49 protein-coding genes and 1 pseudogene are annotated in these 54299 nt (G+C 66.3%); 24 read left to right on the forward strand and 26 right to left on the reverse strand.

What is annotated here, in order from left to right; genetic code table 11:
• The coding region (locus E6K76_05460; GenBank protein ID TMQ59174.1) for a thioredoxin domain-containing protein at positions 1-1791 on the reverse strand (1791 nt) is incomplete at its 3' end.
• Positions 1788-2459 carry a metal-dependent transcriptional regulator gene (locus tag E6K76_05465; GenBank protein TMQ59175.1) on the reverse strand — a complete coding sequence of 224 codons (672 nt, stop codon included), beginning with the start codon at positions 2457-2459 and terminating at the stop codon, positions 1788-1790. The genes E6K76_05465 and E6K76_05460, both read right to left, overlap by 4 nt.
• Before the next feature lie 39 nt (positions 2460-2498).
• On the opposite strand from E6K76_05465, the gene E6K76_05470 reads away from it, so the two are divergent.
• From E6K76_05470 to E6K76_05490, 5 genes are read left to right on the forward strand one after another with little or no spacing between them, the layout of a single operon-like run.
• Positions 2499-2906, forward strand: a complete 408-nt coding sequence (locus E6K76_05470; GenBank protein ID TMQ59176.1) for a hypothetical protein — start codon at positions 2499-2501, stop codon at positions 2904-2906.
• A complete protein-coding gene (locus tag E6K76_05475) occupies positions 2855-3892 on the forward strand; it encodes a copper oxidase (protein TMQ59177.1) in 1038 nt (345 codons plus the stop codon). The genes E6K76_05470 and E6K76_05475 overlap by 52 nt, the downstream gene beginning before the upstream one ends.
• Positions 3889-5142: a ZIP family metal transporter gene (locus E6K76_05480; GenBank protein TMQ59178.1), complete on the forward strand. Its 1254-nt coding sequence runs from the start codon at positions 3889-3891 to the stop codon at positions 5140-5142. Before E6K76_05475 ends, E6K76_05480 begins: the two co-directional genes overlap by 4 nt.
• A gap of 9 nt (positions 5143-5151) precedes the next feature.
• Positions 5152-6066 carry an ATP-binding cassette domain-containing protein gene (locus E6K76_05485; protein TMQ59179.1) on the forward strand — a complete coding sequence of 305 codons (915 nt, stop codon included), beginning with the start codon at positions 5152-5154 and terminating at the stop codon, positions 6064-6066.
• A gap of 13 nt (positions 6067-6079) precedes the next feature.
• Positions 6080-6862: an ABC transporter permease gene (locus E6K76_05490; GenBank protein ID TMQ59219.1), complete on the forward strand. Its 783-nt coding sequence runs from the start codon at positions 6080-6082 to the stop codon at positions 6860-6862.
• 15 nt (positions 6863-6877) lie between these two features.
• Here the strand turns inward: E6K76_05490 and E6K76_05495 are convergent, their stop codons facing one another.
• On the reverse strand, positions 6878-7999 hold the full coding sequence (locus E6K76_05495; GenBank protein ID TMQ59180.1) for a hypothetical protein: 1122 nt from the start codon (positions 7997-7999) through the stop codon (positions 6878-6880).
• A complete protein-coding gene (locus E6K76_05500; protein TMQ59181.1) occupies positions 7996-8592 on the reverse strand; it encodes an RNA polymerase sigma factor in 597 nt (198 codons plus the stop codon). The genes E6K76_05495 and E6K76_05500 overlap by 4 nt, the downstream gene beginning before the upstream one ends.
• 142 nt (positions 8593-8734) lie before the next feature.
• On the opposite strand from E6K76_05500, the gene E6K76_05505 reads away from it, so the two are divergent.
• Positions 8735-10129, forward strand: coding sequence for a dipeptidase (locus tag E6K76_05505; GenBank protein ID TMQ59182.1), 1395 nt, complete (start codon positions 8735-8737; stop codon positions 10127-10129).
• Between the two features lie 254 nt (positions 10130-10383).
• Here E6K76_05505 and E6K76_05510 read toward each other — a convergent pair whose 3' ends face one another.
• Both E6K76_05510 and E6K76_05515 read right to left on the reverse strand, forming a co-directional pair.
• Positions 10384-11079, reverse strand: a complete 696-nt coding sequence (locus E6K76_05510; GenBank protein TMQ59183.1) for a hypothetical protein — start codon at positions 11077-11079, stop codon at positions 10384-10386.
• On the reverse strand, positions 11076-12602 hold the full coding sequence (locus E6K76_05515; GenBank protein ID TMQ59184.1) for a DUF2779 domain-containing protein: 1527 nt from the start codon (positions 12600-12602) through the stop codon (positions 11076-11078). The genes E6K76_05510 and E6K76_05515 overlap by 4 nt, the downstream gene beginning before the upstream one ends.
• Before the next feature lie 239 nt (positions 12603-12841).
• Here E6K76_05515 and E6K76_05520 point away from each other — a divergent pair, with 239 nt between their 5' ends.
• From E6K76_05520 to E6K76_05535, 4 genes are read left to right on the forward strand one after another with little or no spacing between them, the layout of a single operon-like run.
• Positions 12842-15019, forward strand: coding sequence for a S9 family peptidase (locus tag E6K76_05520; GenBank protein ID TMQ59185.1), 2178 nt, complete (start codon positions 12842-12844; stop codon positions 15017-15019).
• Positions 15016-15612, forward strand: coding sequence for a pyridoxamine 5'-phosphate oxidase (pdxH, locus tag E6K76_05525; protein TMQ59186.1), 597 nt, complete (start codon positions 15016-15018; stop codon positions 15610-15612). Before E6K76_05520 ends, pdxH begins: the two co-directional genes overlap by 4 nt.
• Positions 15585-16370 (forward strand): hypothetical protein, encoded by a 786-nt coding sequence (locus E6K76_05530; GenBank protein TMQ59187.1) that lies wholly within the window; start codon positions 15585-15587, stop codon positions 16368-16370. The genes pdxH and E6K76_05530 overlap by 28 nt, the downstream gene beginning before the upstream one ends.
• A 16-nt stretch (positions 16371-16386) precedes the next feature.
• Positions 16387-16884 (forward strand): DUF2269 family protein, encoded by a 498-nt coding sequence (locus E6K76_05535; protein TMQ59188.1) that lies wholly within the window; start codon positions 16387-16389, stop codon positions 16882-16884.
• 71 nt (positions 16885-16955) lie between these two features.
• On the opposite strand, the gene E6K76_05540 is transcribed toward E6K76_05535, so the two are convergent.
• Positions 16956-18692, reverse strand: coding sequence for a DUF4331 domain-containing protein (locus E6K76_05540; protein TMQ59189.1), 1737 nt, complete (start codon positions 18690-18692; stop codon positions 16956-16958).
• Between the two features lie 233 nt (positions 18693-18925).
• Between E6K76_05540 and E6K76_05545 the strand changes: the two genes are divergently transcribed.
• The gene (locus E6K76_05545; protein TMQ59190.1) at positions 18926-19786 is read left to right on the forward strand and encodes a DUF4198 domain-containing protein; all 861 of its coding nucleotides are present in this window, start codon (positions 18926-18928) and stop codon (positions 19784-19786) included.
• Complete coding sequence (locus E6K76_05550) at positions 19783-20901, forward strand: HupE/UreJ family protein (protein ID TMQ59191.1); 1119 nt, start codon at positions 19783-19785, stop codon at positions 20899-20901. Before E6K76_05545 ends, E6K76_05550 begins: the two co-directional genes overlap by 4 nt.
• 69 nt (positions 20902-20970) lie before the next feature.
• On the opposite strand, the gene E6K76_05555 is transcribed toward E6K76_05550, so the two are convergent.
• Positions 20971-21555 (reverse strand): hypothetical protein, encoded by a 585-nt coding sequence (locus E6K76_05555; GenBank protein ID TMQ59192.1) that lies wholly within the window; start codon positions 21553-21555, stop codon positions 20971-20973.
• Between the two features lie 328 nt (positions 21556-21883).
• Here E6K76_05555 and E6K76_05560 point away from each other — a divergent pair, with 328 nt between their 5' ends.
• The 5 genes from E6K76_05560 (at position 21884) to E6K76_05580 (ending at position 27239) form a co-directional block, all read left to right on the forward strand.
• Positions 21884-22459: a hypothetical protein gene (locus E6K76_05560; GenBank protein TMQ59193.1), complete on the forward strand. Its 576-nt coding sequence runs from the start codon at positions 21884-21886 to the stop codon at positions 22457-22459.
• 331 nt (positions 22460-22790) lie between these two features.
• Positions 22791-23543 carry a succinate dehydrogenase gene (locus E6K76_05565; protein ID TMQ59194.1) on the forward strand — a complete coding sequence of 251 codons (753 nt, stop codon included), beginning with the start codon at positions 22791-22793 and terminating at the stop codon, positions 23541-23543.
• Positions 23540-25276: an FAD-binding protein gene (locus E6K76_05570; GenBank protein TMQ59195.1), complete on the forward strand. Its 1737-nt coding sequence runs from the start codon at positions 23540-23542 to the stop codon at positions 25274-25276. The genes E6K76_05565 and E6K76_05570 overlap by 4 nt, the downstream gene beginning before the upstream one ends.
• Positions 25273-26031, forward strand: coding sequence for a succinate dehydrogenase/fumarate reductase iron-sulfur subunit (locus E6K76_05575; GenBank protein ID TMQ59196.1), 759 nt, complete (start codon positions 25273-25275; stop codon positions 26029-26031). The genes E6K76_05570 and E6K76_05575 overlap by 4 nt, the downstream gene beginning before the upstream one ends.
• Entirely contained in the window at positions 26028-27239 is a 1212-nt protein-coding gene (locus E6K76_05580) for a PQQ-dependent sugar dehydrogenase (GenBank protein TMQ59220.1), read from the forward strand. Before E6K76_05575 ends, E6K76_05580 begins: the two co-directional genes overlap by 4 nt.
• Positions 27240-27275: 36 nt before the next feature.
• Here the strand turns inward: E6K76_05580 and msrB are convergent, their stop codons facing one another.
• From msrB to E6K76_05595, 3 genes are all read right to left on the reverse strand, one after another.
• The gene (gene msrB / locus E6K76_05585; GenBank protein TMQ59197.1) at positions 27276-27794 is read right to left on the reverse strand and encodes a peptide-methionine (R)-S-oxide reductase MsrB; all 519 of its coding nucleotides are present in this window, start codon (positions 27792-27794) and stop codon (positions 27276-27278) included.
• Positions 27791-28579: an ATP-sensitive inward rectifier potassium channel 10 gene (locus E6K76_05590; protein TMQ59221.1), complete on the reverse strand. Its 789-nt coding sequence runs from the start codon at positions 28577-28579 to the stop codon at positions 27791-27793. Before E6K76_05590 ends, msrB begins: the two co-directional genes overlap by 4 nt.
• A 176-nt stretch (positions 28580-28755) precedes the next feature.
• A complete protein-coding gene (locus E6K76_05595; protein ID TMQ59198.1) occupies positions 28756-29568 on the reverse strand; it encodes a sulfur transferase in 813 nt (270 codons plus the stop codon).
• Positions 29569-29728: 160 nt separating this feature from the next.
• Between E6K76_05595 and E6K76_05600 the strand changes: the two genes are divergently transcribed.
• Both E6K76_05600 and E6K76_05605 read left to right on the forward strand, forming a co-directional pair.
• Complete coding sequence (locus E6K76_05600) at positions 29729-30232, forward strand: GNAT family N-acetyltransferase (GenBank protein TMQ59222.1); 504 nt, start codon at positions 29729-29731, stop codon at positions 30230-30232.
• On the forward strand, positions 30229-31116 hold the full coding sequence (locus E6K76_05605) for an EamA/RhaT family transporter (GenBank protein ID TMQ59199.1): 888 nt from the start codon (positions 30229-30231) through the stop codon (positions 31114-31116). The genes E6K76_05600 and E6K76_05605 overlap by 4 nt, the downstream gene beginning before the upstream one ends.
• Here the strand turns inward: E6K76_05605 and E6K76_05610 are convergent.
• A complete protein-coding gene (locus E6K76_05610; protein ID TMQ59200.1) occupies positions 31100-32422 on the reverse strand; it encodes a hypothetical protein in 1323 nt (440 codons plus the stop codon). The genes E6K76_05605 and E6K76_05610 overlap by 17 nt on opposite strands.
• A 25-nt stretch (positions 32423-32447) precedes the next feature.
• On the reverse strand, positions 32448-32900 hold the full coding sequence (locus tag E6K76_05615; GenBank protein ID TMQ59201.1) for a GNAT family N-acetyltransferase: 453 nt from the start codon (positions 32898-32900) through the stop codon (positions 32448-32450).
• 28 nt (positions 32901-32928) lie between these two features.
• Here E6K76_05615 and E6K76_05620 point away from each other — a divergent pair, with 28 nt between their 5' ends.
• Together E6K76_05620 and E6K76_05625 are read left to right on the forward strand one after the other, a co-directional pair.
• Positions 32929-34563 carry a hypothetical protein gene (locus E6K76_05620; protein ID TMQ59202.1) on the forward strand — a complete coding sequence of 545 codons (1635 nt, stop codon included), beginning with the start codon at positions 32929-32931 and terminating at the stop codon, positions 34561-34563.
• A 360-nt stretch (positions 34564-34923) separates the two neighbouring features.
• Positions 34924-35826, forward strand: a pseudogene (locus tag E6K76_05625) (zinc metalloprotease).
• A 457-nt stretch (positions 35827-36283) separates the two neighbouring features.
• Here the strand turns inward: E6K76_05625 and E6K76_05630 are convergent.
• A complete protein-coding gene (locus E6K76_05630) occupies positions 36284-36964 on the reverse strand; it encodes a tetratricopeptide repeat protein (GenBank protein TMQ59203.1) in 681 nt (226 codons plus the stop codon).
• A 114-nt stretch (positions 36965-37078) separates the two neighbouring features.
• Here E6K76_05630 and E6K76_05635 point away from each other — a divergent pair, with 114 nt between their 5' ends.
• Positions 37079-38347 carry a cation:proton antiporter gene (locus tag E6K76_05635; protein ID TMQ59204.1) on the forward strand — a complete coding sequence of 423 codons (1269 nt, stop codon included), beginning with the start codon at positions 37079-37081 and terminating at the stop codon, positions 38345-38347.
• On the opposite strand, the gene E6K76_05640 is transcribed toward E6K76_05635, so the two are convergent.
• Genes E6K76_05640 through E6K76_05660 form a run of 5 tightly spaced genes read right to left on the reverse strand, consistent with a single transcriptional unit; the run spans position 38342 to position 43725 of the window.
• The gene (locus E6K76_05640) at positions 38342-39205 is read right to left on the reverse strand and encodes a hydroxymethylglutaryl-CoA lyase (protein ID TMQ59205.1); all 864 of its coding nucleotides are present in this window, start codon (positions 39203-39205) and stop codon (positions 38342-38344) included. The two genes, E6K76_05635 and E6K76_05640, sit on opposite strands and share 6 nt — an antisense overlap.
• A complete protein-coding gene (locus tag E6K76_05645; protein TMQ59206.1) occupies positions 39202-39732 on the reverse strand; it encodes a hypothetical protein in 531 nt (176 codons plus the stop codon). Before E6K76_05645 ends, E6K76_05640 begins: the two co-directional genes overlap by 4 nt.
• Positions 39729-41273, reverse strand: coding sequence for an ATP-grasp domain-containing protein (locus E6K76_05650; protein TMQ59207.1), 1545 nt, complete (start codon positions 41271-41273; stop codon positions 39729-39731). Before E6K76_05650 ends, E6K76_05645 begins: the two co-directional genes overlap by 4 nt.
• Positions 41270-42073 carry an enoyl-CoA hydratase/isomerase family protein gene (locus tag E6K76_05655; GenBank protein ID TMQ59208.1) on the reverse strand — a complete coding sequence of 268 codons (804 nt, stop codon included), beginning with the start codon at positions 42071-42073 and terminating at the stop codon, positions 41270-41272. Before E6K76_05655 ends, E6K76_05650 begins: the two co-directional genes overlap by 4 nt.
• Positions 42074-42117: 44 nt before the next feature.
• The gene (locus E6K76_05660) at positions 42118-43725 is read right to left on the reverse strand and encodes a methylcrotonoyl-CoA carboxylase (GenBank protein TMQ59209.1); all 1608 of its coding nucleotides are present in this window, start codon (positions 43723-43725) and stop codon (positions 42118-42120) included.
• A gap of 132 nt (positions 43726-43857) precedes the next feature.
• Between E6K76_05660 and E6K76_05665 the strand changes: the two genes are divergently transcribed.
• A complete protein-coding gene (locus tag E6K76_05665) occupies positions 43858-45462 on the forward strand; it encodes a GAF domain-containing sensor histidine kinase (GenBank protein TMQ59210.1) in 1605 nt (534 codons plus the stop codon).
• Between the two features lie 13 nt (positions 45463-45475).
• On the opposite strand, the gene E6K76_05670 is transcribed toward E6K76_05665, so the two are convergent.
• The 7 genes from E6K76_05670 to E6K76_05700 form a co-directional block, all read right to left on the reverse strand.
• Complete coding sequence (locus E6K76_05670) at positions 45476-46579, reverse strand: site-2 protease family protein (protein ID TMQ59211.1); 1104 nt, start codon at positions 46577-46579, stop codon at positions 45476-45478.
• A 38-nt stretch (positions 46580-46617) separates the two neighbouring features.
• Positions 46618-47268: a hypothetical protein gene (locus E6K76_05675; GenBank protein ID TMQ59212.1), complete on the reverse strand. Its 651-nt coding sequence runs from the start codon at positions 47266-47268 to the stop codon at positions 46618-46620.
• A 124-nt stretch (positions 47269-47392) separates the two neighbouring features.
• A complete protein-coding gene (locus tag E6K76_05680; GenBank protein ID TMQ59213.1) occupies positions 47393-49420 on the reverse strand; it encodes a S9 family peptidase in 2028 nt (675 codons plus the stop codon).
• A 63-nt stretch (positions 49421-49483) separates the two neighbouring features.
• Positions 49484-50140 carry a bifunctional nicotinamidase/pyrazinamidase gene (pncA, locus tag E6K76_05685; GenBank protein TMQ59214.1) on the reverse strand — a complete coding sequence of 219 codons (657 nt, stop codon included), beginning with the start codon at positions 50138-50140 and terminating at the stop codon, positions 49484-49486.
• Positions 50137-51558: a nicotinate phosphoribosyltransferase gene (locus E6K76_05690; GenBank protein TMQ59215.1), complete on the reverse strand. Its 1422-nt coding sequence runs from the start codon at positions 51556-51558 to the stop codon at positions 50137-50139. The genes pncA and E6K76_05690 overlap by 4 nt, the downstream gene beginning before the upstream one ends.
• 19 nt (positions 51559-51577) lie before the next feature.
• Positions 51578-52717 carry a hypothetical protein gene (locus E6K76_05695; GenBank protein TMQ59216.1) on the reverse strand — a complete coding sequence of 380 codons (1140 nt, stop codon included), beginning with the start codon at positions 52715-52717 and terminating at the stop codon, positions 51578-51580.
• Positions 52718-52746: 29 nt separating this feature from the next.
• Entirely contained in the window at positions 52747-52983 is a 237-nt protein-coding gene (locus E6K76_05700) for a CDGSH iron-sulfur domain-containing protein (GenBank protein ID TMQ59217.1), read from the reverse strand.
• A gap of 438 nt (positions 52984-53421) precedes the next feature.
• Between E6K76_05700 and E6K76_05705 the strand changes: the two genes are divergently transcribed.
• The coding region (locus tag E6K76_05705; GenBank protein TMQ59218.1) for a hypothetical protein at positions 53422-54299 on the forward strand (878 nt) is incomplete at its 3' end.

Here is a 54299-nt window from a genome sequence, read left to right on the forward strand (position 1 = left end):
CTCCAGAATTCCCGCGAACACGCGGAACATCTTCGCGGCGTATTCCTCGTAGCGTTCGTCGCCGGTCATGAGCCAGAGCCGCACGAGCACCCGCGCGGCCATCCCGTTCCCGGAGGGGACGGCCTGATCGAACACCTCCTTCGTGCGGGCGATGAGCGATTCGTGATCGCTTGCGACGAAGAAGAACCCTCCCTCGTCGGGGTCCCAGAATCGTTCGATCATCGAGTCGGTCAGGGCGCGCGCCTGGTCGAGCCAGGTACCGTCCCCGCTCACCTCGTGGAGATCCAAGAGGCCCCACGCCAAGAACGCATGGTCCTCCAAGTATCCGGGCAGCCGCGATTCTCCGGCGCGCCAGGAGCGCAGCAGCCGCCCGCCGCGGCGCATCGCCGTCCACACGAAGCTCGCGGCGCGCGCCGCCGTATCCACGAAGTCCCGGCGCCCGAAAACGCGACCCGCCCTGGCGAAGGCTCCGATCATGAGGCCGTTCCACGCCGCGACCACCTTGTCGTCCCGCCCCGGCGCCGGCCGCTGGAGCCGAGCCAGGAGCAACCGTGCCCGCGCGCGATCCATCTTCGCGCGCAGGGCCTCCACGGGAATCTCCTCCGCGCGCGCCAGCTCGGGCCACGAGCGCTTCCTATGGACGATATTTCCGGGCTCCTCGCCGGTAACGGGATCCACGAAATTCCCGGTTTCCTCGATCCCGTACACACGCGCGAACAAATCCCCGACTTCCCGACCGAGCACGTCGGTGATTTCCTTCAACGACCAGAGGTAGTACGCGCCCTCGCCTCCCTCTGAGTCCGCATCGAGCGCGGAATAAAACCCGCCTTCCTCGGCGGTCATCTCGCGCGTGACCCAGGCGAGCGTCTCCTCGGCGGCGCTGCGATACTCGGGATCTCCCCAGCGGGCGAACGCTTCGGCGTAGACCGACGCGAGCTGCGCGTTGTCGTAGAGCATCTTCTCGAAGTGAGGGACGAGCCAGGTCGCGTCGGTGGCGTAGCGGTGGAATCCTCCTCCGACGTGGTCGCGGATGCCGCCCATCGCCATGCCGTCGAGGGTTCCGCGCACGATGGCCTCGAGATCCTCGCGCGGCGAGGCGGCGGTCGCATGGAGGAGCAGCTCCAGCGCGCCGTGCGGCGGGAACTTCGGCGCGCCGCCGAAGCCGCCGTAATGGCGGTCGTAACTCGCGGCCAGCTCGTCGACCGCGCGCCCGGATACGGCGGGATCGAGCGGACCCGACGCGACGAACTGGCGTCCGCCCTCCATCTGGCGGAGCGCGCTGGCCAGGCGGTCCGCCGCGCTCTCGACCTCCTCGCGGCGTGTCGCGAAGGTCTCGGCCAGGGCGGCGAGGACCGACGCGAATCCGGGATGCCCGCCGCGGTCGTCGGGCGGGAAGTAGGTCCCGCCCCAGAACGGCTTTTGGTCCGGGGTGAGGAATACGGACATCGGCCACCCGCCCGACCCCGTCAGGAGCTGCACGGCCCGCATGTAGATCTCATCCACGTCGGGCCTCTCTTCGCGATCCACCTTGATCGAGACGAATTTCTCGTTCAGAAGCTTCGCGATCGTCTCGCTCTCGAAAGACTCGCGCTCCATCACGTGACACCAGTGGCAGGAGCTGTAGCCGATCGAGAGAAAGACGGGTTTGTTCTCGCGCCGCGCCTTCTCGAAGGCTTCGGATCCCCAGGGGTACCAATCCACGGGGTTCCACTGGTGCTGGAGAAGGTAGGGGCTCTGCTCTTTCGCGAGACGGTTTGGAGAGCGATCGCGGACGTGCGCCGGGGCGGTCATCGCCGCTTCCTGCGGCGGACGATCACGAGGTTCGCCAGGTCGGCGCCGACGACGTGGCGGCGGTTTCCGACGACCACCGTCAGGGGACCGCGGAAAGGCGCCCGCTCCGCCACCTCGATCCGCGCGCCCGGAAGGAGCCCCAGCGATACGAGATAGCGGAGCTTCTCGGGATTGCGGTCGCTCACGCGGGCCACGATGGCGTGGGTTCCCTTTTCGAGCTGCCCGAGCGCTATTCCCTCCACGGGTGCCAATGCGCCGGTCTTCGTGGGAATCGGATCCCCGTGGGGATCGTGGGTTGGGTCGCCGAGATTCCGCGTAAGAAGCTCCTCCATGTCGTCGCTCAGCACGTGCTCGAGCCGCTCCGCCTCGCCATCCACGCGCTCGAGCGGAACCCCCAGCCGCATATAGAGATAGAGCTCCCAAAGTCTGTGGTGGCGGACGATCTCCAGGGCGATCTTCCGGCCGCGGGGGGTGAGAGTCACCCCTCCGTAGCGCTCGTAGTTCAGAAGGCGCATGGTCTTGAGCTTCCGGACCATGCTCGTCACCGAGGGCGCGGACACGTTGAGCTCCGTGGCGATGTCCCCCACGGAGACCCGCTCACCCCCTTCATGGCTCAGGCGCCAGATCGCCTTGAGGTAATCCTCTACGGCCTGGGTGACGGAGGGCATAGGAGTTGACAATTAGAGTACCCTAAAGCAGAATTAGGTATGGCTAACATTTTCCGTCTTGGAGGATCGCTCGTGAAACGTGTCTTCTTCCCCGTATTCCTGATACTCGCTCTGGCGGGCGTGGCGCTCGCGTTCGTGGGACGGCGCCCTCCGTCCGGGCCCGCCCGAACGGTCGTGCTCAGCATGAACGATTATACGTTCAACGGGACGAATCCGACGCTCGCATTCGATCCGGGCGAGCGCATCCGTTTTGTCATCCGAAACGACGAGAACTCACCGATACGCCACAACTTCCGCGTCGTCGGACTGAACGTGCCGTGCGAGAGGGAACTCCAACCCGGCGAAACCCGCGAGGTCACGGTCACGCTGCCTCGCTCCGGTGAGTTCGCGTACACATGCTGCACCCATCCGGGGATGGGCGGGAAGATGGTGATCGAGGGCCGCTAGCCCGCGATCGCCGGTTCCCGCCTCCATCCCTCCTCATCGGTCTCCTGCTCCTCGGGCTCGCGGCCGCCCTCATGCTTTCGCTGCTTCCCGGCTTCTCCAAGGCCCAGCGCTCCGCGCACGCGGCGCGAAGGACCGACCCGATGGCCGAGGCGGCGAAGGAGCACGCGATCCGCACGCTCACGGAATTCGACACCGGCAAGGTGACCCGGCTCCCGGGGGGCCGGGTCCTCCGGGAGTATTGGATCGAGGCCCTCAACAAGGAAATCGAGGTCGCGCCCGGCGTGCGGTATGCCGCCTGGACGTTCAACGGCGCCGTGCCCGGACCGACGCTCCGGTGCACCGAGGGGGACTCCATCCTCGTGCATTTCACCAACAAGGCAGCGATGCCCCACTCGATGCACTTCCACGGGATCCACGCCGCGGGCATGGACGGGGTCTTCGAGCAGGTGCCGCCGGGATCGAGCTTCGACTACGCGTTTACGGCGAGGCCCTTTGGGCTCCATCTCTACCACTGCCACACGATGCCGGTGAAGATGCACATCGCGCGCGGTCTCTACGGGGTGTTTCTGGTCGACCCGAAAACGCCGCGGCCCAAGGCGCGCGAGATGGTCATGGTGATGAACGGGTTCGACACGGACCTGAACGGGGAGGACAACGAGTTCTATACCGTGAACGGTTTCGCCAACGTGTTCTTCCGGGACTACCCCATTCCGATCAAGCAGGGGGAGCTGCAGCGAGTCTATCTCGTGAACATGACCGAGTTCGATCTTTTGAACTCGATGCATACCCACGCGACCTTTTTCCATGTCTATCCGACAGGGACATCGATGACGCCCACGATCTACACGGACACGATCTCGATGGGCCAGGGAGAGCGCGCGATTCTCGAGTTCCGCTACGATTATCCTGGACGGTTCCTCTTCCACGCGCATCAGAATGAGTTCGCGGAGCTGGGCTGGCTGGGTCAGTTCGAGGTGAAGCCGTGACGGTTCAGGACGAGCGCGGGCCCGCGCCCGCCACACGGGCCGGCGCCACGCGGGCCGGCGCCGCGGCCCGTTCGAGCGCGCTCCGGGTCGTCGTATCCGGGTTTGCCCCGCTCCTGCTCGTGGCGCTCATGGCCTGGTGGTTTCTCCGCTTCGGCGTCGACTACGTGAGGCTCGGGCCCGCCCCCGTCGAGAAGCTCGCGATCGAACGGGTGATCTTCCGGCCCCAGGAGATCACGCTCCTCGTGCGCAACGAAGGGCCCGGCCCGCTCACGGTGGCGCAGCTTCTCGTGAACCAGGCCATGTGGGATTTCTCGATCACGCCCGGACGCGAGCTGGCCAGGCTTCAGAGCGCGCGAATCTCGGTCCCGTTCGATTGGATCGAAGGCGACCCCTACGTCTTCGATGTGATCACCGGCACGGGAATCCGCCACGTGCGCAAGGTCGAGGTCGCGACCGCGACTCCGAGCGTGAGCCCGCGGGCGCTCAGCATTTTCGGGCTGCTCGGCGTCTATGTCGGAGTGATTCCGGTCTTCCTGGGCTTGCTCTGGCTTCCCTTCCTCCGCTCGATGCCCCGAAGCTGGATGGATTTCTGGATTTCCCTTACCGCCGGGCTCCTCGCCTTTCTCGCGATCGACACCTTCCGCGAATCGTTCGAGGTCATGGGCCGTGTTCCCGAGTTTCTGAACGGTTTGATGCTCGTGGCGCTGGGGGCGATCGGAGCGTTTCTCGCGCTCACGGGCATCGACACGATCCTGAGGCGCGGCAGCGAAAGCCGGCCTGCACCCGCGCGCGGCATGGCCCTCGCGATGATGATCGCGATCGGGATCGGCCTTCACAATTTGGGCGAGGGGTTGGCGATCGGCGCGGCCTACACCCTGGGCGAAGTGGCGCTCGGCTCGTTTCTCATCCTCGGGTTCACGCTCCACAACACGACGGAGGGGCTGGCGATCCTGTCGCCGATCGTCCAGGAAGAGGTCTCGTGGCGCGATCTGGCGCTGCTCGGCTTCGTGGGCGGCGGGCCCACGATCGTGGGGGCCTGGACGGGCGCGTTCACCTACTCGGATCCTCTGTCTCTGGTCTTTCTCGGGATCGGCGGCGGCGCCATTCTCCAGGTGATCCGCGTCCTCGTCCGCGCGAGAGCGGAATCCGGCGAATCCGCGGTCGAGGCCCTCGCGAAGCCGAGGAACATCGCCGGCCTCCTGGTCGGCTTCCTTCTCATGTACCTCACGGGACTGCTCGTGGCGGGTTAGAATCCCCGAATGAAGCCGGCGGCCATCATCGCGCGCGAGCTCACCAAGCGGTACGGAGAGCTCGAAGCGGTTCGGGGCGTTTCTTTCGAGGTCGGGAGCGGCGAGGTCGTCGGCTTCCTCGGTCCGAACGGCGCCGGCAAGACCACGACGGTGCGCATGCTCTCCTGCTTTCTTCCCCCCACCGCCGGAACGGCGAGCATCCACGGCCTCGACGTCCGCGAACGACCCCGCGACGTGAAGCGGCTCATCGGGGTGTGCCCGCAGGAGGACAACCTCGACCCCGATTTCAACGTCCTGAAAAACCTCCTCGTGTACGGGCGCTACTTCGGGCTCCCCAGCCGGACCGTGCGCGGCCGCGCGCTCGAGCTCCTCGAGTTCGTCGCCCTTTCGGACAAAAGCCGCGCCCCCATCCAGGCTCTCTCGGGCGGGATGAAGCGGCGGCTGATCCTGGCGCGCGCGCTTCTGAACGAACCGCGCGTCCTGATTCTCGACGAGCCCACCACGGGCCTCGATCCGCAGGCTCGCCACGCGATCTGGACGCGGGTCCGCGGCCTCCGAGCCCACGGCACGACGGTCCTTCTCACGACCCACTACATGGAAGAAGCCACGCAGCTTTGCGACCGGGTCGTGGTCATGGACGACGGGCAGATCCTCCTCGAAGGGGCGCCCCTCGCGCTGGTGGAACGCGAGGTGGGACGCACGGTGGTGGAGGCGTGGAATTACGGCGAGGAATTCATGGAATTCATGCGCGCGCTGAAGGGCCGGCTCGAGGAAGTCGGGGACCGGTTGTACTTCTATCCCCAGGAAGGGGACCACATCGAACGGTTGCTCGAGGAGCGCTTTCCGCAGCAGGAACGCCTCATCCGGCGCGCGACGCTGGAGGATGTCTTCCTGAAACTGACGGGCCGGGCGCTCCGGGACTGAGGCCGTGCGCTCCATCCTACATAATGCATCGCTCCGGTCGTTCCGCGTGTGGCAGCGGGACCTGGACGTGTATCTCACCAACTGGAGGACGGAGTTCCTCCCGCCTCTATCGGAGCCGGTCCTCTACGTGTTCGCGTTCGGCTTCGGGCTGGGCTCCCTGATCCACAACGTCCACTACCAGGGTCGGGAGCTTTCGTATCTGCGCTTCATGGCGCCGGGGATCGTCGCGGTCGCGATCATGTTCTGGAGCTACTTCGAGACGACCTACTCCTCGTTCGTGCGGATGTACTACCAGAGGACCTTCGACGCGATCCTCGCGACGCCGCTCCTCGTGGAGGACGTCATCCTGGGCGAGCTGCTCTGGGGAGCGACGAAGGCGGTGATCGCGAGCACCATCATGCTCTGCATGCTCGCGCTTCTGGGGCTCGTGACGTGGCCCTCCGCCCTCTGGGTGATTCCTCTCTCCGGGATCGCGGGGGTTCTTTTCTCGGCGCTGGGGCTCGTCGTCACGTCGGTCACGAGGAACATCTCATCGTTCAACCTGCCGATGTTCCTCATGATCATGCCGATGTTCATGTTCAGCGGCACGTTCTTCCCGGTGAGCATTCTTCCCAAGTGGGCGCTCGCGATCGCGTGGTGCCTGCCTCTCACCCACGTCTCTCACCTCGTCCGCGCCGCGGTGCTGGGCTGGCCTCGGGGACCGCTCCTGGCCGCGAGCGTCCTGTATGTCGTGCTCCTCGCGGCGGTCCTGTCGGCGCTCGCGCTCAAGCTGATGAAGCGGCGGTTGATCCAGTAGGAGCGCGCTACCGCGTTACCGCGGGAGCGTCCGGAGCCTCGCCTCGGCGACGCGCGCCGCCTCGGGATCGGAGCGGCCGAGCGCGATCGCGCGGCGATAATGGTGCACGATGCCTTCGTAGAGCATGTAGTCCCCGGGTGTGTATCGCAGCCGCATCGCCTCGGCGAGGTAGAGGCGTATCCGCGCCGAATCCGCGCCCGCCCGGCCTGAAACATAGAGGGCTCGAAGATCGGGCTCGGCACGCTCCAGCGCTTCGGGCGACACGGTTTCGTCCCACACGGGCGGGAGCCCGAACCGCCGCAGCACCGCCTCGTATTCGCCGCCGGTCGGGGATGACTCCTCGGCGCGGAACCGTGATGCGGCCGCTCGACCCTCCTCGGCCGATTCCGGCGCGGCAAGAGCGGCGGCTCTCCCGGGCTGTTCGGGCTCCGGCTCCATCGGCTGCTCGTCCGAGGGAACAAGGATGACCTTCGACGCCTGATCGGCCGCCTCGTTGCGGGCTTTTTGCTCGCGCTTCGCGAGCCGATCCTTCGCGCGCGCCTCCTTCGCCGCATCGCGCATGGCGAGGTTCTCGACGCCTCCGACCGCCCCCGATTCCCCCGGCGCGCTCCCCACCGGGGCCTCGTTTACCCTCGTCGGAAGGAGAGGCGCACGCGGGTAGCCCCCCTGTTTCACGAGAATCACGACGACCGCCAGGACCGCGGCCGCGGCGCCGGCCGTGGAGAGAACCGCGGGCCAGGGCAGGCGCGGAGCATCCCGGACGCGCCGATCCTCGCCGGCCTGGTCCTCATCGAAGACGCCGCGGCGGCCACGACCCGAGCCGGCGTCGCGGCCCACACGAACGCCTCCGGCAGGCACACCCTTCTCCGTCCCCACCGTGCCCGTCTCCACCTCGCCACCCGCCGCCGCGATCCGTGCGCGGACGCTCTCGTGCAGGTGCTCCAGATATTCGGCCGGGGATCGATCCGGGGACCGGCGAAGCTCGGCTTCGAGCGAGGAGACCTGATCGATCAGCATCCGGCACGCACTGCAACCGATCACGTGGGCCTCGATGACCCCCCGCTTCTCCGGTGGCAACTCGCCGTCCCGGTAGGCGAAGAGGTCTTCGGAGCGAGGGTGTGTCGTATCGTCTCTCATCGGCGGAACCTCGACGCTCGGATCCTCTCCACTTCCTCGAGCAAGGCCTCGCGCGCGCGGGCCAATCGGGACATGACGGTGCCTATCGGGATATCCAACGCGCTTGCGATCTCGGCGTACGGCAGATCCCCCTCCACGCGAAGGGCGAGAATCGAACGATGCTCTTCGGAGAGCCGCTCCAGAGCTTGCTCCACGTCGAGCAGGTTCTGCCGCCCGGCCGGGTCCAGTGTAGCGTCGGGCAGCCGTTCCGCGAGCGTCATTCCCTCGTTCCCCGGCTCATCGAGCGGAACCGTTGCCCGGCGGGCGCCCTGGCGGATCTGGCTCAACGCCGTCCTCGCGACGATCGTGAGGAACCACGGCCCGAACGCGCAGCCCGCGTCGAAGCGTGGGAGCGCGCGGTAGGCTTTGACATAGCTGTCCTGGACCACGTCGTCGGCGTCCTCGTGGTTGCGCGTGATCCTGCGTGCCAGTCGATAGGCGGGGCGCCGCGTGCGGCGCACGAGCTCGTCGAATGCGTCGATCTCGCCGGCCAGCACGAGCTGGACGATCTCGGCGTCCGGAACCGCCGTGCGGTCGGGCTTTATCGAACCCATGGGACGCGGACTGTACTACGCGCGTTGCGCAGCGTGTATTCCAAACAAAACGGGTGTGCCGATTGAACTTTGCGGCCCAAGCACATAGGATGATTCGATTCGGCCGGGCAAACCGCGTGTCCAGTCCTCCAGAGGAGCCGCCATGAATTTGAGCGCCGCATTCGATTTCATCCAGAAGAACGAGAAGCGCTACATCGACGAGCTGATCCAATTCCTCCGCATTCCGAGCATCAGCGCCCACAAGGAGCACGATAAGGACGTGCAGGCGGCGCTCGAGTTCGACAAGAAGAAGCTCGAGTCCCTGGGATTCAGGACCGAGGTGTGGCCCACGCGCTCGCACGCCGGGCTTTTCGCCGAGCGGATCGTGGACCCCGCGGCCCCGACGGTGCTGATCTACGGACACGTCGACGTGCAGCCGGTGGACCCCATCGAGCTGTGGGAAAGCCCTCCCTTCGAGCCGCGGATCAAGGATGGAGCCATCTGGGCCCGAGGAGCCGATGACAACAAGGGGCAGCATTACGCCCAGATCGCCGGGGTCGAATCGGTCATCCAGGGGGGCGGCGGGCTCCCGGTGAACGTGAAGTTCATCATCGAGAGCGACGAGGAATTCGACGGCGAAGCGATGGCCGAGGTGGCCCCCCGGCACAAAGAGAAGCTCCGTTGCGACGTGTTCGTGGTCTCCGACTCGAGCTTTCCGGACATCGACCACCCCGCGATCACGGTCTCCCTGCGCGGGATTCAGACGGTGGAGATCACGATCCGGGGGCCGGCAGGCGACAAGCACTCGGGGGAGTGGGGCGGTATGCTCTACGAGCCGATCGACGTGCTGCGCTGGGTGCTTCAGCACTTGAAGGATTTCAAGACCGGCCGGGTGCTCGTCCCTGGGTTTTACGACGATGTCCAGGAGGTGAGCGCCGAGGACCGGAGGGCGATCGGTGCCGTGCCGTGGAACGACGCCTCACGGGCGAAATCGATCGGCGCAAAGCGGCTCTTCCACGAAGAAGGCTTCTCCGCGCTCGAATCGGCCACGATCCGTCCGACGCTGCAGGTTAACGGCGTGATCGGGGGCTACACCGGAGAGGGCTTCAAGACCGTCATCGGCTCCTGGGTGCGCGCGAAGATCAGCATGCGCCTTGTCCACAATCAGGATCCGGAGCGGATCTACCACCTTTTCGAGCGGTACGTGCGCGAGCTGGTCGGCGACATGGGAACGGTGGAGTTTCGGAAGTTCGGCGCGGGCCGTCCGGTTCGGGCCGAGGTATCCAACCCCTTCGTCCAGGCCGGGTTACGCGCCCTGGAGGCCGGCTTCGAGAAGCCCCCGATCGCCATGGGCCAGGGAGGTTCCATACCGATCGTCGCCCCCATGGTCGCGATCACGGGGGCCCCGTGCGTCCTCATGGGCTTCGGACTTCCGGAGGACAACCTCCACGCGCCCAACGAGCATTTCGCGATCCGCTGTTTCCTCGGGGGGGCGCGCTCGGCGGCGGCTTACTTGAACGAGGTTTCGAGCAGGGTTGGAGCAGGCGCCAGACGGTGATCGGGTGGGGTCGCGCGCGGGTTACGATCGAATCGACTTTTCGCGATGCCGCATCTGGTAGTATGTAGTATATAGGGAGGAGCGGCCAGGGATGGCCTGAGCCTTGTGCCCACGTCACGGAAGGCGGGGCGCGTACGGCGATTGAGTGTGAGTTCGCGGTTCTCACCGGCACCCGACTCATGCCCGACCGTGTCGGCGCGCCCCTCTTGCCAACTGGGCCGGGCCCCCGGCAGGCGCCCCGCTCGGCCCTTCGATCAGCGCGCCGTGGCGGTCAGATCCGCGAAGTCCACGAGCGTATCGTCTTCCGTCCACACCCCCACGTTCCCCTGGGAAAATCGATCGTCGCGGAGCCTCAGCACTTCCTTTCCGTCGTAGGATGCCCGCGTCACCGATTTTCGCCTCGAGATCGCGAGCGTGTGCCAGGTGCCCGGCTCGATGGGACCGATCTTGGCGAATTTGACATCGCGCCGCTTCCCGTAGAGAAGATAGTGGAACGCCAGCTCGCCGGTTTTCGCGCTGACCCGCACCAGGTATCCGCTCGTTCCTTTCGGGTCCATCTGGAAGAGGAGCCCGGCCGAGGGATCGATCTCGCCCGACCGGATCCGGAAGCGCACCGACGCGTCCAGATCCCCCAGCAAAGGCCGCGTGAACGTGAGGTAATGCCAGGTGATCCCGTCATCATCCTCGGACTGGCTGAGGATGCGACTCGCCGGAGACGCCGATCCTGTCGAGTCCTCGGACACCTGCCAGACCCCGCCGAACGCCATGGAGTGGGCGGGCTTTTGCCCGAGCGTGTCCGCTTCAAAGCTCCACGTATACGTCTTCCCCGCCGCGGGAAGCCTCACCGTGGCAGCCCCGCCCGAGGGGGCGGCCCCGAGCGCTCCCGCGACCGCCCAGCCGAGGAAAAGCACCGCACGCGTCCGCCCCGAAGCTCCACCGATTCTTCTCATCCACCCTCCCTGAGCTTGTGGAAAAGCCGCACCATGGCTTCGGTGTCCCGGCGGCAGTAGGCGCGGAGCGCCTGAACGAGCTCGCGCCGCCGTCCCTCGGAGGTGCCCGCATCGATCATCTGCACGAACGCGACCGCCGCCTGGCCCCCCTCCCGGATTTCGAGATCCTCGTAATCGAGGTCGTCGATCAGGGCGGGCAGCACTTCCTTGATGGAGAAAGAGCCCCTGAAGCCCGGGTGATAGTAGTGAGACCGGATCAGCTCGAGTAGATCCACCATCCGGGACTCCACGATCGCGAGCAGAGCCTCTCTCCACTCCTCGAGCTCTTCCGCCAGAGACCGCATGATCCGCTCCTCGAATCCGGAGTAGACCACGATGGGACCCTCGTCGCCGAGCGACTCGATGAGCGAAGCGGCCAGAGCCCGGCGCGGGTCGGTCGGCTCCGTGTGGAGGTATTCGCGGTGCTCGAGCGATCCGTCTTTCAGGAGCACGTGATCGGACCATTGGAAAGGCACTTGCTGAAACGGCCTCGTTCCGACGAAGAGAGGAAGGGCCGGATTGCATGTCTCGAAGTCGAGGAAATGGATCGGCGTCTCGAGCGCGCCGAGTGCGCGTTTCAGCTCGGGGTCGGAATGGACGCTCCCCGTGATCACGCAGGCCCGAATCCTCCGATGGAGGTCGCTCAAGCCATCGAAATCCTCGGGAATGTCGCGGATGTCCTCGATATCGGCATCGCGGAGGGCGCGAAGGAGCTTCGGGCTCATGCGGGGCAGATGCTCGAGCGGATACTCGGGCCCGTGGAGGTGGCAACGCGTGTAGAAGGGACACACATAGGGCCGCTTGCAGTGCGGCCCGACAAGAATGGCCGGCGGCTCCATCTCCCACAGCGGAGCGCGCATCGCTTCAAGCTGCGAGACCAGGATGGGCCTGACGTCGCGGGCCTGGGCCGTGATGTCTCGAAGCGCGAAGAGCTGGTCGAGGACGTATGGACCCCCTTGGTACACGTATTGATTGTTCACGTGGAGGATGCAGGCGCGGCGGACCGGAACCCCGGCTCCCTCGAGCACGTAGAGCTGGATTCCCACGTCGGGGAGGTATTCCTCCTTGTAACCGGCGCTGGACTTGACCTCGACCAGGTCCCAGGTCCCGTCGCCAGCGGGAGCGAGAATGTCCACGCGGATTCGCACGTCGTGGTGCTTGAATGCGGCTTCATAAATCGGCCTGGTGGCCGATTGCGCGAGCGCGGACGCGGTGCTTCGTGTCGCGTCGTCATGATGGGAGTCCCCGGGAATGCGCACACCGCCCGCGAAGAGCTCTTGCGCCGCCGCTCCTACGCGCGCGCCCGTCTCGAAGAGCGCCTTCGTGGTGGGATCGAGAGGGTCGCGCAGGTCGGGGTCGTAGCATTCGTAATAGAGTCGCTTGTGGCACTGGAGCCCCGCCACGAAGCGCGACTTGGAGAGAAGCGGGATCGATGTGCGAACGGACGGGGCAGAAGGAGTACCCCAGAGGGGAAGCTGTTCCATTGACCCGACGTTACCTCACACCCCCCAAGCTGAATATGTCACAAAGAGTTAGGGCCGAGCGCGGTCGGGCCCGGGCGAACTAGGCGAGATGCTGAGTGGACCCGATGCGTCGGCCCGGTGGGAGTATAGCGCGGCACGATCGGTTTGCGACTGTTGTAATATTGCCCAAGCGGCCGGGCACCGCCGCGTCGATATCCCTCGAGCGTTTCCGCGTCACCCTGATCCGGAGGATCGCAACGATGTGTCGTCTCCTCACCGCCGCCTTGGTAGCGCTCCTCCTCGCCCCGCAAGCATCGGCGTTGGCCAAGCTTCCCTCCCAGCCGAAAGCCCCGAAACGCCCGACGTTCAATCTCTACTGGGGGGAGAGGGTCGAGGATGACTATCAATATCTGGAACATGTGGCCGACCCGGCCGTCGCGAAATGGGCGAAAGCACAGAACAGCTACACGCGCGCGTGGTTGGATAACCATCCCGAGCGGAAAGCGATCCTGGAACGAGTTGTGGAGCTCACCCACTCCGAATCGCCGGATTACTACGGCGGGAGCTATCGAAACGGAACCTACTTCTTCATGAAAGATCAGCCTCCGAAGCAGCAACCCTTCTTGGTCGCGTTGACTTCCGTGATGGACACGAAGACGGAGAGGGCGGTCGTGGACCCCAACGCGATCGATTCCACGGGGGGAACCTCGATCGATTTCTACGCTCCTTCGCTCGACGGGAAGTACGTCGCCGTGTCGCTCTCGAAGAACGGCACCGAGGACGGGGTCCTCTTCATCTACGAGACCGCAACCGGCAGGCGTCTGGACGACACGATCCCCAAGGTGAACGGCGGCACGGCGGGCGGCAGCGCGGCCTGGAACGCGGACGCGAGCGGAATCTACTACACCCGCTATCCGCACGAAGGAGAACGCCGGACGGAAGATCTCCCCTTCTACCAACAGGTCTATTACCACAAGATCGGAACGCCGACCGCCGAGGATGCCTACGTCCTCGGAAAGGAATTCCCGAAGATCGCCGAGGTCGAATTGAGCACGAGCCCCGACGGGCAGTACCTGCTCGCGGACGTGAGTCATGGAGACGGCGGGGAGCACGCGTACTGGCTTCGCTCCGCGGGCGCTGGGTGGACCCAGGTCGCGCGTTTCGAAGATAAGATCGTGGACATGAAGTTCGGGATGGACGGCGCCCTGTACCTGCTCTCGCGAGCGGACGCGCCCCACAAAAAGATCCTCCGCCTTCCGCTCGCGTACCCCGATCTGAACCACGCGGGCGTGATCATCCCGGATACCGAGAATACGATCGAGGACTACACCCCCACGGCGACGAGGATTTACGTGACGGAGATGGTCGGAGGCCCGACCCAGATGCGGGTCTACGACTTGAAGGGACGCGCGCTCAGCCTCGCCGCGATGTCCGAGGTCTCGCTGATCGGGACCGCCGTTCGCACGTCCGGGGACGAGGTGCTCGTGCGCAGCCAGAGCTACACGCGCCCTCCCGCCTATTACCGCTACGGCTTGGGCAGCGCCGAGCTTCAGGAAACCGCGCTCGCACAGACCTCCCCCGCCGACTTCAGTGACTGCGAGGTGCGTCGCGAGTTCGCGACGGCATCCGACGGCACGAAGCTGCCCGTCAACATCATCATGCGGAAGAGCACGAAGCTCGACGGGGAGGCGCCGACCCTTCTCTACGGCTACGGCAGCTATGGGCTGAGCGAGCAGCCCTATTTCCAGCCGGACCTCAAGGTCTGGCTCGAGCAGGGCGGCATCTACGTGGACGCGAGCGTCCGCGGAGGCGGCGAGTTCGGCGACGACTGGCACAAGGCCGCACGGCTCGGAACGAAGAAGGTCTCGATGGATGATTTCGCCGTCTGCGCGCGCTACCTCGTCGAGAGAGGCTATACGAGGACGGGGCGGCTCGCGATCGAAGGGGGAAGCGCAGGCGGCCTCTTGGTCTACGGCACGCTGGTCCACTACCCCGATTTCATGCACGCCGCGGTCGCCCACGTCGGCTACGGCGACGCGCTGCGAACCGAGCTATCGCCGAACGGCGAATTCAACACCACCGAGTTCGGAACCGTGAAGGACTCGATCCAATTCCGCGGGATGTACGGCTACTCGCCCTACCATCACGTGAAGGACCCGAAGACCTACCCCTCCGTGCTCGCGCTCACGGGGGTCAACGATCCGCGGGTGCCCGCCTGGGAAACCTTCAAGATGGTCGCGAGGCTCCAGGCGACCAAGTCCCCGAACCCGGTGCTCATGAGGGTGAGCTATGGCTCCGGGCACGGCGGCGGTACCGCGCTCTCGGAACGCGACCAGCAGAAGGCGGATGTGCTGATGTTTCTCTTCGACCGTCTCGGCGTGAAGTACCGTCCCGTCCAGCGCGAGGGAAAATCCGGAAAGACGGTCCCGAGCCTGTGACCGAGGCGCCCGATCCGATCGCGCTGTTTCGGGAATGGGCGGCGCTCGCCAGACGTCCGGATATTCTGGAACCCGACGCGGCCGCGCTCGCGACGGTCGGTCCCGACGGAAAACCGTCCGTCCGCATGGTGTTGGTCCGCGCCGTGGATGACCGGGGATTCGTCTTCTACACCAACCTCGGGAGCCGAAAGGGGTCGGAGCTTCTGAGCGGCGGCGGCGAGGGCGCTCCGGCCGCGCTCTGCTTCTGGTGGCCCCCTCTCGCGAAACAGGTGCGCGTCGAAGGCACGGCCAGGACCGTATCCGACGCCGAGGCGGACGAGTACTGGGCGGGCCGCGCCCGCGACTCGCAGGTCGGCGCCTGGGCGTCCCGCCAGAGCGCCGAGCTTCCCGGGGGACGCGGGGAGCTCACGGCCCGGTTCGCGGAGCTTGACAGGAGTCTGCCGGAGAAGGTGCCGCGGCCGCGCTTCTGGAGCGGCTTCCGGATTGAGCCGCGGCGAATCGAGTTCTGGGAAGGCCGTCCCATGAGGCTCCACCACCGCGTGCTCTACACGCGCGAGGGACGTGGATGGGCCGCGAAAATCCTGAGCCCCTGACGCGGCACGCGCCGCCTGTCGAGTCGAGGCTCGGCTGGCTCGGGATCGCGTTCGCGGCGCTCTACTTGGGCTCGGTCACCATCAAGACCCCCGTCCTGCGCCCGGGTCTGACCCTGGGCGACTTCATCGACGTGGCGACACCTTTCATTCTCGTATTTCTCTACACGCTGGTCGGGCGCGCGCTCTTCGTCGGGTCGCGGGGCGCACGCCCGGACTCCTCCGGGGCCCCGGATTTGGGTCCGCGGATGCTTCTCATCCTCGGTGGGTTCGCGCTCGTGCTGGGGCATGGAATGCACGTCGCGGCGAACTCCATCCATGATGCGATCACGCGGGCGCGGCTTCCCGATCCGCTCGGCCTCGCCGATTGGTGGGACGAACGGGTATCGCACTACCTCATCGATTCCTCCAAGGTCGCTATCTGCGTCGGCCTCACCCTTCTCGAGCGGCGGGTGCACGCGCCCTCCGAGCCCGCGTCAAAGGCGAAAACCCGAGGCGGGCGGATCACGATCGGCGCCGCCGCCTATGGATTCATCTACTTCGCGGCGGGGGTCGAGGGGCAGACGGTTCCGCTCCTCCTTCCCTTCGCCGTAGCCTATCTGGCCTGGGCGCTCACGCCGGCGCGACCCATCCGCCCGGTGCGGCGCTTCTTCGGCGTCGGGGCGGCCGTATCGATTCTGCTTTTTGCCGTCTGGGGAATCTGGCACAGGGGGTTCCCCGAGTTCAGCGCGGTCGGAATGATTCCGCGGAACGGACCCTAACGATCGGAGTGGCGAGATGAGCCCGCATCTCTATCTTGGCTTCAAGCTTCTCCATGTGCTCGCGGTGGCGCTCTTTCTCGGAAACATCACCACCGGGATTTTCTGGAAGGCGCACGCGGACCGCTCCCGCAACCCGATCATCATCGGGCACATGCTCGAGGGGATCATCCAGGCGGACCGGCTGTTCACGATGCCTCCGATCATCTTCATCCTGATCGGCGGCTTCGGGGCCGCGATCGGCGGAAACTACCCGATCCTCGGAACGGGATGGATCTTCTGGTCCATCGTTCTCTTCTCGATCTCCGGCTTCGCGTTCGGGAGTCAGGTGGCCCCGCTGCAGAGGAAGATGCTGGCGCTCGTGAGGAGAAGCGGCGATGCCCTGGATTGGGCGGCCTATCGATCGCTTTCCCGGCGGTGGGAGCTTTGGGGCGCGGTGGCGCTCGTCACACCCGCGATCGCCGCCGGGCTCATGATCATGAAGCCCGCGCTGCCTGGCCTCAGGGACCTGCTCTAGGGGAGCCTCGGAAAAGACGGGACCCGGCCCCTCCCGGGACCGGGTCCTTGCGAGGCGGGCTCGCTCGCCGCTCAGTTCAAGACCACCTTCTTCTCGGTCGATTCGCCTCCCGCCGTAAATCGCGCGAAGTAGATTCCCTTGGCCACCTGCGACCCGTCCGTCGCGCGGCCGTCCCAGTGGGCGGTGAAGGAGCCCGGGGCCGCGTCCTGGTCGACGAGAGTTCGAACGAGTCGCCCCTGCGCGTCGTAGAGCCGGAGCGAGACGTGGCCCGCCTTGGGGACCGTGAACTCGAGCCTGCTCGAGGACGAGGGATTTTCCCCCGCAAGCCGCAACGAGAGCTTCGGCGCGCCCACGGGCTCCCCGGTCGTGGCGCCCGCCCCCGTCCCCGGGGTGGCGGACGCGGGATGGATCGGCTCCTCGCGATGGTGCTCGTGGGTGAACGGCGAGTGCGGAGGAGCGACGTAGGGGAAGTACGGCAGGAAGGGGAGGTCGTTTTCGTCCACGCCGTCCCCCAGCGCGTTCGCGGGCGCGGTGTTGAAGCCGGGCGTCAAGACATATCCCCCCGCGGCGGCGCGCTCCTCGACGTCCACGACATCATCCGAGAGCCTGCGCCCATTCGGGAATCCCGCGGCATCCCCCGCGATCACCCCGAGCCGGTTGGGGTTCGTGGTGTTGGGCGCGATCGCCATGTTGAGCCGGAGCATCTCGCAGGGCACCTGCCTCGCGTTCGCCGGCTTGTTCACGCCGGGAATGCCGGTCAGGAACACCGTCACGAGATCGTTTCGAGGGGTGGTCGGAATCGGGAGCCCATAGAGAAGGTTGAAGAGCTTCGGAAGCTCGGGGTCGGTGACGTAGCTCAGAAACGCGGCGTCCCCCGTCGGCTTCGTGTGATTGAACTTGTCCTTGGCGGCGAGCGGGATCACGACCTCGTTCACGAGCGGCATGCCGAGGCGCGAGACCTGGATATCGGGCCCGATGTTCAGGACGGTTCCGTCCTCTTTCAGCACGCGCACCTTCGAACGCTCCGCGGAGTCATAGATCCCGATCACGGAGTTGCGTTCGTTCGGGGCCGACCCGTCCTTCGTGAGCCTCGCCATAGGGGCCTGGATCGCGATCGTCATCACGTTGAATCCGCCGACGCCGTCGACACCGCCCCCCGTGTTTCCAGGGACGCGCCGAATCGTGAGTAGGTCAAAAACCGCGCCCAAGTCCACGAAGAACGGATCGTCCCTGGGACCGACGAAGATCTTCGTGCCGTCGGGAAGCGTCTTGACGGCGGCTTGAGCCAGGTCGTTGTAGCTCGGCATGGAGGCGGGGCCGACGTTATTCGGTGCGACCACACCGTCCCTCACGAGGACCGTCGGCGAGCCGTCGTCGAACCGGGTCAGCGTGTAGGTCTGGCGAACGTTGAGATCCGGATCATCGAGCGACGTCACCACGCCGGTGTTGTAGAGGAAGGTCGCCGGATTCCTCCGGGTCGTCTTGAACTTGAATTGGTAGCGGATGTGATCGAGGCAGTCTCCGGCATTGTCGATGTTGATGTAGTACTCGACGTCATCGTCGAAGGTGTAGAAATTGGGCCCCCCGTTCGGCTCGAGGAGCGGAATCCAATCCCCGACGATCGTGACCTTGTCCGCGGCGTCGGGCGCCACGAATGCGTAAAGATCGGTGTCGTCGGCCAGACGATCTTTGGCGGTCCCCGGCGCCTCGCTGTGGCTCGACGCGCGCGCCTTGGCCGGCATGGCCAGCGCGAGCGCCAGTGCCACGAGCGTGAACGCCGCCCCCTTGATGAATCGAAGATGCCTCATTCGAAACCCCCTTGTGGCGCCTGAAGCGCGGCTATAAGTGAACGCGGCCCGGAAGGCCCGGACCGACACCTCCACTACGGCGCCCCCCGGTCGCCGGATGAGCGGTGAGGAAGAAAATCGGCGGTGGCAGGTCAGGCCGCCCCGCGAAAAAAACATCGCCCGCTCATCCGCGACGGGCCCGGCTCCGTATACGAGGCGTTCCGGCAGGCGGCGAACGGCGCACGAGGGCTTCCATGACACGAACGCTTCGGGGATGGGCGATTCAAGGAGTGGCGCTGGCCGCGGCCCTATGCGCCGCGGGCCGCCCGGGAGTCGCCGGTGCGCACGAGTTTTGGCTCTCTCCCTCGAGCTACCGCCAGACGAAGGGAGACACCCTCGAGATCGCGGCCTTCGTGGGAACAGGTTTCCGCGGGGAGAGATGCCCGTACGCCGCGACCCGTACCCGCTCCTTCGAGCTTCTCGGCGCGAAGCGGCTCGACCTGGCGCCCGCCACGGTGAACGGCGAGCTCGTCTACGCGCGATTCATCGGGGCGGACGCCGGTGGCTCGCTCGCAGCCTACGAATCCGGATTCACACCGCTCACCCTTCCTGCCCCGGATTTCGATCGCTACCTCGCGCTCGAGGGGCTGGCCCTGGCTCGCGCCGCGCGGGCGAAGTTGGGTGCGGGGGCGGGAGAGGGGCGAGAGCGGTACGCCCGGTGCGCCAAGACGTGGATCGCCGGGACCGACCGGGCGCGCGCGCTCCGCGCGGCCGGGCTCACGCTCGAGATCCTGCCGCTCAGCGCTCCCGTGGAGGGAGCACCGCTTCGCGTTCGCGTGCTCTTTCGAAAGAAGCCGCTCGCGGGCGCGCTCGTGCGCACCTGGAGCGCCCCTCTCGGGCATGGCTTTGCGCCGCGCTCCGAAGCCCACCGGGATTCGGTGGGGCCCGTGGCCGAGGCGCGGAGCGACCCAGGGGGCGTCGCGACCATCCCCGTTTCAGGCGCGGGTGAATGGCTCGTCGGCGTCGTCCACATGGTGCCCTGTCGGGAACGCGAGGTCGCGGACTGGGAAAGCTACTGGGCCTCGCTCACGTTCGTCCCGGAGCCGCGGCGGTGAGGGGCGCTCTTGCCCGCGTGGGCGCGCGGCCCGCGGAGCCGGCGAGGGCGCTCGCCGTGCTGCTCCTCATCGCCGCCCCGCTCCATCCTTCCCACGTCCTCGCCCACAATCAGCCCTATAGCTTCATCGATCTCCGTCTGGACGAGCGCGGGCTCCAAGGGAGCGCCGCGGCGCACGTCGTCGATCTCGCGCACGAAATGGGCGCCGAGGCTCCCGATTCCCTGCTTCGCCCGGAGATTCTCGACCGGTACGGAGCGAGGATCGAAACGCTGCTCTCAGGCGGCTTCACGATTCGCGTGGATGGCGTCGGGCTGAGGCCGCGTTGGACGGGAATCGAAGCGATACCCGACCGCCGGAACATCGTCGCGCGGTTCGAGGCTCCCTGGGAGCGTATCCCCGGGAAGCTCCGCCTCACCTGCAGGCTCTTTCTCTATGACCCGCAGCACATCACCTATCTCAACGTCTACGAAGGGGGGCGCCTCCGCCATCAGGACCTTCTCGATCGAACCCGATCGGAGGTGGACTACTTCTCGGGCGGCGGGCAGGGACGGCTGGCTCTGATCGGCACGTTCGTGGGCGAGGGCATACGCCACATCTTCATCGGCCCGGATCACATGCTCTTCATCGTCGGTCTCCTGCTCCTGGGCGGGAAGGTGCGGCGGCTCCTCAAGATCGTCACCGCCTTCACGGTCGCCCACAGCATCACGCTCGCGCTCGCGGCCCTCGGCATCCTCAACCCCTCTCCGAGAGTCATCGAGCCCGCGATCGCGCTGACCATCGCCTGCATCGGCGTGGAGAACCTCCTCGCGTCCCGCAACGGCCGCGACCTTCGGGCCCTGATCGCCTTCGGCTTCGGATTGATCCACGGCTTCGGGTTCGCCGGCGTTCTCGGCGAGCTGGGACTGCCCGCCGGGGCCCGCGCCTGGGCGCTCTTCTCCTTCAATGGCGGAGTCGAGGCGGCGCAAGCCGTAATCGTGCTCTCGGTCACACCCCTCCTCGCCCTGCTGAAAGCCTCGAGCGAGGCCTGGTCGCGCCGCGTCGTCGCGATGGGGTCCTGGTGTGTGATCCTGGCGGGAGCGATCTGGTTCTTCCAGCGAATGCTCTCGGCGAGCTAAAAAACTGGCCCCGGTCGCGCGAGCGTGGCGCCGGGGCCGCAGACAAGACCAGCCGCTTCTAATTTGCCCCTATTTCACCACGACTCGAGCAGGCCGGCGATCCTCGGCCGGGGCGGTGCGCACCTGGCGCCAAGACGTAGCCGCGTCGCTCTGGCGGAGACGGGTTGTCTCCAAAATCGAGTGAATCGCGAACGCGATCCCGCAACCGGTCACGATCCCCGCGTAGAGCTCGCCACGCGGCGCCGCGGGCGCGAAGAGCCACGCGAACACGATCGCGGCCAGGACAACCACGTTCGCCAGCGACGTCGCAAGCCAGTCACTCATGGACGGGCTGAAGCCGGGTACGGTCTCGAGGTGCGCGAGGCGCGTGAACCACTGCGGGCCGGTGTCGCGCCCTTCGAAGAATTCCTTCACATAGCCCGCGATCAACCGGGTTTGCTGCCGTCCGTGCATGGTCGTATAGAAGCCGTAGGCGACGGCAAAGACCACCGGCAGCATGGGGGCGGGCCTCCGGGCGGCGATGGCCCAGGACATGAGAACCGTGGCGGCGATACCGGAAGCGATCCAGCAGAAGTGGCTGGTGCGCTCCGCGTCGCGCCCGCGGCTCATCAGGGCGGCGTATTCCGTGCGCTCGTTTTCGCTCAGGGAAGCCATGGACTGACTCCTTTGGTTTGGTTAAGCGAGAGGGCACCGACCCCGTCCGGCGCTCGTCTTTCTATCGGCAGAGGGGGTCGCGCGGTTGAGCCTAGGAGAGGTGTGACGGAACCGCAACCGTGGTTTCAGTCCGTCACGCCCCGGGCAGGAAAATGGCGGCGATCATATGGTGCACCTTACTCACCGACAATTACTTATGCCTTGCGCTCTAACTGGGCACGCAGGTTGCTTTTTCTCCTACCCGGACGCGTTGGGGAAGCTCCCCACACGCTGGAAAGGAGTGGTTCTCATGGTCGGAAGCACACGATGTCGAATCCGGAAAGCCCTCGTGAGCTCCCTCGGCGTCACGATTCTGCTGGGGGCCCCCCTCCCCGCCCAAGCCGATCAGGGCAAGTGGTGGAACCCTAAGGAAGGGGGCCGGCGGGTCGAAACGCGGGAGCATGAGCGCGAGTGGAACGGTCGGGGGTCGTGGGGCGGCTGGAGCGGTCGGGGCTCTCGGGGCGGCTACCGTTCGTGGCGCGGGATTCCGGTTCGCCGGGACGTGATCGTGATCCGTGACCACCGCTATGGCCGTTCCTTCCGCGCCCGGCGGATCTTCGTCGAGCCGAGATTCCACGGCGGCTGCCTCTACGTCCGGCCGGTCCGCTATTTCATTGCCGCGGACGCGTGCATCGGTGGCTTCAACATCCGCGCCCGGATCGTGCGCCCGCATTACCTGTACGGCTGTAATTTCTGCGATGCCCGGTTCGATTCCTACGACGCCTACGCGGCGCACGTGGTGCACTGCGATCATGGGCCGGACGGATACGCGGTTCACGCGAGCAACTGGGACGACGGGTACGACATGGACTGGGACGGCCCCTACCATGCCGACGACGAGAATGACCAAGACTACGACGGGTAAGACTACGAACCTCTACGGAATGGCATTCACCGTGCCAAGGGGCAGAGGAGTATCGGGCGCCTGCCCCTTGCTTCGACTCGCGATCGGAATATCGTTATGAGTAGTCGGCGGAAGTATCGGGCCGACATCGCCCCCGAAGAGGGGCCGGGACTGCCGGGAACGATCCCGGGGGCGAAGGCGCCCTAGGATCCCAAGGAATCCCGACATCCCACGTCGTGCGGCCAGCGCGGCTCCATACGGAGCGCTGGCCGATTTATTTCACGGGAGGCCCGTGGTAGACTCGCCCGCTCGACCGTCTTTGTTCGACTAGCATGATCAGATGGAGGCCTGAATGGCGGAAACCGCACACGCGGCCTCGCGTGAGCGCTTCGGGTCCACGAGCCGGGGGGATTCGTGGTGGCTCGCGCCGGGGTCGGTCGCCCTTGGTCTTCTCCTGCTCGGGGGCTACGCGACCTGGGCGGCACTGCAAGGCGCCCATTTCGAGTCCGGCAACTACCTCTCGCCCCTTTACTCGCCGAGGATCCACGCTCCCTGGTGGCCCCTTTCTCCCGCGCTTCTCATTCTGATCCCGCCGATCCTCTTCCGCGCAACGTGTTACTACTACCGGAAGGCCTATTACCGCGCCTTCTTCCTGGATCCCGTGGCCTGCGCGGTCGGGGAGTTGCACCGGGGCAAGTACACCGGCGAAACCAGGTTTCCCTTCGTGCTCCAGAACCTCCACCGCTTCGCCTTCTACCTCGCGTTCCTCTGGCTCTTTTTTCTCTGGCACGATGTCTGGCGTGCGCTCTGGTTCGATGGACGGCTCGGGATCGGCCTCGGGACGCTCGCGATCCTCGCGAGCACAGGGACGCTGACCCTCTACACGTTTTCCTGCCATTCCTTCCGGCACCTGGTCGGCGGAAAGCTCGACTGCTTTTCCTGCACCGCCGCCGCGCGCGGGCGTCACGGCGCCTGGCTGCGCGTCTCGGCCCTGAACGAGCATCACATGGGGTTCGCGTGGATCTCGCTCGTGGCCGTCTGCTTTGCGGACGTGTACGTCCGCCTTGTCTCGATGGGAATCTTCCATGACGTGAGGCTCCTGTGAGCGAGCGCTACGAATCACACGACGTCGACGTGCTCGTGATCGGCGCCGGAGGCGCGGGGCTCCGCGCGGCGATCGAGGCCTCGGCGCAGGGCGCGCGGGTGGGCGTGGTCTGCAAATCGCTGCTCGGCAAGGCCCACACGGTCATGGCCGAGGGAGGCGTTGCCGCGGCGCTCGCGCACGTCGATCCGAGCGACTCGTGGAAAGTCCACTTCAAGGACACCATGCTCGGCGGAAAGATGCTCAACAACTGGCGCATGGCTCAGCTCCACGCGCAGGAGGCGCCCGATCGCGTCCGCGAGCTCGAGCGATGGGGCGCCGTGTTCGACCGGACCGAGGACGGCCGGATCCTCCAGCGAAATTTCGGCGGGCACTCCTCGCCGCGTCTCGCGCACGTCGGCGACCGCACGGGGCTCGAGATGATCCGAACGCTCCAGGATTTCGGGGTGCACCAGGGCCTCGAGGTCTACATGGAGTGCACCGTCACGAAGCTCTTGAAGCAGGATTCCCGCGTCGTGGGAGCCTTCGCGTATTGGCGGGAGACCGGACGCTTCGTCCTGTTCCGCGCGAAATCCGTCGTCCTGGCCACCGGGGGGATCGGAAAAGCCTACACGATCACCACGAACTCGTGGGAGTACACCGGGGACGGCCACGCGCTCGCGCTGGGCGCCGGAGCCGAGCTGATCGACATGGAGTTCGTCCAGTTCCATCCGACCGGGATGGTGTGGCCCCCGGGGGTGCAGGGGCTCCTGGTCACCGAAGCGGTGCGCGGCGAGGGGGGAGTACTCCGGAACGCCACCGGCGAGCGTTTCATGGAGCGATACGATCCGAAGCGAATGGACCTTTCCACGCGCGACATGGTGGCGCGGGCCATCTACATGGAAGTCAAGGAAGGCCGCGGGAGCCCCCACGGCGGCGCCTTCCTGGACATTTCCCACAAACCCGCCGAGGTGGTGAAGAAGAAGCTTCCGTCGATGTACCACCAGTTCATGGAATTCGCGAACATCGACATCACGAAGGGTCCGATGGAGGTCGGGCCGACGGTGCACTACATCATGGGAGGCGTCCGCGTGGATGCCGACACGGGGGCCGCGACGGTTCCGGGGCTCTTCGCGGCGGGCGAGGCTTCGGGGGGCATGCACGGCGCGAACCGGCTCGGGGGGAACTCGCTTTCCGATCTCCTCGTGTTCGGCAGGCGGGCGGGCGCGGGCGCCGCGGCCCACGCGGCGAAAGCTCCCGGGCACGCGGCGGTCGATCCGGCACAGGTCGCCGCCGCCGAGCGCGAGCTGCTCGAGCCGTTCGAGCGCGCGGACGGACCGGACCCCTACTCGATCCACAGGAAATTGCAGAAGTCCATGCAATCGCTCGTGGGAATCTTCCGCACCGAGGAGGATCTCTCGAGTGGGATCGAGGAGATCCGGAAGCTCAAGGCCGAAGCGGGCACCGTCCGGGTGGAGGGCTCCCGGGCTTTCAATCCGGGCTGGCACCTGGCGCACGACCTCAAGAACATGCTGACGGTCAGCGACGCGATCGCCCGGTGCGCGCTTCAGCGCCGGGAGAGCCGCGGCGCTCACGCGAGACTCGATTATCCGAACCTCAACCCCGAGCTGGGCAACGTGAACAGCGTCGCGACGCAGGACGGCGAAAACGTGCGCGTCTCCCAGTCTCCCCTACCCCGGATGCCCGACGAGCTCCGCGCGCTTTTTGAGGCGGAGCCCGCGGGCGTCAAGTCCTGATCGGAGGCAGCGTGGCGGAAGCGGTTCTGCACGTCTATCGCGGCGACGCCTCGGGCGGCGGGCTCAAGGAGTACCGCGTGCCGCTCGAGGAGGGCATGGTCGTGCTCGACGCCATTCACCACATCCAGGGACATCAGGCGCCGGACCTCGCGGTGCGGTGGAACTGCAAGGCGGCGAAATGCGGATCGTGCAGCGCGGAGGTGAACGGGAAGCCGAAGCTCCTGTGCAAGACGCGGATGGACGCGCTCCCGCCCGGCAAGCCGGTGGTCGTGCAGCCGCTGAAGGCGTTCCCGATCGTCAAGGACCTCGTGACGGACGTAAAATGGAACTACGAGGTGAACAAGAAGATCCCGCCCTTCACGCCGAAACAGGACGCCGAATGGCGGTGGAAACAGGAAGACATCGACCGCGTGCAGGAGTTCCGTAAGTGCATCGAATGCTTCCTCTGCCAGGACGTCTGCCACGTGCTCCGCTCGCACGGCCGCACCGACGCCTTCGCGGGCCCGCGCTTCCTGGTGCGCGTGGCGGGGCTCGAAATGCACCCGATCGACGCGCTCAACCGCACGAAGTTCCTGAAACAGGGTGCGGGAATCGGGCTGTGCAATATCACCAAGTGCTGCACCGAGGTATGCCCCGAGGACATCATGATCACCGACAACGCGATCATTCCGCTCAAGGAGCGTGTGGTCGACGATCATTACGATCCTGTTCGAATGCTCGTCCGCCTCGTAACGGGAAAAAAGAAGGACGAATAGTCACGGCGCCCCGGGTGGCTCAACGCCGCGTCGCGAGGCCGCACCGCGTCCTCCTCCTCTCCCTGATCGTCCTCGTGGCATCGTGCGGCGGAAAGCGGCAGACGTCGGTGCCTGGACCTCCGGCAAACGGCGGCGCGCCGATCCAAGCCCTCCTCGTCGTAGCCGGCCTCTCCGGGCCCCTGGGGCTCGAGACGGCGCCCGGCGACAGCACGCGGCTTTTCATCGTCGAGAAGCCGGGAACGATTCAGATTCTCAGGAACGGCGCGCTCGACCCCCGACCCTTCCTCGACATTTCCTCCCGCGTCAGTAACGGAAGTGAGCAAGGACTCCTGGGGCTTGCGTTTCATCCGCAGTATGCGGCGAACGGCAAGTTCTATGTGGACTACACCGACCGGGCCGGCGATACGCATGTCGTGGAGTTCCTGGTGTCCGCCAATCCGGACAGCGCGTCCGCGACCGAGCGCGAGATCCTCTTTGTCGATCAGCCCGCGTCGAACCACAACGGCGGGCAGATCACATTCGGTCCGGATGGATTTCTCTACGTGGCCCTCGGAGACGGCGGCGGAGCCGGAGACACGTACCAGAATGGGCAGAACCTCGGGTCGCTCCTGGCGAAGATTCTGCGCCTGGACGTCGACTCCGGGTCGCCCTACTCGATTCCGGCGGACAATCCCTTTGTCGGACGCACGGGCGCGCGAGGGGAGACCTGGGACTACGGATTGAGGAACCCTTGGCGTTTCTCTTTCGACCGCCACACCGGCGATCTCTACATCGCGGACGTGGGGCAGAACCTCTGGGAAGAGGTGGACTACGAGCCTCATCGCGCGGGAGGGAAGAACTACGGCTGGAGCATCATGGAAGGCCTGCACTGCTTCGCGAGGCCGAACTGTAATCCAACCGGGCTCGTGCGCCCTGTCGTTGAATACCCGCACCGGGACGGATGCTCCATCACGGGTGGATACGTCTATCGAGGCCGTGAGATCCCCGAGCTGGACGGCGTCTACTTCTACGGGGATTACTGCACGGGCATCATCCGCAGCTTCCGGATCGACCGAGGCACCGCCAGCGGTCAGGCAGACTGGACGTCGGCCCTGCGCACCCAGGCCGGCGGTCCGATGGCGGGTTTGAGCTCGTTTGGGCAGGACGCGCGAGGCGAGCTCTACATGGTTCTGCTCAGCGGCGAGGTGTACCGGATCGCGAGGAAGTAGGGACCGCCCAAGGGAAGGCGCGGCCGCCCGGAGCGCCTACTTTCCTTTCACGAACTTGAGCGACGCCGAGTTGATGCAGTAGCGGAGCCCGGTCGGCTTCGGTCCGTCGTCGAACACGTGCCCCAGGTGGGCGTCGCAGCGCGCGCAGAGAACCTCGTCCCGGTTCACGAACATCGACTTGTCCACCGCGCTCCGCACGTTTTCCGGCGCGATCGGCGCGGTGAAGCTCGGCCATCCCGTGCCGGACTCGAACTTCGCCTCCGACTTGAAGAGATCGTTCCCGCAGCAGACGCACCGATAGACGCCGTGCTGGTGGTGGTTCCAGTAGGCGCCCGTGAACGCCCGCTCCGTCCCTTTTTGCCGGGTGACGTTGTACTGCTCCGGCGTGAGGCCCTTCTTCCATTCCGCGTCGGTTTTCTGCACGCGATCCACCATGACGTATTTCCCCTTGTCGGCCGAGAAGATCTTGATCTGTTTCGCGACGGGGCCGGCGAACGCGGAAGCTCCGAGGATCGCCGCCGTCAAAAGGAGCGCCGCCACAGTTCCTCGTCTCACGACACCCCGGTCGCGGAAAGCTCCTCGATCGCGTGGATCTTGCCGACGTCGATCGCCAGAGGGCCACCGTCCCGCCGCCGCTGAAAAATGTCCATGAATCTCGCGTTCCACACGATCTCCTCGGGCTTGTACGAGGACCGGGCCAACACCGTCTGAGAAAACGCTTCGTCGATTCCGGTGAGCAGGATCAAGACCTCCGCGTCGGCGCCCGCCAGATCCTCGGGCGTGAGACCGTGAAGAGGGCTCGCCGCATCGATCGGATGCACGACGGTCCAACTCAACGGAAAGAATACGACCTTGTGGCGTTCCAGTGACAGGTCGTAAAACCGCCGCACGCGCTTTCCGTTCCGGGACTCGAGGCGGGAGAAGAGAACCTGGGCGCCCAGCTCGAGCAATTGGTTGTTGCGCCGGTTGGCGATCCGGAACTCGAAGGCTCGTTGTCCCCGGTAGGGGGCGATGACCGCGTTCCGGCTGAAGACGATGTCCGCCACGGGGCGCGAAAAGCGCGCGAAGAGGAGCCCGGTGGCCAAAGCGAACCCCAGGAGGCCCACGAGCGATTCCAGCGTCACGAGCACGTTGGCCGCTATTCCCACCGGGGCGATCCTCCCGTAGCCGATGGTGGCCAGGGTCTGAACGCTGAAGAAATACGCCTCGGGGAAGGTCGCCATGTGCGGCCCCGCGATCTCCAGGGCGCCAGGGCCACAGAGGGTATACGCCGCCGCGAACAGCGTATTCACGAGGAGATAGGCGGCGATCACGAGCGCGAAATAGAGCCGCCAGGGCATCGTGAGGAGCGCGTGGTAAGGACTGGTGGAGGCGAAAAATCCTCGTCCGTGGCGGACGACGTTGAAGGTGCCGTCCTTGTTCAAGAGCCGCTGGCGGCTCTCGCTGGCGACGAACGAGCCGAATCCTAGATCGCGAAGCTCGTCCTCACTCAGGAGACCGGGCTCGGGTCGTGCGCTCACCGAGATCCCGGCGCTCCCGCGTGCTCCCGGCCCTGCTTCAGCGTCTCGACGGATCCGGCGAAGAAGGACACGTTATGGAACGCGTTCCTCGCGATCTCCTCCGCCGCGGCTGCGGCCTCGGTCTCGTCCTTGCCGATCACGAAGATACGGGTGTTGTGGTCGAGCATGGGGAGACGCCCGTCGTCCTTCGCCTTCGCCACCTCACCGGACCGGACGCTTCGCGCCCCCGGGAGGCTGCCCGATTGGAACGCGCCCGCCTCCCGAGCGTCGATGACGACGGCGGTGCGGTCCTTGTCGAGCGTCGACCAAATCGCCCCCGCTTCGACCTGGGTCGCGTGGCCGAGCGCCCGCCACACCGGGATGCCGAGCTGATAGCGGCGGACGTCGGTGTATCCCGCGGCGAGGAGGTCGGCCGCGAGGCGCTGGCTCTTGCCGCAGAAGGGTCCGTTGCAGTAGAGAATGACCGGTGTGCTCTTGTTGCCGCGGGCGATCTTGTCGATCTCGCCGACGTCGGAGGTGTACTGCGACATCGGGAGCCCCGGCTTGGGCGCGGTGTTGACCGACCCCGGGATGTGGCTCACCGCGAACTCATCGTAAGGACGAACGTCGATCACGAGGCGCGACCGGGCCGCGAGGAAGCGCACCATCTTGTCGGTCGAGATCTCCGGGGTGGGCTGCCCCACCTCGCCGAGGATCGCCTGGGCAATCGGGCAGGCGATCCCCGGGGCCGTCGGATCCGCGCCGGAGGCCGGGACCCGGCCCAGGGCCAGCGTCGCCGCCACGAGGAGCAGGAAAGCGGCGCGCCCCACGGCCGCGCCACGGCCTCCGAGTTTCCTGGTATTGTCTCGCATTCTCTTCCTCGCTTTCACAGGGGAGCCACGATGCTAGGCGGCATCGTTCGGGCCTTTCAAGGGCAATTCGAGGCTCTCCGGAACGGGACACGATCGAGCCATGATGGAGCGAGCCATGATGGAGCTCACGCTCAAGCAATGCTCGGTGCGGGACTGGCGGCCGACCGACGCCGATTCGCTCGCCCAGCAGGCGAACAACATCAAGGTTTGGCGGAACCTCCACGACGCCTTTCCCCTTCCCTATACCCGCGCGGATGCGGAGAGCTGGATCCAGCAGGCCGCGCCGAACCACTTCGCAATCGCCGTGGACGGGAAGGCAGTCGGCGGGATCGGGCTTCATCCCGGAACGGACGTTCACCGGCGCACCGCCGCCATCGGATACTGGCTGGGCGAAGCCTTCTGGGGACGCGGCATCGCGACCGAGGCGGTGCGGGCCGTGACCCAGTACGCATTCGCGAGCTTCGATTTCGTCCGCCTGGAGGCGCACGTCTTCGAATGGAACCTGGCGTCGGCGCGCGTTCTCGAGAAGGCAGGTTTTTCGCGTGAGGCGCGGCTCCGCAAACGAGTCACGAAGGAGGGCCGGACGGTGGACTCCTTCCTCTACGCCCTCATCCGCGAATGAGCGTTTCCACCGCCGGTGCGCGGCTTCGCGTTCTCGCCGCCGCGTTGACGTTCTCGATCGGCGGCGCGGGGATCAAGGCGTGCGAGCTTACGAGCTGGCAGGTGGCCAGCTTCCGATCGGGGATCGCCGCCGTCACGCTCCTGATCCTCCTGCCCGAAGCGCGACGGGGCTGGAACGCGCGCGCCGCGCTCGTCGGAATCGCGTACGCAGCGACCGTGACGCTCTTCGTGCTGGCGAACAAGCTCACGACCTCGGCGAACACGATCTTCCTCCAATCGACCGCCCCGCTCTACATTCTGCTCCTCTCCCCGTGGCTTTTGCGCGAGGCCATCCGAGGGCGCGATGTCGCGGTGATGGCCGTCGTGGGGATCGGGATGGCGCTCCTCTTCGTGGGCACCGAGCGCCGCTATGCAACCGCGCCCGATCCCTTCCACGGCAACATCCTCGCGACGCTGAGCGGTCTCTCCTGGGCCTTGACGTTGATGGGGCTGCGATGGATGGGGCGGCGCGAGGGGGCGGGCTCCGCCGTTCCCGCCGTCGTGATCGGAAATCTGATCGCCTTCTTCGTGGGTCTGCCCTTCGCGCTGCCTGTCATCGGCGCGAGGCCGCTCGACTGGGCGATCGTAGGTGGGCTCGGCACGATCCAGATCGGGATCGCCTACGTGTTCCTCACATCCGGGATGCGCCACGTACGGGCGCTCGAAACGTCGATGCTCCTTCTGCTCGAGCCCGTGCTGAACCCCGTCTGGTCCTGGCTCATCCACGGCGAGAAACCGCGTGCATGGTCGCTGGTAGGCGGCGCGATTATTCTCGGGGGGACGCTGGTGAAGACCTGGCTCGATTCGCGGGGGACGTCAGCGACGGAGGCTACGACGGCCGCTTAGCTCCGGCGTCCTCCACCACCCAGCGGACCGACTTCGAGCAGGGACACGCCCCGCCGACCCGCTTCAGCGAGGGCACTTTCCGGATCGCCTGCTCCAGGGTGATGGTGCCGGCGTGGACTTGGCGCAAGGTCTCCACGTAGTGCTTCATGTCGCGGCTCGCGAGATAGGGCTCCGGCAGGTGGGCCGCCAGATGCCTCACATACTCCTCCACGTCGGTGAAGGACTCTCCCGCGAACCCGACCATGGTGAACGCGGCGTCCCCCTTGCGCCGGAAGAACCCCTTCGCCGGCAGCACGATCAGGTCCTCGTGGCTGACCCCGTCGTGGCGTCCGCGGTCGCTCAGCAGGCGCTCCGCCAGCGCTTCGGCCTCCGGCGGGGAAAGCTTCGGCAGCCGCTCGCGGATGTACCGCTGGTTCAGGTCCGCGATCATGCGCTTGCATTCCTCGTAGTAGAGCCCCTGCGCTTCCGCGTTTTTCATGTTCTTGAAGCCGAACCGGATATTCGATTCGCCACCCTTCTCGTGCCCGAACATCTCGAGCCCGCGTGGCATCCACTTGTTGAAGGCCTTCTGGATGGCCGACGTCGTGATGAGGGCGTTCCCCTGGGCGGCCCGCTGCACCCACCGCCGCAGCGGGATCACACCCGCGGCGAGATGGAACGCCTCCTCCCGGAGCATCGGGGGCATCGAGGCCGCGAAGGGCTTGTAGGAGCAGACGCGCTGCATGGAGAGCTGGTACTTGCCCACGCGGTCGATCACCGCGGCGAAGACGACGTTGTCCACGAAGGAGTCGTACTCGAGGTTGAACGCGTCCAGGACGTGCGATCCGGTCTGCATGGAGAGGATCTCCTCGACCATCTCCTCCGCCTTCTGCCCCGATACGCCGCTCCAGTCCTGGGAAACGAGGAGGTGGAACATCTGGTACCCGTGGCGCAGCTCCTCGGCCATCACGCGGAGCACCCAGAATCGGTCCTCGTCGTCCTGCGCGCGGGCGAGTGTGCCTTCGTGCTGCTGGATCGACCCGAACTCGGTCGAGGCCTGGGCTCGGATGATGGCGAGCAGGTGTTTCGCGGGTTCCTCGCCCAGCTCCTCGGGCTTCACGCGGCGCTTCGCCCCCTTGGCGTCCCCGACCTCCACCTCGTCCCCCATACCGAGCTCCATCTTGGCGCAGAGACAGAATTCGGGATCGCTCGGGAAGTATTTCTGCCAGTTCTCGGGGAGAAGACCGTAATCCGGAAAGTTGTGGCGCTGCCAGTGCAGCACGGCGTCGTGGTATTTCTTGGGAAGGGTGGTTTGCTCGACGTTCATGGGTTGCCCGATTCCGCGGAGGCCCTCACCCGATCTTCATCTCGAGCGCTACGAGCGGGGCGTTCTTGAATCCGACGGCTCGCAAGAACGATGCGAGATCGGAATCGTTCTGCTCTACCAGCGTGCGCACGGTCGTCGCGCCCAGCCGCTTGTGATGCTCCACGACGGCTTCGAAAAGACGCCGGCCGATGGAACGCCCCTGATAATCCGGGTCGACTCCGAAACGCTCGATCCAGCCGCTCGTCTCCTCGAGGCCGAACTCCCCACCTCTCAAGTCCGAGAGCATGAATCCGACCTGCTTGCCGCCCAGTTCCGCGACCTGGCTCGCGTCGGGATCGCGCCTCAAATAGTACATGACCCGGCGCTCCCACACATCCGGCCGATACACGCCGGTGAGCCGCTCGTCGATCGCGATGATGCGGGCGATATCGAGCTCGGAGAGGGAGCGGATGCGGACCTGCTCGGCGATCGCGCTCATGGGCTGAGAGTATCACATCCCGTCCTTCATGAGCCGCTCCACCCGCCCAGGCGCCCGCAAGGTGCGGACCCGTCCCCGCGCGGCCCGCGCCGCGATTTTCTCGGGCGGGACGGGTCGCCGAAAAGCTGCTTGCGTCGGGCGCCCTGCTTTTCGTAGGCTGCGCCGACTGCTGAAAGGGGGGCATACCAAAGATGGCTCACCCCAGATGATCTTCACCAAGCGCGGCGCCGTCTGGCGGGGTCTCTTCCTCGTGCTCGCCATCCTCTGCCCGATCCCGCGAACGGCCGTTGCCGACCAGACCTTTTGGGTCGTTCCCGGCGGGGGCGTCGCCTGGATCCCCAATGAGTTTCTCGTAAAGGCCAGCCGCCCGCAATTCGGCGCGATTGTCGGCACCCGCCTGTCCCCCCAATTGGCCTTCGAGGTCCATGCGAGCTTCATCAAGTCGAGCGGTATCCAGGCGGGAGTTCCCTCGCTCAGCCTGTCTCACTTCGATGGAAATCTGACGTGGTTTGCCGCGAGCGATCGCATGGTCTCCCCTTATGTGACGGTGGGGACCGGGCTCGTCTCGTTCCAAAGGGACGGCTCCGGGAGCGGGACAGGACGCCTCATCCTCGGCGGCGGCATGGGCCTCAACGTGGCCGTGAGCGAGAGGACATCCCTGCGGGTCGAAGGGCGGGATATGAGATACAAGGCCATCTTCTACTACCCGGGCCGCCCCGAGGGATATCGCCAGCATACCGAGGTATTCGCGGGCGTTTCCTTCGCCTTTGGAGGAACCCCCAGGGACCAGGATGGTGACGGGGTTCCGGACAGGCTGGATCGCTGCCCCGGGACGCCCGCCGGCGCGCGCGTGGATGCCAACGGTTGCGCGATCGACAGCGACGGCGACGGGGTCGTTGATGGGATCGACGCGTGCAACAACACACCGCCAGGCGCGATCGTGGATGCGCGCGGCTGCCCCATCGACAGCGACGGCGACGGCGTCCCGGACGGGCTCGACAGGTGCGCGGGGACACCCGCCGGCGCGATCGTGGACGCGAACGGCTGTCCGCGCGATTCGGACGAGGACAAGGTCTACGACGGCATCGACCAGTGCCCCGGCACTCCCAAAGGATGCATCGTGAACAGCAACGGTTGCCCGACCGACGCCGACCAGGATGGCGTCTGCGATGGGCTGGACGAGTGTCCGGAAACCCCGGCCAACGCCAAGGTGGATCGGGTGGGTTGCCCGATCATCGTGAGCGACAAGGAAACCGAGCTGCTCGAAACCGGGATGATCCGTCTTCAAGACATCAATTTCACTACCGGCAGCGCGGATATCCGGCCGGATTCACGGGCGGCGCTCGACGAGGTCGGGAACATCCTGGCACGGTGGCCCGATCTCCGGATCGAGATCGGGGGCCACACCGATTCGCGGGGCTCGGCGGCGCAGAACCTCAAACTCAGCAAGGGGCGCGCCCAGGCGGTGCTCCGATACATCACGGACAAGTTCCTCGAGCTGGATCCCGAGCAGTTCACCGCCGTCGGATATGGCGCGTCGCGCCCGATTTCCGACAACTCGACGGAGCTGGGTCGCGCCAAGAACCGCCGGGTCGAGTTCAAGGTCCTGAACAAAGACGTGCTCAGGCGCGAGAAGACGCAGCAGCGGCTGCTGCCGAAATAGGTCCAGGCTGCGCCGGGCGAGCCCGGCTACGGCACTCCTGGGCCCGGAATTCTACGTAGTCAATTTTGCGCTCATGATCGCGGAGGAGCCTACCGATATGGTCCGTATGCCTATCCCCGCGCGGTGAAAAAGCGCAGGGAGGGATACCTTGCCAGGGAAGGCGGGGGGTTAGGAGCGGGGATCGCGGGAACGCGGTCCCCGTTGATTTTTTCCCCCGGCGTCCGGGGCTCGGGCGTGGCCGACGCCCTCTCGCCGCTCCGCCGATTCCATGCGTCAACATCCGGCCGCGATCCTCCTCGTAAGCTCCCCGTTCAGATTCCTCCCTCGTCCCCGATCGTATCGTCGAACAAAGGAGGTCCCATGAATCGGAGTCGTCTCGCGCTTCTGACTCTGGCCGCGATCCTGCTTTTCTGTCTCCTGGGGCTCGGCATCGCCGCAGCCGAAAAGCCCGATGCGGGTCAGGGGCTGACGGACGCGCGCCAGCAGGCGGACAATGGGCAAACCGTCTTCCGATGCGGCACCGTCGATCGTGGCAAGCCGAAAACCTCCCCCGACTTCGACCAAATCCAGCGCTGGATCACGGAGAACCGCGTTCAGGCTGGGGGCGTGATTCCGGTCCACTTCCACGTGATCTACTCGGGGAGCACAGGGAACATCCCGCAGTCGCAGATCGATGCGCAGATACTCGTCCTGAACCGGAACTACGCCGGCCAGGACTACAACGGCAACCCCGTCACGGGCGCCCGGAACACCGGCTACACCTTCGTGCTCGCGAGCGTGGACCGCACGAACAACCGCAAGTGGTTTGGGATGACCCCGGGGTCGTCGCGCGAGGCTCAGGCGAAAAACGCGCTCGCGATCGACCAGAATGCCTCCTTGAACCTCTACACCGCCGCGCCGGGACAGAACCTCCTCGGCTGGGCCACCTTCCCCTGGGACTTGCAGACGAACGGCAAGCGGGACGGCGTCGTGATCCACTACGGCTCGGTGCCTGGCGGATACCTCTCGCCCTACAACCTCGGAGGGACCGCCTCGCACGAAGTAGGTCATTGGGTGGGGCTCTACCACACATTCCAGGGCGGCTGCGACACCGGCTCGTGCAGCTCGAGCGGCGATCTTGTGTGCGATACGCCGGCTGAGGCCACGGCGACTTCCGGCTGTCCGACCGGCAAGGACACATGCCCTGCCGCGGGGCTCGATCCGATCCACAACTACATGGATTACTCGACGGACCTTTGTTACAACAACTTCACCACCGGGCAGGACGCGCGCGCCGACTTCATGATGTCCACCTACCGCCCGCTCATCGGCTCCGCGAGGATCGCGAGCAAGACCGGTTCGATCCAGGCCGCGAAGGGCGCCGAGGCGTTCGGGCTCCGCGTGAATCCGAATCCGTTCAATCCCCGCACGAAAGTCGAGTTCTCGATGCGGCGTGAAGCCCACGCCTTGGTGCGCGTGTACGACATCCAGGGCCGGACGGTCGCCACGATCGTGAACGGCAGGCTGCCGCAGGGAGCGCACCGGTTCGATTTCGACGGGGACCGTCTCGCGAGCGGAATCTACCTGCTGCAGCTCCGCGTCGATGGAAGACCGGTGGACGTACGCCGGATTTCTCTGCTGAAGTAACCCAGCCGGACCGCCAAGGTCCGTCGTGAAAAAAGGGGCCGGTCTCCGGACCGGCCCCTGATTCTTGCGCCCCGCAGGGCGAGTTCTCGCCGCGTTACTTCTCCGCCTTCTCCTCCTTTTCTTTCCCTTCTTCCTTCTTATCCCCGTCTTCCTTCTCGGCGGCCGACGCCTTCTCCACCGCCGCCGCCCCACCCTTTTCGAACGCGTCGATCTTCTCCGAGAGCTCCTCCGCCTCTTCCGACTTGCGGGAAAGGAGCCACGCAAGCTGCTCCTTCGCCTTCGCGCGGTCGCCGCTCATGAGATAGGCCTCGCCGAGGTACTCGTGCGCTTCCGCGTATTCGGGCTCGATCGAAAGGCATTTCTGATACGCCTCGAACGCGCGCTTGAGATCTCCCGATTTCCGGGAGCAGAAGCCCACCATGTTCCAGGCTTGGTAGTACGAAGGGTCGATCTGCGCGGCTTCGTCGAATTTCTTGAGCGCCTTGCCGAATCGCTTCTTCGCCGAATCGGTCTTTCCCGCGGCGAGCTCCTTCTTGGCCTCCTGAACCATGTCCCAGCCCTTCGCGTAGATCTTTTCCGCTTCGACCCGGCCCGGCTTCGCCGCGGCATCCGCGGGCGCGACCGGGGACGCGGGGTTCACCTCCGGCGGGGGCGGCTGGCGCGGCGGCGGCGAGGTCCCGGAAGCGTGGGCGCCCGCCGTAAGGCCGAACGCGACGAGGAGAGCGGGAAGGAAGCTCCATGAAAGAGAAAAACGCATGCTGTGGGACTGACGCATTCTGATTCCTCCTGGGCAGGCCGGATTCCGGCCGCCGGGGGAGCCGCCGGATCCCTCGAATTTCTCGCCCTCCAGCCTACCAGATCGACCTCGATCCAGGTATCCTCGCCCGCCATGCACGATCCGATCACGCCGCTCCTGATCCGGCTCGCGATTCTCCTCGGCGCGGCGAAGCTCGCCGGATGGGTCGCGCTCAAAGCCCGCCAGCCGGCGGTTCTCGGGGAGATCGTGATCGGCATCCTCCTCGGGAACCTCACGCTCCTGGGCTTTCGCGGCTTCGAGCCGATGAAGACCGATCCGATTCTGGCGATTCTGGCCTCCCTCGGCGTCATCCTTCTCCTTTTCGAGGTGGGGCTCCAGTCGACGATCCAAGAGATGCTGCGGGTCGGGCCCTCGTCCGTCCTCGTCGCCACGCTGGGGGTCGTGACCCCGTTCGCTCTCGGGTGGGCGGTCGGCGCGTGGCTTCTGCCGGGAGAATCCGTGTACGTTCATGCTTTTCTGGGAGCCGTCCTGACCGCGACGAGCGTGGGAATTACCGCCCGCGTGCTCCGCGATCTGGACAGGTCGCGGACCGTCGAGGCGAGGATCATTCTGGGCGCGGCCGTCTTCGACGACGTGCTCGGGCTGGTGATTCTCGCGGCCCTCTCGGGAATCATCTCGGCGGCGGATCATGGTCCCGGCGGCCTCAAGGCTCTCGAGGTGGCGTGGATCTCGATCAGGGCGCTCGGCTTTCTCGTCGCGTCCATACTGATCGGGCTCTGGCTCACGCCGAAAGCGCTGGCTCTGGCCTCCCGCGTGAGGGTCACGGGGATTCTGCTCACGAGCGGACTCGTCTTCTGCTTCGTGCTTGCCTACCTGGGAACCCTGGCCGGGCTTTCGCCCATCGTCGGCGCGTTCGCCGCGGGCCTCATCCTCGAACCCGGCCATTTCCAGGGCTTCGAGGAAAGCCGAGAATCAAGCATCGAGTCGCTCCTCCATCCGATCTCCACGTTCCTCGTCCCGATCTTTTTCGTGCTCACCGGGCTCAAGGTGGAGCTCGACTCGTTCGCGGACGGCCGTATCGTCGTGCTCGCGCTGGCCCTGACGCTCGCGGCGTGGATCGGGAAACAGGCGTGCTCGCTCGGCGTGCTCGAGCGGGGCGCGAACCGGCTCGCGGTAGGTCTGGGCATGGTGCCGCGCGGGGAGGTGGGGCTCATCTTCGCGAACGTGGGCGCCACGCTCTCGATCGCCGGACAGCCTGTCATCACGCCGGAGCTTTACTCGGCGGTGGTGATCGTGGTGATCCTGACGACGGTCGTCACCCCGGCGGCCCTCCAGTGGAGCCTCGGGCGAACGCCCGTGAGGCCGCCCGCGAATCGGGCCCCGGGGGCGGTTTCGTCATGAAGAGCGCAGGGGCCGGCCCAGCACCGAGGAAAGCAGGTCGGAGGCGGCCCGCACCCGCTCGAGGTCGGGGGAGAGCGAGGCGCCGCTCCGCGTGAGGGCACGGATCAGATCCTCCGTGGCGACGTTTCCCGCAGCGCCCGGCGCGAACGGACATCCGCCCACGCCCCCGGCGGAGGAGTCGAACACGGCGATCCCCCGCTCGTAGGAGGCAAGGACGTTCGCGATCGCGTTCCCGTAGGTATCGTGGAAATGCATGGCGAGCCGGTCCTGGTCGACGTGATCGAGGAGGAGGTCGAGCAGGACGTGCACTTCCCCCGGGACGGCCTTGCCGATCGTGTCGCCGATCGAAATCTCGTCGACGCCGAGATCCAGCAGCTGCCGCGCGACCCCCACGACCGCCTCGGCCCCGATCCTCCCTTCGTACGGGCACCAGAACGCGGTGGAAACGTAGCCTCGCACCGGGAGTTTTTCCCGGCGGGCGCCGGCCACGACCGGGCGGAACCGCTCGATCGATTCCTGAATCGAGGCGTTGACGTTCTTGCGGTTGAAGGTCTCGGAGGCCGCCGTGAAGACCGCCACTTTCCTCACCTTCGCGCTCAGCGCGCGCTCGAGCCCCCGCTCGTTCGGCACGAGGGCCGAGTAGACGGTGGTCTCGCGTCGGCGGATGCGCGCGAACACCTCCTCCGCGTCGGCGAGCTGCGGCACCCATTGGGGCGACACAAACGCACTGGCTTCGATCTCCTCGTAACCCGCGTCCGAGAGCGCGTCCACGAAGGCCACCTTGAGGTCGGTCGGAACCGTCTTCGGCTCGTTTTGGAGCCCGTCCCTCGGCCCCACTTCGACCACGCGTACTTTCACGGGCGTCTCTCTGGATCGGCAGGGGGGCCGCCGCCTTCCGCCGCCGGCTCGAGGACGACGAGCAGGTCGCCGAGCTCGACGCGCTCCCCCTCACGGCACCGCACTTGGGCGACCCTACCGTCCTCGGGCGCGACCAGGCGGAATTCCATCTTCATCGCCTCGATCGTCACGAGGAGCTCTCCTTCGCGCACGTGGCCGCCCTCCGAGGCCGCCACCTCGACGACGCGCCCGGTCATGGGCGCGCGAAGCTCATCCGCCGAGAGCGCGGCCTTGGCCTGAGCTTCCGGACGGTCGTGCTCGAAGAGATAGGACCTCCCTTCGCAGGAAACCCAAACGCCGCGCCGGCCCGGCGCCACGGCGCAGCGGGTCGACTTCCCGCGCGAGCGCACGTGGAACCAGGAGCCCTCGCGGCTCGCATCCGCCTCGACCCTTCGCCCGTCCGTCTCGAGCACGATGCGTCCGTCCTTCTGCTCGTAGACGAGAGGGAGGGGGTTCCCGCCATGGCGCAGGAGGAGGCGGCGGCTCACGGCGTCCTGCCCCAGGCCCCGAGGCGCCGCCACGGCGAGTAGCGGTCGGTCTCCTCCTCGCCGCCGCCGCGCGCGACCCTTGGAGCGGCCAAGAACGCCGCCGCGGCGACGAGCGCCGCATCGGGGATCTCCTTCGGAGCCTGCCATTCGCGCGATTCGACCGTGTCCGTCGACGTCTCTCCGCGCCGGAATGCCGCGTCCTCGAGCAGGTCGATCAGGAACGATTGGTTCGTGATCACCCCGAGCAGCGCGGTCCCGCGCAGCGCGAGCAGGAGCTTCGCTCTCGCGTCCTCGCGGTCGCGCCCGTGCGCGACCACTTTGGCCAGGAGCGAATCGTAATAAGGATGGAGCGTCTGCCCCTCCGCGATGCCGGAGTCGACCCGCAATCCTTCGACATCCGGCCAGGCGAGAAGGAGGATCCTCCCCGTCTGCGGAAGCCAACCGTGATAGGGATCCTCCGCGCAGAGGCGCGCCTCGATCGCATGCCCGCGCAGCTCGGGCTCGGGCCCACCCAGCGACTCCCCGACCGGGCGGCCCGCCGCGATCAGGACTTGCGCGCGGACGAGGTCGAGCCCGCTCCGCATTTCGGTCACCGTGTGCTCCACTTGTAACCGCGTGTTCACCTCGAGAAAATAGAACGCCCCGTCGGCGCCCATCAGAAACTCGACCGTCATCGCTCCGGCGTACGAGGCGGCGCGAGCGAGCGAGGCCGCTGCGCGCTGCATCGCGTCGCGGATTTCGGGCGTCACCGCGACGGACGGGGACTCTTCGATCAGTTTCTGGTGTCGCCGCTGAAGGCTGCATTCGCGCTCCCCCAGCGGGACGACCTGGCGGCCATCGGCGAGAACCTGAATCTCGATGTGGCGCGCCGGATGGATGTATTTCTCGAGGAGGAGCCGCCCGTCACCGAAGGCCGATTTCGCCTCGCGCCGCGCCGCTTCGAGCGCGGCCGGCATCTCGTCACGCGCCTGCACGAGGCGCATGCCGCGGCCGCCGCCTCCGCCCGACGCCTTGAGCAGCACGGGATATCCGACCCGTTCGGCCGCCGCGAGCGCCCGCTCCACGGAGTCGATCCCCTCCGCCCCCGGGACGCACGGCACGCCGCACTCGGCCGCGGTCCGGCGCGCGGCGGCTTTGTCCCCGAGGCGTGCCATGCTCTCCGGCGAGGGGCCGATGAAGACGAGCCCCGCGTCGCGGCATTGCCCGGCAAAGGTCGCGCTCTCCGAGAGGAATCCGTAGCCCGGATGAATCGCGTCCGCTCCCGCGCGACGCGCCGCCTCGAGAATTGCCTGCGCGTTGAGGTAGCTTTGGGCGGGAGGAGCGGGGCCGATCGCGACCGACTCGTCCCCCGAGCGCGCGTGCGGCGCGCCGCGGTCCGCGTCGGAGTACACGGTGGCCGACGGGATCCCCATCTCCTTGAGCGTACGGCAGACGCGAACCGCGATCTCACCCCGGTTCGCGACCAGGACCTTTCGGAACGCGCGCTCTCTCTCGCCCGCCTCGCGGCCGCGCGTCGCGAAATCCGCGCGCGCCGGACTCACAGCTTCCAGGAAGGAGGGCGCTTCTCGAGAAAGGCGCCGAGTCCTTCCTGCCCCTCGGGCGAGGCGCGCAGCCCGGCGATCGCGCGGATCGCGTTCTCGAGCGCGTCGTCCCGATTCCGGGCGAGCGCCTCTCGAATGAGCCGTTTCGCCGCGGAGACCGCGCGCGGACCGTTTTCCGCGAGGGCGGCGACGAGCCGGTCCACGGCTTGATCCAGCTCACCGGCCGGAACGATCTCATGCACGAGGCCGATCTCCTTCGCCTGGACCGCGCCGAAGATCTCCGCGGTGAGAAAATAGCGGCGTGCTGCGGACCCGCCGATTTTCGGGAGCACGAAGGGCGAGATCACCGCGGGGGCGATCCCGAGCCGCGCCTCGGTGAAGCCGAATTGCGCCGTATCGACCGCGACCGCCATATCGCAGCACGCGAGAAGCCCCATCCCGCCCCCGAGCGAGGTGCCGTGCACGCGCGCGATCGTCGGAATGGGAAGCTCATCGAGCGTTCGATACATGGCCGCCATCCGCCGCGCGTCCGCTTCGTTCTCGGACTGGGTGTAGGCGACGCTCCGGCGCATCCAGTTCATATCGGCCCCCGCGCAGAAGACGGCCCCTTCCCCGGCAAGGACGAGGGCGCGCGGCGACCGTTCCGGCGCCGCCTCGTAGGATGCGCGCAGCTCCTCGAGCGCCCGTGTCAGCTCCGCAATGAGCACGTCGTCGAAGGCGTTTCGCACCTCGGGCCGCGCGAGCGTGAGCCGCGCGGCGGACGGCTTGATCTCGAGCTTGAGCCGTGAGAACTGGGTCATGGGTGCCGGGAGCGGAACGGGGGCGGAGGGAACACGTCGGCCGTTTACATCCGATACACCGGCGCCGGGCCGCGCGTGATCGGGGCGCAGAGCGCGGCGGAGAGGGCGAGCCCTACCGCTTCGCGCGTCTGAGCGGGATCGATCACGCCGTCGTCCCAGAGATGGCCGGTGGCGAAATAGGGGCTACCCTCTTCCTCGTATTTCGCGAGCACGGGATCGGCGATCGCCTTCGCCTCCTCGTGCGACAGCGTCTTCCCGTCGCGCGCGAGCTGCTCGCGCTTCACCTGGACGAGGACCTCCGCCGCCTGCTGCCCCCCCATGACCGAAATTCTCGAGTTGGGCCACGTGAAAAGAAAGCGCGGACGGTACCCGCGCCCGCACATCGCGTAGTTTCCCGCTCCGTGCGAGGCCCCGATCAGGACCGTGATCCGCGGGACCTGCGCGGTCGCGACGGCCTGGACCATCTTGGCGCCGTCTTTCGCGATCCCCCCCGCTTCGTACTTCTTCCCGACCATGAAGCCGGTGATGTTTTGCAGGAACAGGAGCGGAACCCGACGCTGCACGCAAAGCTCGATGAAGTGGGTTCCCTTGAGAGCGCTTTCCGAGAAGAGCACGCCGTTGTTGGCGACGACGCCTACCGGATATCCCATCCAGCGACCGAAGCCGCAGACCAGCGTGGTCCCATAGCTCGCCTTGAATTCGTGGAATCGGCTCCCGTCCAGGAGCCGCGCCAGCACTTCCCGGACGTCGTACGGCTGCTTCAAATCGGTCGGCAGCAGGCCGTAAATCTCGTCGCACGGATAGACCGGGTCCTCGGGCTCCTCGAGGTCGAGGTCGACGCGCTTTACACCGTTTAGGTTCGCCATGATGCTCCGGACGATCTGGAGCGCGTCCGCCTCATTCGACGCCATGTGGTCCACCACGCCGCTCACGCGGGCATGAACCTCGGCTCCTCCCAAATCTTCCGGCGTGACCTCCTCGCCGGTGGCGGCCTTCACGAGCGGCGGCCCCCCCAGGTAAATCGTCCCGGCTCCCTTCACGATGACGTTCTCGTCGGACATCGCGGGCACGTAGGCCCCTCCCGCGGTGCACATGCCGAGAACGGCGGCAACTTGAGGGATGGCCTCGGAAGACATGACCGCCTGGTTGTAGAAGATACGGCCAAAATGCTCCTTGTCGGGAAACACCTCAGCCTGCAACGGAAGAAACACTCCACCCGAATCGACCAGGTAGACGGCCGGGAGCCGGTTTTCGAGCGCGATTTCCTGGGCGCGGATGTGTTTCTTGATCGTAATCGGATAGTAGGTGCCGCCCTTGACGGTCGCATCGTTCGCCACGATCACGCATTCGCGGCCGGAAATGACGCCGATGCCGGTGACGATGCCGGCGGCCGGGATTTCGTCGTTATAGAGGCCGGTGGCCGCGAGGGGGCTCAATTCGAGAAAGGGCGTATCGGGATCGAGCAGCCGCTCGATCCGCTCTCGCACCAGGAGCTTCCCTCGGTCTCGGTGGAGCTTCACGACATGAGGCGGCGCCGCGTTCGCGACCGCCTGGAGGCGCCGGCGCAGGTCCGCGACGAGCCCCTCGTGATGCGCGCGATTGCGCTGGAATTCGGCCGACCCTGTCTTGACGTGGCTTCTCAATGTGTCCATGGGACCCGAACACTCTAATCGCTGATCCTCCAAAGGGAAAGAGGGAGAATCGGTCCCCGTTCCGGCTTCAGATGCGCCCCCCGCTGCCGATGAACCTCCTGACCCGCTGCCCATTCTCACACGGAGGATCTCGTGTCCAGGAGCAAGGCCAGCCTAGCCCAGAAGCAGGCGGATCACAGGACATGGGCCCTCTTGGGTCTCGTCATCCTCGTGCTGCTGGGATTCGTCTTCACCGTTCAGACGCTCTGGGTGTCGATCGTACGGTCCGGATTCCTGGGCGACAACCTGCCGGCGAACGGGTGGATGCTCCTCGTGGGGCTCGTGGGGCTCACGGTTCTCTTCTGCTTGTACATCGTGCACCAGCAGACCAAGATCAACCAGTTTCGGGCGCGGCTCCTGAACGATCAGATGGAGTTGGAGCAATCACGGGGGCGGCTGGCCGAGCTCACGTCGTTGTTCCAACTCGGCAACAGCCTGCACATGGATCTCCCGCTGGACACGATCCTCGAAATCACCGTCCGCCGCGTGGCCAGCACGCTTCACTCGCACGATGTCGCGCTCTTTCTCTTCGAGCCGGATCGCAAGGCGCTCAAGTGCCGCGCGCGTTTCGGGCTCACGCCCAAGGAGCCGGAGTCCGAGGTTCGGGTGGGCGAAGGCGCGGTCGGATGGGCGGCGCGGCACCGCGAGCCCGTTATGATGGGCGCGACGGATCGGGAGGCGCGGTTCGCGGAGCACTTCATGGCGCACCCGGACGCGGGCTCCGCTCTCATCCTTCCGGTCAATTTCGAGAATCGTTGCGTGGCCGTTTTGCAGGTGCATCGGGCGGCGAAGGCCGAGACTTTCCGGCTCGAGCACCGCGACATCGGCCAGTTATTCGCGGACAACGTCGCCGGAGTCATCGATCGTGCGCTGGTCGTGCGTCACCTGGAACAGCGGGCCACCGATCTCAAGCCGAGCGCCAAGGGGGGGCCGGAGGCGCAGGGCGTGACTCCGTTCCAGGACTCCTTTCTCTCGTCCGCGGAGAACGAGCTCAAGGCCCCGCTCACCACCATCCTGGCCTACTCCGAGGTGCTGGACCAGAACGACAAGCGAATGACGACGTCGATGCGCCGGGAATTCACGGCCCGGCTGCGCGGCGAGGCACAGCGTCTCATGAACCTCGTGGACGACGTGCTCGATCTGGCCCGGCTCGAGACGGGACGTTTCCTCCTCGATCTTCGCAAGGACAACGTGAACGCGATCTCACGCGCGGCGGTCGAGACCGTGCGGACCAGCGCGGCGGGCAAGCAGATCGATCTCGAGATGAAGCTCGACGAGAAGATCCCGGATCAGCACGTGGACGCGGCGAAGGTCCGGCAGGCGATCCTGCACCTCCTGCAGAACGGCATACGCTTCTCCCCCGCGAAGGGGCGCGTGACCCTCACCACGTGGCTCGGCGACGATCACATCCGGATCGAAGTTCGGGATTCCGGCCCGGCGGTCGAACCGGAGGTCGCGCCGCTGGTCTTCGACATCGAGGCCCAGGGAACGGAGGTCTCGAAGCGCATGAAGGATGGGCTGGGATTCGGGCTCCACTTGACCAAACGATTCGTGGAGCTTCACGGAGGAACGGTGGGTGTGGGGGCGAGCCCGAGCGGCACGGGCGCCACCTTCTGGATCCGCCTCCCCAAAGGGGACGGACTCGAGAGCGTGATCGGCCGCGATCCGTTCCTGGAACAGCTCTGGGAGAACCCCTAGAGGCCCGGATCGGTCACGCGGGCCCGATCTTCGATCCGCCGCCGAGCGCGGCCTGAACCATCGCGAACTCCCCTACGTTTTCGAGCGTCACCATCCCGACGATCCCGCGCCCCGGCTCCACGACGGGGACGGCGGGACACCCGCTCTCCTGCATTCTCCGGAAGACGTCCTCGAGCATCTCCCCCGGCTGAGCCAGGCCGCAATTCCGGCGCGCCACATCCGCCACCTTCGTGTCGGTCCGGCCCCCCGCGAGCGCTTTCAAGAGATCCGACCGCGCCAGGATTCCCACCGGAGGGTCACGATCCGCGATCCCCAGGACGGGAAAATCTTGCTGATGCCCGTCCAGCAACAGCTCCACGGCCCGTGAAAGAGGATCCTCGGGACGCAGGGCGCGGAAATCGCGAATCATCGCGCGCGAAACCGGGATGCCGTCGAACGCAGAGCGCATCTGAACGAACGCCGACTCCTGCCCGGCACCGATGAAGACGAACACCGCGATGAAAAGGAGCATCGGGTTTCCGAAGAGCCCCAGGAGAGCGAAGAGCAGCGCGATCGCCTGGCCGACATTGGCCGCGACCCGGGTCGCCCGGACGTACTCCAGGCGCGTCGCGAGCAGCGCCCGGAGCACGCGCCCCCCATCCATCGGGAAGGCGGGAATCAGATTGAAAACGGCCACGACGACGTTGAAGGAGAAGAGGCGCGCCAGGAAGCTTCGCTCGAGCAAGACGGGGTCGCCGAAGTTCTCGGATGAGGCTTGCATGAAGAGGAAAAGCACCCCGGCGATCAGCACGTTGACGAAAGGCCCCGCGAGCGCGATGGCCAACTCCTGAAGCGGCTTCTGGGGGATGCGGTCGAGGCGCGCCACTCCCCCGATGGGGAGCAGCGTGATGTCCCGGGTCACAACGCCGTAGCGCCGCCCCATCAGCGCGTGCCCCAGCTCGTGGAGCAACACGCAGCCGAAGGCCGAGAGGATGAATCCGACGCCCCGCGCCGCCTGTAGGGTGCCGCCCCCTCGGGCATAGCTCGCCCAGAAGAGCCACACGAGAAAGAGCAGGAACGTCGCGTGGATCCGGATCGGAATCCCGGCCACGTTCGCGATCCTCCAGGACCAGCGCATGGCGGATCAGCGGGCGGGCAGCCCGGCGCGGGTTGCGCTCACGCGGCGGGTGCCGGCTTCAGCCGGATCGCGACCGGAGCCGTGAGGGTGACCTTGAGCTTCTGGCCGGCCGGCAACACGATCTGGTCTCCCTTGGTCGCGACGGCCACCCCTGTTCCGAGCACCGCGCCAACCGCCGCACCCTTCACGATGCTCTTCTTTCCACCCAGGATCCCGCCCACGATCCCTCCGGCCACGGCGCCGCCGCCGATCTCCTTGGCGCTCTCCTTCGCCTGCCCCTTGCCTTTGAGCCGGAAGGGCTCACAGGAGATCGCGTAGCTCGTGCCGTCGCTCATCGCGAGCTCCGTGAAACGGAGCGTGAGCTCCGCGCCGCCCGCAATCCGACCCGCGGGATCGATGTGGGTGACCTGTCCCTGAATTGTCGCGCCGGCCGGAACGATGGTCTTTTCGTTGACTCGGACCGGCTCGAGGGTGCGCAGGGTGACCGGATCCCCGACTTTGTTCCTGCCGGTGTCGATCGTGTTCTGCAACGCGCCCACGAAGGCGGTCCCGGCGGTCAGCGTCTCCTCCTTTTCCTTCTCGGCGACCGCGGCGTTCCGGCCGCAGCCTCCGGCCGATGCGAGAAGGAACGCAAGCGCGGACGCGAGCGCGGCGGGTCGGTGGAGCCGCACGGCGAGGGATGGTTTCATGTGAGCCCTCCTGGCTTCTTGCCGGCGACCCAACGGCCGCCGGCCGGGTGAGAAACTCCTTCACACGTCTTCGCGTGAACCCATGATGCCCCAGAGATCGCTGAAATGCATCCTTCCGGCGCGGCTACTGCGAGAGGTGGCGCTTGAGCCAGGCGTGGACTTCGCGGTTCCAGACGAGGGAGTTCTGCGGTTTCAAGATCCAGTGATTCTCGTCGGGGAAGAACACGAGGCGCGCTTCCAGCCCCTTGGCCTTGTAGATATTGAAGACCGCAAGCGCCTGCGTGTGCGGGACGCGGTAGTCGCGCTCGCCGTGGATCACGAGCATCGGGGAGCTGAACCCACGCGCGAAGCGAGCCGGGTTCCACCGGTCGATCGCGTCGAGATTGTCCCACGGCTCGCCACCGTAGGACTTGTGGCGTCCCTGGGTGATATCGCTCGCGTATTCGGCGAGAAGGTCGAAGACCCCCGCATGGTTGATGAGGCACGCGAACCGGTCGGTGTTTCCCGCGATCCAGCAGACGAGGTACCCGCCGTAGCTCCCGCCGGCCGCGCCCATGCGCTTCTCGTCGATGAATCCCGATTCGAGAAGCACGTCGGTGGCACGCATGATGTCCGTGAACGGCTTATCGCCATGCCCCCCTTGGATGCAGGCCGCAAAGTCCTGCCCCCACGAAGTGGAGCCGTGGAAATTGACGCAGGCGACGACGTAACCGGGAGCCGCGAATGCCTGCGGGTTCCAGCGGAAGTGAAAATTGTCCCCGGCAATCCCATGCGGCCCACCGTGGATGACGTGGACGAGCGGCCATTTCCGCGCGGGATCGAAACCCGGCGGAAGCACGACGAACATCTGCACGCGATCGCCCCCCGCGCCTGCGAACTCGACCTCGCGCACCTCGCCCAGGGCGACCTCGTTCATCAGCGCGTCGTTGAAGTGCGTCAGCTTCCGGAATCCGCCTCCGTCGAGCTTGCACGACGCCGCCTCGGGCGGTGAGGAGAGCGACTGCACGGTGAAGTAGACCCGTCCATCCCGCCCGATGCGGAGCCCCGAGATCGTCCCGGCTTCGAGCAGGGGCTTCGGGGATCCACCACCCCTTCCCAGCACGTACAGGAGGACGCGTCCGCGATCCTCCGCCTCGAGGAGCAGGGTGCCGTCGGGCGCATGCTCCCATGCGGCCGGCGACCGGTCCCAGTCTTCGGTGAGCACGGTGTGCGTTCCCGCCGCGCGGTCGTACCGCACGATCCGCACCTTATCGGCGTAGAAGTAGGGGTCGCGCTGCATGCCGTAGACGATCGATTTTCCATCCGGTGAGTATCGCGGCCGAATGCAATCGGCCGAATTGGCGGGAGCCCCTTCCGGGGTCAGACACCGGACCGGGCCCTTCCCCGTCGCCGCCACGGTGTAGACCGCCCAGCGGAGGAGGTGGTGCGGCGGGAGGCTCGAGTTCGCGGAAAAGGCGATCTCCGTCCCGTCGGGAGAAATATCGTACTGCCCGGCGGGCTCCATGAGATCGAACCAGCCGGTTCCGGAGGGCGTGAGGTCAGTCAGCTGGCGGGTCAGCAGATCGAACACGAAAAGATGCGGCCGTTCCCCGTCCAGGAGCCACCGATCCCAGTACCGGTAGACCCGGTCCTCGGTGACGTGGACCTTGACCGGATCTTTCCCGCGCTTCTCGAGCAGCTCCTTCGTCCCCTCCGGAGTCGGAGCTTCCTCGAGGAGCATCGCAAGGAACGCGATCCTTTTCCCATCCGGAAACCATTTCGGGTCGAGGACGCCGAGCGGAAGATCGGTCAGGCGCTCGGCCTCCCCCCCGTCGAGCGGCATGATGTGGAGCTGCGGCTTCTCCTCCCCCCGGACCCGCGTGAAGGAGATCCACTGGCCGTCCGGAGACACGGAGGGATCGGAGCTGGCGTACTCCTCCGAGGTGAGCGGGCGCTGCTCGGCCCCGTCCGTGGGAACCAGCCACAGGCGGGGCTTCCCCTTGTTGGCCTCGACATCGAAGGTCGTGACGGAAACGATGATCCCGTCGCCGTCCGGCGTTGGTTGCGGCGCGCCCACGCGGGCGATCTTCCAAAGATCCTCGGGGGTGAGCCTGTGCTTGGCCGGATTGCCGGCGGGGTAGAGGAGGGTGGTCTGGCTGTCGGCGACGTGCACATGACCTCCGGCGGGGACCGGGAGCCCCGAATGCGGGGAGAGGTTCAAGACACTCGGAATCCCTTACTCTAGCGCGGTCGCTTGCACAATTCCAGCCCGCACTTCACCAGACTGGACCAAGTGGATCCGAGCCTGGGCCAGCTCGCGAAGGGCTTCGGTGCCCGTCTGCCGGTCCACCGGGCGCGTGGCGTCCACGATCACGAAGACCAGGGCCTCGGGCAGGAGACGGCGCGCGTCGAGCGAGCTCCACCGGACGCAATAATCCAGGGCCAGGCCGGCCAGGTAGATCCGGGTGACTTCGCGCGCGCGCAAGTAACCGTCGAGGCCCGTCGGGTTTCGACCGGCGTTGTCCGAGAACCCGGAGTAGCTGTCGACCAGGGGGTCGTATCCCTTCCGGATCACGGCCTGGATTCGCGTCTGGTCCAGGCCCGGATGCAGCTCCGCGCCGCGGGTTCCCTGGACGCAGTGGTCGGGCCAGAAGGTCTGGGGGAGCCCTCCCAGGACCCCCCGATCGAAGGGCTTCTTGCCCGGGTGCTGGCTCGCGAAGCTCAGGTGGTCCTTGGGATGCCAGTCCTGGGTCGCTACCCGGATCGCAAAGAGCGGCATCAACGCGTTGATGATCGGCACGACCTCCGCGCCCCCCGGGACGGGAAGCTCATCGGCCTCTGAGATGAATCCGTTTTGAACGTCGACGACGACAAGCGCTGAATTCTCGCTCATTCCGCTCTCGCCTCCTCGGTGAGCCTGAGCCTCAGCTCGTGGAGCTTTGGACTCAACGAAACCCGATATCGGTGCGGGTTCATCAAACGAAGGCATCCCTCGGGGAGGCACCGGAGCTCTTTTCCAGCCCGCTTCGCGAGCGCGGGAAGCGCCGCGGGACCGCACGTCCGCGAGCCGCGATCCATCGCCACCGTGCGGAGATCCTCAAGCCGCGTACCGCTCGGAATCGGAGCGTGGCGAAGCGGGTGACTCGGATCGAAAACTTGAGCGCCGGGACCAATCGTCTCTCCCTCCAGCGCGATCACGTCCATTTCGAACCCACCGTCCGGGCGGATCACGCGCCACAAGCGCTTCTTCCCGGGAATGGTGCCCTTCGAAGGATCGCCGCTCACCTTGACTTTGGGTTGGCCTCCGATTTCCACAAGCTTGTAGATGCCGCCGAGCGCCCCGCCCCCTTCCCCGGCTCCGGTCACGAGCCGGGTCCCCACACCGTAGAGATCCACCCGCCCGCCTTCCGAGCGGATGGATTGGATCACGTGCTCGTCCAGCTCGTTCGAGGCGAGGATCTTCACATGGTGAAGCCCCGCTTCGTCGAGGAGCCGCCGCGATTCCCGGCTCAGATAGGCGAGATCTCCCGAATCGAGCCGCACCCCCGACAGCTGGTGCCCATTCGCGGCCAGCTCTCTTGCGACCGTGATCGCGTTCGGGATCCCGCTCCGGAGCGTGTCGTAGGTATCCACGAGCAGCACGCAGGCGTCCGGGAATGCGGTCGCGTACGCGCGAAACGCCTCCAGCTCGCTTGGGAACGACATCACCCAGCTGTGCGCCTGGGTTCCCGCCACGGGAAGACCGAACGCCTTCCCCGCGGCGAGACTACTGGTCGTGAGCACGCCGCCGACCGCGGCGGCGCGTGTCGCCGATATCGCGCCGTCCGGCCCCTGCGCGCGCCTCGTTCCGAACTCCACGACCTTGGCGGGCGCCGCGGCCCGCACCACGCGCGAGGCCTTGGTCGCGATCAGGGTTTGAAAATTGACGATATTCAAGAGCGCGGTTTCAACGACCTGGACTTCCGCCAGCGCCCCTTCCACGGTGAGGATCGGCTCGTGCGGAAAGACCGCCGTCCCCTCGGGCACGGCGGTGACGGTTCCCTTGAAGCGGAGCGACGAGAGATACGCGAGGAAGGGACCGCGGAACAGGCCGATCGACTCGACGTAGTCCAGATCGTCTTCGCGGAACTTCAACGATTGCAGGAATTCGAGCGCCGGGTCCAGACCGGCCATCACCGCGTATCCGCCCTGGAACGGGAGCTCGCGGAAGAACAGATCGAATGTCGCGGGAAGCTGGTGCATGTCTTGCTCGAAATATCCCGCGAGCATCGTCAGCTCGTAGAGATCCGTCAGCAGGGCGGGCGGCGCCACGGCGTCTCCCCCTCGGGGGTCAGAAACGGAATAGGGCCGCGATCGGTCCCGAACCGGGCATCGAAGCGCGCGGGACCACGTACACTTCTCCGCCACGTCGGAGCGATTCTTCGGCGACGTCGTCCAGCACGTCGGCGTCGTCCGCGTCCATCTGCCGCTGGTGAATCTGGATCGATCCCGTCTTGCGGTCGAGAAGCCCCCACACCGATTCCTCTTCGGCAACCAAGAGGCACTGCACGCGCCCGGTCACCGCGGCCGCGGCGATCTCCTCGAGCCGCTCCGACGCGCGGCCCGTTCCGACCCGCTCGCGGTACCGCGCCACCCAGGTATCGATACGGCTTTGAAACACCCGGCTCACGAGCGGCCACGCTTCCGCGTGGATCTCGTCGGGGTTCGCGCGCTCGTAGTTTCCCTCGAGCCCGACCTCGAGAAGGTCGGGGTAGCGGTTCACCTGCCTGTAGATCGGGTGGTAGTACTTGACGGCAGCGATCAGGAGCGGCACCCGCTCGTCGCGGAGATACTCGTGGAGACCCCGGTCGATGGCGTTGAAGAAACGAACCAGCGTTTCCTTTTTGCGCTCCTTGCCGGGCCCCCTGCCGTGAAACACGCCTCCCTGGGCCCACCCGCCGGCGGCGGAGAAGGACCGGTCGTAATCGGGAACCCCGAGCGCCTCGCGGAGGCTCGACGGAACCCCGTGCAGGTTCACGGCTCCCGCGCCGAATGGGCTTCCCTCATAGAGGCTCACCGCCTTTTGGCTGACCGCGAGGACGAGATACCGGCGGTTCGAGTGGAGGAACTTGAGCAGAGGCTTCGTGTGATACGTGTCCGCGACGACGACGAGCTCCGGAACGGGGATCGGGAGACGGTACGCGGCCGTCGAATTCTCCGACCGAAAGAGCGCGAGGCCGTCGAGCGAATACTCCCAGTGCCGATCGCCCTCGAGCCGGCGCAGAGGCTCCAGAAACGCCTTCGCGTCGCGGCTCTTGTACCGCGTGCCGAGAAGCTCCCCCGCCTGATGGAGCAGCGCGCGGAAGCGCACCGGATCCTGCTTCCATTCCGGATGACGGCGATGCGTCGGAAGGTAGAGCGACAGGCGCGGCCCCGGGCCGTCGGCCACCAGCAGACGTTGCAGCTCTTCGGCCCGGAAGGACTGGATCATGGCCCTTTACGGAGAAGATCTCCCAGCGGTTACGCGGGCTTCGGCGCGGGCGGCGGGAGCGCGCGTGCCTCGACGATGGACGCAAAACCGCATGTCTTATGGGTGCTGTCGCAAAACGGCTTGTTCGAGGACTGACCACACCGACATAAGGAGATCATCGTGCGCCCGGCCAGATCGAACGGCCTCCCTTCCTGATCGACGATCGTGAAATCCCCCTCGACTCGGATCGAGCCATTGTTTCGAATCGTGATGGTGGCTCCCGGCATGAATCCTCCTGGTCGTGCGCGCGATCCCGGGGGCGGGTGACCGCCGCCACGGGGAATGGATTCAGTATAAACGCTTTCGGGAGTAGTTCGTCTGGTTTCGCATGGGCTCGCGTAGGTTCGTGCAGTTCCCCTAGACGCGCCCGGGCCAGCGGGTTCCCGAAGCTACCGGGGGGGCGACGTGGTTCGCTCAGGTTCGTCAGGTTTCGCCCTAGGTTCGCCCAGGAAAGCTCTCGGTTAAGCAGTCGATTTCGAGATTTCTGATGCCCGAACGGTTATATCCTTAAAGGAGTTTCTGAGGCGCATTGCGCCCACGAGCTCCAATCGCTCGCTTTTCCCCGATCTCCCCGTTGTTGCGTTCGTGGGAGGGTCGGCGGACGGCATTCTCCTATCCGTCCCCCATCGGGGAAACGGGGCGAGTCTTCATGGGAGGGTCGTCCGATGTATGCCCGAATTCCGGTCGCCCTGGCTATTCTTTTGCTCTTCATCCTCGCAGGGGCCACGAATTCGGAAGCAGCACCGTCCGCCGCGGATCGAGCAAACGAGGTCACGCTCGCGCAGAGTCCCTCGGAGCGCGCGCGAGCCGTGAGCGCCCCGGTCCTGTTCGCGCCCGCGCCGATGTCCGTTCCGCAAGGGACGACCGCGGACCAGTACCTCTACGCGACGGACGGGGACGGAGACCCGATCACCTTTTCCAAGACCTTCGGCCCGTCCTACATGACCGTAACCACGATCTATCCGAGCCACGGCTACGCCACGGGAAACGTGCACCTCGCGCCCTCCTTCGATGACGTGGGCACGGCAACCGGGGGGATCGCGGCGAGCGACGGGTCCTCCACCTCTACCGCGACGCTGGACATCACGGTGACCCCCAACAGGGCGCCGATCCTGGACCAGCCGTCCCCGATGAGCGGAGGGGCGGGCCAGACGATCGAGCAGACCCTGACCGCGAGCGATCCCGACCGGAATCTCCTCTCCTTTTCCAAGGTATCCGGCCCCGCGTATATGTCGGTCCAGACGCTCGAAGCCTCGCCGAGCGGGGCGACGGGTCTCGTTCGTCTGTCCCCTAGCGCCTCGGATATTGGATCGAGCACGGGGACGGTGGGGGTAAGCGACGGAATACTGATGGATCAGAAGTCGTTCTCGATCGCGATCCGGACGAACACGGCTCCGCAGATCGAGTCCATCGACACGCTCTTCGTGACCCCGGGGTCGACCGTCGACCGTTCGGTATTCGCGAGCGACGCGGACGGAGACCCGATCACCTTTTCCAAGGTCTTCGGTCCCGCCTGGATGACCGTTTCCACGGCGAGTCCGGG

The sequence above is a fragment of the Candidatus Eisenbacteria bacterium genome (assembly GCA_005893275.1).
Taxonomy (GTDB): domain Bacteria; phylum Eisenbacteria; class RBG-16-71-46; order SZUA-252; family SZUA-252; genus WS-7.

Excerpts from the sequence above, each read along its gene's own strand:
- E6K76_05520 (TMQ59185.1), top strand. The coding sequence starts at position 12,842 with ATGTGTCGTCTCCTCACCGCCGCCTTGGTAGCGCTCCTCCTCGCCCCG.
- E6K76_05510 (TMQ59183.1), bottom strand. The coding sequence starts at position 11,079 with ATGAGAAGAATCGGTGGAGCTTCGGGGCGGACGCGTGCGGTGCTTTTC.
- E6K76_05565 (TMQ59194.1), top strand. The coding sequence starts at position 22,791 with ATGGCGGAAACCGCACACGCGGCCTCGCGTGAGCGCTTCGGGTCCACG.
- E6K76_05465 (TMQ59175.1), bottom strand. The coding sequence starts at position 2,459 with ATGCCCTCCGTCACCCAGGCCGTAGAGGATTACCTCAAGGCGATCTGG.
- pncA (TMQ59214.1), bottom strand. The coding sequence starts at position 50,140 with ATGAGCGAGAATTCAGCGCTTGTCGTCGTCGACGTTCAAAACGGATTC.
- E6K76_05535 (TMQ59188.1), top strand. The coding sequence starts at position 16,387 with ATGAGCCCGCATCTCTATCTTGGCTTCAAGCTTCTCCATGTGCTCGCG.
- E6K76_05555 (TMQ59192.1), bottom strand. The coding sequence starts at position 21,555 with ATGGCTTCCCTGAGCGAAAACGAGCGCACGGAATACGCCGCCCTGATG.
- E6K76_05590 (TMQ59221.1), bottom strand. The coding sequence starts at position 28,579 with ATGCCCTGGCGGCTCTATTTCGCGCTCGTGATCGCCGCCTATCTCCTC.
- E6K76_05485 (TMQ59179.1), top strand. The coding sequence starts at position 5,152 with ATGAAGCCGGCGGCCATCATCGCGCGCGAGCTCACCAAGCGGTACGGA.
- E6K76_05695 (TMQ59216.1), bottom strand. The coding sequence starts at position 52,717 with ATGATCCAGTCCTTCCGGGCCGAAGAGCTGCAACGTCTGCTGGTGGCC.
- E6K76_05630 (TMQ59203.1), bottom strand. The coding sequence starts at position 36,964 with ATGCGTCAGTCCCACAGCATGCGTTTTTCTCTTTCATGGAGCTTCCTT.
- E6K76_05660 (TMQ59209.1), bottom strand. The coding sequence starts at position 43,725 with ATGGACACATTGAGAAGCCACGTCAAGACAGGGTCGGCCGAATTCCAG.
- E6K76_05470 (TMQ59176.1), top strand. The coding sequence starts at position 2,499 with ATGGCTAACATTTTCCGTCTTGGAGGATCGCTCGTGAAACGTGTCTTC.
- E6K76_05600 (TMQ59222.1), top strand. The coding sequence starts at position 29,729 with ATGGAGCTCACGCTCAAGCAATGCTCGGTGCGGGACTGGCGGCCGACC.
- E6K76_05545 (TMQ59190.1), top strand. The coding sequence starts at position 18,926 with ATGACACGAACGCTTCGGGGATGGGCGATTCAAGGAGTGGCGCTGGCC.
- E6K76_05495 (TMQ59180.1), bottom strand. The coding sequence starts at position 7,999 with ATGAGAGACGATACGACACACCCTCGCTCCGAAGACCTCTTCGCCTAC.
- E6K76_05605 (TMQ59199.1), top strand. The coding sequence starts at position 30,229 with ATGAGCGTTTCCACCGCCGGTGCGCGGCTTCGCGTTCTCGCCGCCGCG.
- E6K76_05500 (TMQ59181.1), bottom strand. The coding sequence starts at position 8,592 with ATGGGTTCGATAAAGCCCGACCGCACGGCGGTTCCGGACGCCGAGATC.
- E6K76_05670 (TMQ59211.1), bottom strand. The coding sequence starts at position 46,579 with ATGCGCTGGTCCTGGAGGATCGCGAACGTGGCCGGGATTCCGATCCGG.
- E6K76_05620 (TMQ59202.1), top strand. The coding sequence starts at position 32,929 with ATGAGCCGCTCCACCCGCCCAGGCGCCCGCAAGGTGCGGACCCGTCCC.
- E6K76_05505 (TMQ59182.1), top strand. The coding sequence starts at position 8,735 with ATGAATTTGAGCGCCGCATTCGATTTCATCCAGAAGAACGAGAAGCGC.
- E6K76_05515 (TMQ59184.1), bottom strand. The coding sequence starts at position 12,602 with ATGGAACAGCTTCCCCTCTGGGGTACTCCTTCTGCCCCGTCCGTTCGC.
- E6K76_05655 (TMQ59208.1), bottom strand. The coding sequence starts at position 42,073 with ATGACCCAGTTCTCACGGCTCAAGCTCGAGATCAAGCCGTCCGCCGCG.
- E6K76_05615 (TMQ59201.1), bottom strand. The coding sequence starts at position 32,900 with ATGAGCGCGATCGCCGAGCAGGTCCGCATCCGCTCCCTCTCCGAGCTC.
- E6K76_05675 (TMQ59212.1), bottom strand. The coding sequence starts at position 47,268 with ATGAAACCATCCCTCGCCGTGCGGCTCCACCGACCCGCCGCGCTCGCG.
- E6K76_05635 (TMQ59204.1), top strand. The coding sequence starts at position 37,079 with ATGCACGATCCGATCACGCCGCTCCTGATCCGGCTCGCGATTCTCCTC.
- E6K76_05540 (TMQ59189.1), bottom strand. The coding sequence starts at position 18,692 with ATGAGGCATCTTCGATTCATCAAGGGGGCGGCGTTCACGCTCGTGGCA.
- E6K76_05530 (TMQ59187.1), top strand. The coding sequence starts at position 15,585 with ATGGGCCGCGAAAATCCTGAGCCCCTGACGCGGCACGCGCCGCCTGTC.
- E6K76_05700 (TMQ59217.1), bottom strand. The coding sequence starts at position 52,983 with ATGCCGGGAGCCACCATCACGATTCGAAACAATGGCTCGATCCGAGTC.
- E6K76_05475 (TMQ59177.1), top strand. The coding sequence starts at position 2,855 with ATGCTGCACCCATCCGGGGATGGGCGGGAAGATGGTGATCGAGGGCCG.
- E6K76_05610 (TMQ59200.1), bottom strand. The coding sequence starts at position 32,422 with ATGAACGTCGAGCAAACCACCCTTCCCAAGAAATACCACGACGCCGTG.